We start from the raw sequence: 55,825 nt of genomic DNA on the forward strand, positions 1-55,825 counted from the left end.
TTCTCCCTTTTCGCCATTGAAAAATCCCCCCGGAATGACAGCAAATTCAGTATTGATTTATAACAATATGGTATCAATCTTAGCAGTAATCGCCCTCTAATCAGCACTAATTCTGCTCACTATAATGAGCCCATCAAAACAAAGCACCGCAGCGTTGTCCGTCGGAAACCTGTATCTCTCTGTTGTTTTTTATGGGGATTTTTTATGAAAGCCTTCACCCGAACGCTAAAAACTACGATGCCGGCCATGCTGTTATTCGCATCATTAAGTGGAGCCTCAACAATGAGTTTTGCTGATTCAACCAATCCGAGTGCCCCTGTTTCCATGACAGATAAGTGGGACAAGACCTTCGCTGAGAGCCAGAAAGTCGAACATCGTAAAGTCTCGTTCCAGAATCGATATGGCATCACCTTAGTGGGCGATCTTTACCTGCCTAAAGACCGTGGCGATCGCAAGCTGGCTGCGATTGCGGTCAGTGGGCCTTTTGGCGCGGTGAAAGAGCAATCCAGCGGTCTGTATGCGCAGACGCTGGCGGAACAAGGATTTGTTACCCTGGCATTCGATCCCTCTTACACGGGGGAAAGCGGCGGCTATCCGCGAAACGTCGCCTCACCGGATATCAACACTGAAGATTTCAGCGCGGCAGTGGATTTCTTAGGGCTGCAAAAAGAGGTGGATCGCAATCGTATCGGGCTGCTCGGTATTTGCGGCTGGGGTGGCATGGCGTTGAACGACGCTGCGATGGATACCCGCGTCAAAGCGGTGGCTACCAGCGTGATGTACGACATGAGCCGGGCGATGGGCCATGGTGTGGGGGATGGCAAAGACCGTTATTCCACCGCCGACCGTCGTGCTGTTCTGCAATATCTGAATGAACAGCGCTGGAAGGATGCGCAGAGCGGCACGTTCGCACACGGCGGTCATGATATTAACGTCGACAGCAACGGTAAGGTCAGCGCGGGCGAGCGCGTTCTGCCAGAAACGCTGCCGGCAAATCCGCATCCGATACTGAAAGAGTTCTTCGATTACTATCGCATGCCGCGCGGCTTCCACGAGCGTTCCGTTAACTCGACCGGGGCGTGGACGGCAACGATGCCACTGTCGTTTATGAATATGCCGCTGCTGAGCTACGCCAGTGAAATCACCATCCCCACGCTTATTGTGACCGGTGAGAAAGCGCATTCACGCTATTTTGCTGAAGATGCTTTCAAGGCGATTGGCAGTAAAGACAAAGAACTGGTCGTGGTGCCAGGGGCAAATCATGTGGACCTCTACGATAACGTGGCCGGAAAAATACCTTTCGCGAAGTTCGAACAATTTTTCCAGACCAAACTGAAATAAACCCTCTCCTGAATTGATGCAAAGCCACCGGCCTCTGGCGGGTGGCTTTTATCCTGATCTTCGTGAAATTTCACTATGTCGACGCTAAACCAAACACCATCACATCCTCATCAGCGCGCATACTGGGGCGGTATTTTTGCCATGACCCTGTGCGTGTTTGTGCTGATTGCTTCTGAATTTATGCCCGTCAGCCTGCTCACGCCGATTGCCCGCGATTTAGGCGTGACGGAGGGGCTGGCAGGCCAGGGGATTGCCATCTCCGGCGCACTGGCGGTTCTGACCAGCCTGACGCTTTCAACGCTAGCAGGAAAGATGAATCGTAAATTCCTGCTGCTGGGAATGACGGTTCTGATGGCCGTATCGGGGCTTATTATTGCGCTGGCTTCCAGTTATCTGATGTATATGATCGGTCGCGCGATGATCGGTATGGCGATTGGCGGATTCTGGTCGATGTCTGCGGCAACGGCGATTCGTCTGGTGCCGCAGCAACAGGTCACGCGTGCGCTGGCGATTTTCAATGCCGGTAATGCGCTGGCGACGGTCGTGGCCGCGCCGCTGGGAAGCTATCTGGGTGCCACGGTCGGATGGCGAGGCGCTTTCTTGTGCCTGGTGCCCATCGCGGTGGTCGCCTTTATCTGGCAGTGCATCAGCCTGCCCAGTATGGATGCGAATAAAAGCCGCACGTCACCTGGCGATGTATTCCGCATACTTAGCCGCCGCGTGGTTGCGGTTGGCATGCTGGCCTGCGGCCTGTTTTTCATGGGCCAGTTTACGCTATTTACCTATGTGCGCCCGTTCCTGGAGACCGTGACGCGGGTTGATTCCTCAGGCTTGTCGTTGATTTTGCTGATTATCGGCGTAGCCGGTTTTATCGGCACGCTGGTTGTTTCGACATTCCTCAACAGAAAATTCTATCCCACGCTGATGGTCATACCCGGACTGATGGCCGTCATTGCCATCGGCCTGATGCTGACCGGGCATCACGTCTGGACGGTTTCTCTGCTGTTAGGCCTCTGGGGCATGCTGGCCACCGCTGCGCCAACCGGATGGTGGACATGGATTGCGCGTACGTTGCCTGATAACGCAGAAGCCGGAGGCGGGCTCATGGTCGCGGTGATTCAGCTCTCCATCGCCCTTGGATCAACGGCAGGAGGCATCGTGTTTGACCACCTCGGTTGGCAGAGCACGTTTGCCATGAGTAGCGTGCTGCTCCTTTGCGCGGGCGTACTGACCTTTTTTACCGCACGCCAGAAGGCCGGTGCGCGTTAATCCGGCGAGGGCCCGCGCTCCAGAAAAGTGGAAAGCGCAATATAGCTGCGTACGGAACGTACGCCCTCAAGGCTCTGAATCTCCATCAGGAAATTTTCCAGCGATTCGGTATCGGCGGCGCGTACTTTGATAAAGACGCAGCCGTCGCCGGCAACGGTATGCAATTCTTCCACCTCCTTGCGGCTGGTGAACTGCAAAAGGGCGCGCGTCGCCTGATAGCTACTGGTGTCGATAACCAGAAACGTTAACAGCGTCCGTCCCAGCTTGCAGCCATCCAGGACCGCCACGGTACCCTTGATCACCCCATCGCGCTTCAGTCGTTTTACGCGATCGTGAACCGCCGGGGCTGATAAGTTCACAATCTCACTCAATTCCGTGTAGCTGCGTCCTGCATCCTCTGCCAGGGCACTTAATATTTTTCGGTCAATGGCATCCAATTCCGCCGGTTTATGTCTTGTCTGCCGAATACCATCTTTTTCTTTATCAAATGCGCTCATAGGGCTTCTCAATCTGAATGAAAATATGAATATACTTAATTCTACCTAATATTATTAAGCCATAAAACGAATAATGGAGTTGCAATGCCTATCGCACTTTTCGCCCTCGCCGTGGGCGCATTTGGTATCGGCCTGACGGAATTTGTCATCGCCGGGATCCTGCCACAAATCGCAGCAGAATTTAGCGTCAGTATCCCGAAGGCGGGAATGATGGCGACGTCATACGCGCTGGGCGTATTTATTGGTGCACCGCTGTTAACGATTATTGGCGCGAGGATCCCCCGCAAGGCCATGCTGATTACGCTGGCGGGTATTTTTACGGTCGGTAATATCATTACGGCCATCGCGCCGACGATGGCGATAGCAATTGTCGGTCGTATTATTACCTCTTTTAATCACGGTGCCTTTTTTGGTATCGGCTCGATTATTGCCGCATCGCTGGTGGCACCCGGACGCCAGGCAAGCGCCATTGCCTTTATGTTTTCGGGGCTGACGTTAGCCAATCTGCTTGGCGTTCCGGTGGGTACGTGGCTTGCGCAAACCTTTAGCTGGCGGCTGGTATTCTGGATCATTGCTGGTATCGGGGTGCTGACGATGGCAAGCATAGCCGTGCTGGTTCCGCATATTGCGAAAGGCAAAGCTATTGCTTTACGCAACGAACTGAGAGCCTTTGTTGACCCGCAGGTGCTGCTGGTCATGGGGATCACGATTTTCGGTCCGGCCGCCTTTTTCACCTCGATTACCTATATTGCGCCAATGATGGTGCAGGAGGCCGGTTTCTCCTCAGGCGGCGTGGCAGGGTTAATGGTGCTGTTTGGTCTGGGACTTGCTGTCGGTAACTGGATTGGTGGACGCTTCGCTGACCGCTCTCTGTTTGGCACGCTGTTCGTTACCCTCGCGGCTCAGGGGTTGGTGCTGCTGGTCTTCTGGGCGGGTGTTGAAAGCCAGTGGGTTGCCGGCATCTCAGTCTTCCTGATGGCGGCCTTCGGCTTCGCGACGGTCTCACCGATTCAGAAACTGGTTATGGAGCGCGCCAGCCATGCGGGAGCCCCGACAATGGCGGCCTCGGTCAATATCGGCATGTTTAATCTGGGAAATGCGCTGGGGGCATGGGCCGGTGGGGTAACCATTGCTGCGGGTTTTGGACTGGCTTCTCCGAACTGGGCGGGCGCAATTCTGTCCTTCATTGCGTTGGGCCTCGCTGTTCTTGCATGGCAAAGTGCGCGTAAAGGTTATATTTTGCCGGTACTTGAATAAGTTACACAAGGCGATGAGCGCCCACTATGTGTTGGGCGCTCTTTTAAATGATTTAGGTGATTTTCTAAAACGGCTACTGCAAATTTTTCTCTTTCAAGAATTTACTCACCAAATCAGCAATCTGCACATTATTTAAATCAGAGAACGGGAAGTGGGTATTCCCTTTGATTCCCACTTCTGGCAGATGCGTCACAGTGACATCCCCGCCTTGCTTGTTCACCACATCACGCCATTCGCGAGCCATCGCCAGACGTACGCGCCAGCTGTCCTGCGCGGGCATGGCGACAGGTTTATCCGGTATGTTATCGCCGTAAATAATCAGAATCGGGATTTTGGTCAGAGCCATAAACTGCTCCATCGGCACTGGCTCACCCTTCAGTGTGTCGAACGCGCTTGGCATAGGGGCTGGGAGTTCTTTTTCCGGGAAGACAAAGCTGCTGCCAGGCTCGAAGGCGACAATGGCTTTGACCTTGTTGTTTTTCATCGCCGTGTACCAGCCTGGTCCACCGCCCTGAGAGTGGGTGAAGAGGATAGCGGGGCCGGATTTATCCACGACGGCGGACATCGCATCAGAGATGACATTGATATCAAACGGCCCGGTGTTCGGGGTCATCTGACGGAAATACTGATTCAGTGCTTCTTTGTCGTGAGAGAACTGAACGTCCTTAAAATACTCTGGCCACACGCCAACGCGGAACTGGTTGAACCACATTTGTTCATCCGGTTTAGGCGTAACCGTACCTTCTACCGTCGTGCGCCCGGCGCTGCCACGGCGTGGCTGATCGACAAGATAGGTTGAGAACCCGCGACGCAGGAATATGTTCTGGAAACCTTCACGACCATCCGGGGTACTTTCCCAGGTACGGGAGAACTGACCTGCGCCGTGCAGCATGACAATAGGGTATTTATGCGGATTCTCCGGGATCTGGTAGAACACAGACGCATGATCGCCATGCCAGGTTTGGCCAGCTGAATCCAGCGGCTTTTTCGCATCAAATGTTCCTGGGGCGGTAATGATGGTGCCACCAGCAGAAAAGCTTCCTTGTTCCTGAATGACCAGCGGCTCGGCATAGACCGACTGAGCCACCAGGCCACCCGCCATTACGCAGATGGCCAGCGTTTTTAAGATTGTCTTCAAGATTACATCCTCTGTTATGTTTGCCGTTCAATCATATCTGAGTTGTCAGCGGTAATTATTTAGCACCACTGATTGCCCTTAATTGCCATCGAGCGCCTGTTGCAGCGCCTTTTCTGCTCGCGTTGCTGCATCATTTTCGCCATGTTCACGCAGAACCTGTGCGAGCTGGCGCAGCTGCGACGCCGTCAGGCCGACCCGCATGCTTGCTCGCGTATGCGACAGCAGTTGTGATTCGACGCCCGGCGTGGCCGCTAATGCACCCACCGTTGCCAGCTCGCGGCTTTGCCAGTCGAGGTTATCGCGGGCGAAAATGTCACCGAAAAGATGCGTTTGCAGGAACTGGTTAATCACTGGGGCAAAATCAAACAGCGGACCCTGGACGGGAGCGCCTGAGATTTTCGTCTGGTTTGCGGTACCGACACGGCGAAGCTCATCCCCGACAGGGATGGTGGCGACCGGTTCTTGGCCCTCAGCATCTTTGATGCCACGTTGTTTACGTGCTTCGACGACCTTCATCAGTTCACTAAGTGCATTCAGGCTACGGGGGAAGCCCGTATAGGCATAAAGCTGGACGAGAATCTCTTTGGTTTCGTTTATCGTGAGCCCAGCGTCAAGACCCTGATTCAGGGCGGCATTCAGCTTATCCATCTGACTGCTGGCCATCGATGCGGCAATCAGCGGGATGGCCTGTTGGCGGGCTGACAGCGTATCTGAAACCGTTTGTTCGTGGTTCATTTCTGAGGCTCCTTTATTGACGGGCACAGCATGTGCCGCGAGACCAAAACCAAAGGTCAGCAGTACCCCTGCCGCTAATGCCTTAATGGGCGTGGTATTGTTCATCTGTCACTAACTCCTTCCAGTTAACGCTTTTGCCATCCACAATCCCGGTTATCGCCAGATGCGTCATCGCGCTGCCGGGGGCCGCCCCGTGCCAGTGTTTGACGCCCGCCGGGCAAGAGACAACGTCACCGGCGCGGATAACCTGCACCGGCTGGCCTTCTTGTTGGGTGAGCCCCACACCCGAGGTTACAATCAGCCGCTGACCTGCCGGATGCGTATGCCAGGCGGAACGAGCGCCGGGTTCAAACGTGACATAAGCCCCGGAAACAGGGATGTTGTTATCCGGTCTGAAGAGAGGATCAACCCGGACGCGACCGGTAAAGTTCTCGGCGGGTCCATATACCGCGTTCTGACTTCCTGCGGGGGTGATATGGACAGCGGGATTTTGCTCCGCTGCCCAGGATGAAAATGTAATCGGCAGTAACAGCCCGAGGTAACGTAAATGTCTGATCATGCAAAGCGTCCTTATCAATGAAGAGGGGATTGCCTGCGATGATTTTATCGAGAGGGTGATGACGTCAGGCTGACGCCCCCCTGACAATTCTGTCAGTTAACCCGGGTCCCGGCTCAGTGCCGGATTGAGCATTGCCCGCCGCTTTATCCGCTTGTATCGCAAAGGTGAGGCCAAATGTATTGATGCCACCTTCACTACGGGCAAAGACATCTCCCTTGTGCATAATGGCGACGGCACGCACGATCGACAGGCCCAGTCCATGGTGGGTATCACTCCTCGCCCGGGAGGTGTCAACGCGATATAACCGCTCGAAAAGCCGGTGTAAGTGCTCTGGTGCTATCGGATCGCCCAGGTTTGACACTTCAACACAGGCTTGATGACCGGTTTCGCTTAACCGCACCGTAACCGTGCTATTGGACGGCGAATGCCTTGCGCTGTTTTCCAGTAAATTAGCCAATGAGCGATGGAACAGACGTCGGTCGATGTGCGCGATCACGTCGCCCTGAACATCCAGAGAGAGCTGTTTTTCAGCAAAAGAAGGTTCAACGTACTCCGCTGTTTTCAGGGTTTCTTCTCGCAGCGACACTTGGGTCAACTGGGACGCATGTTCACCCGCGTGGGCATGGGACAGGAACAGCATGTCGTTAACGATAGACGCCATGCGTTCCAGTTCTTCCAGATTGGAGCCCAATAATTCTTCCAGTTCATCATGCGAGCGTCGGCGCGAGAGCCCCAGTTGCGTCTGGCCGATCAGATTCGTAAGCGGAGTCCGGAGTTCATGCGCAACATCGGCATTAAAGCTGTCGAGCTGTCGCCAGGCGACCTCTTGCCGTTCCAGCACGCCATTAAAAGATGATGCTAACTGCTGTAATTCGTCAGGTAATGCTTCGGTATTCAGGCGCTGGCCATGGTCTCCCGGTGCAAGATGCCGGGCCTGTTTACTGAGCGCCCCAACGGGACGAAGACCGATCCTTGAAACGATGTATCCCAGTAAAGCGACAATCACGACGCCCAGCGCGGTAATGATTAACAGCGTCCGGGTGAAGGCATTCAGTGTGCCCATATACGGCGTGGAGTCGATGGCAACGATATAGCGCAGCTCAGGCCTTTCACCGTTGGCGGGGATCGTTTTCACTAACAGAAACAGCGAGCAGGCACCTTCCGATGCGCCGGGCACTTTATTAAAGCCTTCCTGTAAAGAAGACCACTCAACACCCACCGGTGGTGTTCCCCCCATGCTAAAGCGTGGGTTATCGCTCACTATCCAGTAACGAACGCGTTCACCTTCAGAATTGGTTAACACGGTGAATTTATTGGCAAGCAGTGACCAGCCGTCAGCCGACGTTCGTGCGGTGATCCACGGACTCATCAATGACTCACGAAATAACAATTCGTTGTGCATCTGCTTTTGCAAAGAGTCATGCAAAGAGCTTCTGAGCAGGATGCCGATAACGGACACAATCAGCAGCGCGGATAAGGCAAACATCAGCGCCAGGTGAACGGAGATGGAACGCTCAGGCAAGCATATCCCCTTCATTTATTTGGACCGGACTTCGAGGACATAACCCATGCCACGAACGGTATGCAGCAGTTTGATATCGAACGGGGCATCCACTTTGGCTCGCAGGCGTTTAATGGCCACTTCAACCACGTTGGCATCGCTATCAAAGTTCATATCCCATATCTGCTCAGCAATCATCATCTTTGACAGGATCTCTCCCTGATGTCGGACCAGAAGGCTCAACAGGGAAAACTCTTTCGCGGTCAGTTCCAGCCGTGTTCCGGCGCGAAATACCCGACGCGCCAGCAGGTCGAGATGCAGGTCGTGAATTTGCAGTTGAGTGATGTCCACGCCATCCGTAGAACGACGACGCACCAGGGCCTGAATACGCGCCACCAGCTCAATAAGCGAAAAGGGCTTGGGCAGATAATCATCCGCGCCAAGACGCAGCCCTTTAACACGTTCATCGACTGAGCCGCGAGCCGAAAGCATCAGCACCGGCGTCTGTTTGGCTGCTCGCACATCCTCAAGTACCCGGTAACCATCCATCCCCGGCAGCATCACATCCAGTATTATCGCGTCGTAGTCGAACTCCAGCGCATAATGAAGACCTTCAGCGCCGTCTGCAGAGACATCTACCGTAAATCCGGACTCGCTCAACGCACGGTTGAGATAGGTTGACGTTTTTTCTTCATCTTCGACTAACAACAGGCGCATAACGGGACTTCCTCTTAGCTTTTCATCGGTGCTTCAATACCTGAACAACCCTGTTACTGAGACCATTTTGCCTTCTGATTGCCAACATAAAGCTGACGGTTACCTGACAAAAATGTTATTTCCGCGTCAGGATGCTGACAGCGCTCGCACCCTAATCTGAGCCTGCAAATTTAATCCGCGAGCCTGAATAACCAGGCCGACACTCATCGGGAGAGACCATGAAATTCACGCTTATCAGTGCAATGCTACTCACGGCTATGGCCGGAGTGACCTCAGCCAATGCGGCCGATTACAAAAAAAATCAATTCACGCTGGCCTATGACGGCGCCATCACTGAGAACGTCAAAGGCAAGGTCAACATTCACCCCGTGAAATACGATCTGCATGGCATCCAGATTGCTGCGAATGTCTATACCCCTGCTAACTACGATCCCGCCAAAAAATATCCTGCCGTGGTGGTGGCACATCCTAATGGCGGCGTAAAAGAGCAGGTCGCCGGGTTGTATGCCCAGCGTCTCGCCGAACAGGGCTACATCACGATTACCGCCGACGCGGCTTATCAGGGGGCTAGCGGTGGGATGCCTCGCAGCGTGGATAAACCCGCTAATCGCATTGAGGATATCCACGGTATGGCTGATTACATCAGCCAGTACCCCGGCGTAGATACCGCCCGCCTTGGTCTGCTGGGTATTTGCGGAGGCGGCGGGTATTCACTGGTAGCCGCCGAAACTGACAAGCGGTTCAAATCGATAGCGACCATCAGTATGTTTAATTCAGGCCTGGTGCGACGTAACGGTATGCAGGATTCACAGCTGGATACTATCCAGCAGCGTCTTCAGCAGGCTTCTGACGCACGCGCTCAGGAAGCTGCCGGAGGCGAAGTGCTTTACTCCGGCGATGCCAATCTGACTGATGAACAGATTGCTAAATTACCCTTTGCCTTATATCGCCAGGGCTACGAGTATTACTGGAAAACTCACGCCCACCCGAACTCTACGTTTAAATACACCACCAGCAGTCTGCTGGATTTGATGAGTTTTGACGTCACGGACCATATCAATCTCATCAATCAACCGCTGCTGATGATTGCCGGTACAAAAGCGGATACGCTCTATATGACTGAAGATGCGTTCGCGAAAGCCACCGGTACGAAGGACAAAGAACTCTTATTGATCGATGGCGCTACTCACATCGAGACTTATTGGGTTCCTGAGTACGTTGACCAGGCGATGCAAAAGTTAGATGTCTTTTTTGATAAAAATATTTAATCCGTATCTGTCGATACCCCGAGGGGTATCGACTTATTCAGTATTTATTGTTCAGCTTAACGAAACTGGGCAGAAAGATAATTACGCACATTAAATAGCCGCTATGAATTAAATTCATAAAACAATTGGGCATGTGATGGCTATGTTTACCTGAATAAGTCTGTGAAATGAAAAATCCACGCAATTGCGTGGATTTTATAGTTTTTAGTGATTCTTATGAGATGTATTGAGATCTCATGAGACAGCAGATTTTATTTAGACGTTGAACAGGAAGTTCATCACGTCGCCATCTTTAACGATGTAGTCTTTACCTTCTGCACGCATCTTACCGGCTTCTTTCGCGCCTTGCTCACCCTTGTAGGTGATGAAGTCTTCAAACGCGATAGTCTGCGCACGGATAAAGCCTTTCTCGAAGTCGGTGTGGATCTTACCGGCAGCCTGCGGAGCGGTCGCACCGACAGGGATGGTCCACGCACGGACTTCTTTCACGCCAGCGGTGAAGTAGGTCTGCAGGTTCAGCAGCTCGTAACCAGCGCGGATAACGCGGTTCAGGCCCGGCTCTTCCAGACCCATTTCAGCCATGAATTCTTCACGGTCAGCATCATCGAGTTCTGCGATGTCAGCTTCAACGGCAGCGCAAACGGCAACAACAACAGACCCTTCTGCCGCCGCGATTTCGCGCACTTTATCGAGGTATGGGTTGTTTTCAAAACCATCTTCGTTGACGTTGGCGATATACATCGTTGGCTTCAGCGTCAGGAAGCTCAGGTATTTGATGGCTGCTTTGTCTTCTTCGGTCAGCGTTTTCAAAGCGCGCAACATGCCGGCGTTTTCCAGCTGTGGCAGGCATTTTTCCAGCGCAGCCAGTTCCGCTTTAGCGTCTTTATCGCCGCCCTTGGCCTTCTTCTGTACGCGATGGATAGCGCGCTCACAGGTATCCAGGTCAGACAGTGCCAGTTCGGTATTGATAACTTCAATGTCGTCAGCCGGATCCACTTTGTTATTAACGTGGATGATGTTGTCGTTTTCAAAGCAGCGAACCACATGGCCGATAGCTTCGGTTTCACGGATGTTGGTCAGGAACTGGTTACCCAGGCCTTCACCTTTGGATGCGCCTTTTACCAGACCGGCAATGTCGACGAATTCCATCGTGGTTGGCAGGATACGCTGCGGTTTGACGATTTCGGCCAGCTGATCCAGACGCGGATCGGGCATCGGGACAACACCCGTGTTCGGCTCGATAGTACAGAACGGGAAGTTTGCCGCTTCAATACCCGCTTTTGTGAGCGCGTTGAACAGGGTAGATTTGCCTACGTTTGGCAAACCGACGATACCGCATTTGAATCCCATGTTTAAATCACCTTAATCTTTTGATATTCAACCTGTTATAGAAAACAGATTGTAGAAAAGTAAATAACTTTGCCTATTATACACAGCACGCGAGAAAAATGCCGCACATCGCTGCTTATTGCGCTTTAAAGGTGTGTAACCGGCTCGTTGCCTTGGTCAGGCCATCTTTGAATAAAATCTCGGTACAACGTGCCGCTTCGTCAATCGCTTCATCAATTAACTTCTGTTCTGAAACAGGCGGTTTGCCTAAAACAAATCCGACAACCTTGTTTTTATCGCCCGGATGCCCAATTCCGACGCGTAAACGATGAAAGTTAGGGTTATTGCCCAACTTACTGATGATGTCTTTCAGGCCATTGTGTCCGCCATGACCGCCGCCAAGCTTAAATTTGGCCACACCAGGCGGCAGGTCTAACTCGTCGTGTGCGACCAAAATTTCATCGGGATTAATTCGATAAAAACTGGCCATTGCGCCGACAGCCTTGCCGCTCAGATTCATAAATGTGGTCGGCACCAGCAAACGAACATCTTCCCCTTCGAGCGTTACTCTGGAGGTATAGCCGAAGAATTTCGGCTCATCGCGCAGGGGAGCGCGTAATCTCTCTGCCAGAAGATCGACATACCATGCGCCTGCGTTGTGTCGCGTTGCCGCATACTCTGCGCCGGGGTTCGCCAGGCCGACAATCAATTTAATCGCCACGTGTTTTGTCCTGAGTGTTTCCATAAACGACGTGTAGTTTACTGTCTGAGGCTGCTGTTGACAAAAAACTGCGTGCTACTCGCCAAAAGCTGAATAATTGCACAAGTGGACTATTAGAAATTGAGTGTGTTCAGTAGCTTATTTGTAAAGTTTTGTTGCGTGAGTGTTTGTAATTGTGATCGCTCCCGCACTTGCGAACGGCAGTGTTGTCTATACTTTACACATAAGGATTAGGGGTATTCCCTGTAACAACCCAAAGTTCCGGAGGTGACACATGAAACGCAAAAACGCTTCGTTACTCGGTAACGTGCTCATGGCTTTAGGGTTGGTGGTGATGGTAGGTGGTGTCGGTTACTCTATTTTAAACCAACTGCCGCAATTTAATCTGCCACAGTTTTTCGCACATGGTGCCGTGCTCAGTATTTTTGTTGGTGGTGTTCTCTGGTTGGCAGGTGCCAGAGTGGGTGGGCATGAACAAATCAGTGACCGTTACTGGTGGGTGCGCCATTATGACAAACGCTGCCGTCGCGGTGATACCAATCATCGTCATAACTAAATAAGTGCTGCGTTAAGAACACAAAGTCCTGGTCGAAAAACCAGGGCTCTGTTTGTTCATTACACTTGCATTAAACGCTCTTCTGTTCACTACCGAATATAAGAAACGTTATTCGAATAATCGATAATGTAACGCCTTAACCGCGCTATCCGCAGCTTCAGCCGGTAACAGAATGCTCAGGTTATCGTTTGACGCACCGTGGCAAATCATTCGCACCGTATGCTCTTCGAGCCAGGCAAAAACGTCTTTGCAAACCCCCGCAGCCTGGGTCAGTTGATTCCCCACCAAAGTGACTAATGCCAGTCCGGTTTCCACTTCCACACGACAGTGCGAGGACAATGCGGTAAACAATGCCGTGGTCAGCACATGGTCTTCACCTGAGGTTGCATGAGTGGCGTCCAGCGCCAACGCAATACTATTCTCTGAGGTTGTAACCAAATCCACCGTGACCGCGTGGCGAGCTAAAATGGCGAAGGACTGTGCCAGGAAAGAACAGAACGGCTGTGTCTCCAGACGATGTAATCGCAACAACGTCTGTTTACGGCGCACGGCAAGCGCACGGTAGCGCGGTGGATTATCGGTGGTATTGTGTACCAGCGTACCTCCGGCGGCAGTATCCTTACTGGAGCCTACAAAGACCGGAATGCTTTTACGCATTGCCGGGAGCAGCGTAGCCGGGTGGAGGACCTTCGCCCCGTAGGCGGCCATATCGCTGGCCTCGGAAAATGAGATGTGGTCGATGCGTTTGGCCCGCGGCGCAATGCGCGGATCGGTGGTGTAGATCCCTGCAACGTCGGTCCAGATGTCCACGCGTGTGGCGTGAAGCGCCTCACCGAGAAGCGTTGCCGTGTAATCACTACCGCCGCGTCCAAGCGTTGTGGTATGCCCAGCGGCATCACGGCCAATAAATCCCTGAGTCACCATAATCGCTTGCTCAAGACGAGGGCGCAAGTGTGTCTCCACCTGGTGGTGCAGGGTGCTAAGTTCGGGTTCCGCGCAGCCGAAGTTCGAATTGGTACGCATTACGCTGCGGGCGTCAAACCACCCGGCCTCAGCATGTCGTTCACGTAACACTTCAGTAAACAGCAAAGAGGACATCAGCTCGCCGTGACTAACCAAATCATCGCTTAGCGCATCGGACGGTGAAACCGTCGCCGTTTGCGCAAGATGACGAATATTGTTGAGAAGATTATCGATTTCCGTGCTGATAACGGACGGCTGCTTCAGGCGGGAAATAATGTTGTATTGGATGGCGCGTAAGGTCTCAAGCTTATCTAATTGTTGATGCGTTTCCAGACCTTCAGAAAGCTCGACCAGTAAGTTTGTGACGCCTGCGGAAGCAGACAGTACGACTAAACGGACATCGTGATCAGCAAGGACAATGCTGGCGCTTCGGTTCATCGCATCAAAATCAGCGACGCTGGTGCCGCCAAATTTGGCAACGACGGATGGTGGATAAATGCGAGTCATAACAATCTCATATCAGGGCGCCATAAAAGTATGGCTAGAAAATTTTCATTCTCGGCATAAGGGAACGACGTTCACCTTACGAAATGTCCGCCCGCGAACATTTCTGCTGACAACCCAGGGAATACCTGTTGTCGATAACGCGTGTCGCCTGTACGCGTTATCGGGTGCTGCGCATTAATTTTATCTACATAGCCTGTAAATAAGCGCGCCATACTAAGTGATTTATATTTAGGGATCGACTTTTTTATTCGATTTATCGATAAATAAGTGAAAAATCATGTCGTAACAAGAAAATGCGTACATTATTAATGGTAAAAACGTGTAAAAAAATAATAAAAACATGAAAATTCCATGGTTTTTATTACAACACAGGCGTTGCAACTGGGTACGGTTTTGTAAAATAAATAGCTATATTACTTTATGATTTCGTAATGTTGAGTGAGTGTTACGTTTTGAATTTTAAGGTAAAAATGCTTATTTAAGCGACGGGAAAATAAATGATTGAGTCCTGTGCTAAAACAACATATATTAGCCGCGCTTTTTTACAGGTAATCCTTATAACCATTTATTCAATCAGGCGTTAATCTACACCTGGTTGTAGGAGTGATATGATGACGGATAAAGTCCGTATTGATACTTTAAGTGCTAATTCATTACCACAGAGCAATGATACCTTTTTAGCAAGACAGGCTGAGTTTGAATCTAATGTCCGCAGCTATCCGCGTAAACTGCCATTGGCAATTGCCAAAGCACAGGGCGTCTGGATTACTGATGTAGAAAATAATCAATATCTTGATTGTCTGGCAGGCGCCGGAACTCTGGCGCTTGGTCATAACCATCCTGAAGTGCTGCAAAGCATTCAAAGTGTCATCACAAGCGGCTTACCGTTACATACGCTTGACCTTACCACGCCGTTAAAAGATGAATTCTCATCTTATTTACTTTCTTTATTACCGGGCCAGGGCAAAGAATATTGCCTGCAGTTCACCGGGCCGTCCGGCGCTGATGCCGTTGAAGCGGCGCTGAAGCTGGCGAAGAAAGTGACCGGACGTTCCAGCATCATTAGCTTCTCTGGTGGCTACCACGGGATGACGCACGGTGCGCTGTCCGTGACCGGCAACCTGTCACCGAAAGAAGCCGTCAGTAACATGATGGCGGAAGTGCAGTTTATGCCGTATCCGCATCAGTACCGCTGCCCGCTGGGTATCGGCGGCGAGGCTGGCGTGAAAGCATTAACCTACTACTTCGAAAACCTGATCAACGACGTTGAAAGCGGCGTGCGTAAACCGGCAGCCGTGATCCTCGAAGCGGTGCAGGGCGAAGGCGGCGTGAACCCGGCTCCGGTCGAGTGGCTGCAGCGCATTCGTAAAGTGACGCAGGAACACGGCATTCTGCTGATTATCGATGAAGTTCAGGCTGGCTTCGGGCGTACCGGTAAACTGTTCGCCTTCGAACACGCCGGTATTGAGCCAGACATCATCGTGATGTCCAAAGCGGTTGGCGGCGGTCTGCCGTTGGCGGTGCTGGGTATTAAGAAGCAGTTCGACGCGTGGTCTCCGGGCCACCACACTGGCACCTTCCGCGGTAACCAACTGGCGATGGCGACCGGTCTGACAACGCTGAAGATCCTCAAAGACGACAAGATTGCCGATAAAGTTGCCGCCCAGGGCGAGTGGCTGAAAGGCAAACTGGCCGACCTGCAGAAACGCTACCCGGTTATCGGCCAGGTGCGTGGCCTGGGTCTGATGATCGGTCTGGAAATCGTGAAGCCGGGCGAAGCGCAGGATCACATGGGCTGCTACCCGGCCGATGGCGAACTGTCCGCGCTGCTGCAGAAAAAATGCTTCGAAAACGGCCTGATTCTGGAGCGCGGTGGTCGCAATGGCTGCGTCCTTCGTCTGCTGCCGTCTCTGCTGATCACCAACGCTGAGCTGGAAATTTTCCTCGATAAATTCGAAAACGCCCTGCTGGGCGCTGGCGTGAAGCCGGTTTAAACGGAGTTGGATCGAATGTCAGACGTAAACCCGATTCTGTCCGGCTCGGCGCAAAGTATCGCTGCCTACCAGGACGCTATCGAGCAGAGTACGCAAGCCGTCGTTGAATGGTTGAAGCAGCCTGAGATGTATCAGGGCAAAACCGTTGAGCAACTGCGTGAACGTATCAACCTGAATTTTACGTCTCAGGGCCTGGGCAACCAGGCCGCTATTGAGCGTGCGGTTGAATACTTTCTGAAAGACAGCCTGTTGGTTCACCATGCGCAGTGCGTCGCGCACCTGCACTGTCCAAGCCTGGTGATTAGCCAGGCGGCGGAAGTGCTGATCAATGCCACCAACCAAAGCATGGACTCCTGGGACCAGAGCCCGTCGGCCACCATCATTGAGATCAAACTGATCGAATGGCTGCGTGAGCAGGTAGGCTACGGCGCAGGCGACGCGGGCGTATTCACCAGCGGCGGCACCCAGAGCAACCTGATGGGTCTGATGCTGGCGCGTGATGCCTTCTTCGCACGCCAGGGGCACTCCATTCAGCAGAATGGTCTGACCGGCGATCTGAGCAAAATCAAAGTGTTCTGCTCTGAAAGTGCGCATTTTTCCGTGCAGAAGAACATGGCGCTGATGGGGCTGGGCTACCGTTCCGTCACCCAGGTGAAGACCGATGCCTTCTCACGTATGGATCTGGCAGACCTGAAAGACAAGCTGGCCCAGGCGAAAGCCAACGGCGAGCAGGTGATGGCGATTGTTGCCACGGCCGGAACGACCGATGCGGGCGCAATTGATCCGTTAGCGGATATCGCGGCGCTGGCGGCAGAAAACCAGATCTGGATGCACGTGGATGCGGCATGGGGCGGGGCGCTACTGCTTTCTGAGAAGTATCGTCACTTCCTGAATGGCCTGGAGCTGGCGGATTCCGTCACCCTGGACTTCCACAAGCAGTTCTTCCAGACCATCAGCTGCGGCGCGTTCCTGTTAAAAGACGCGCGTCACTATGAGCTGATGCGCTATCAGGCGGCATACCTGAACTCTGATTTCGATGAAGAGGCTGGCGTGCCAAACCTGGTGTCGAAGTCGCTGCAGACCACACGTCGTTTCGACGCGCTGAAGCTGTGGATGGGCCTCGAAGCGCTGGGCAAAAAGCAGTATGCCGAAATCATTGATAACGGCGTAACGCTGGCGCGTGATGTGGCTGAGTTTGTGAAAACCCAGCCGCATCTGGAACTGGTGATGGAGCCGCAGCTGGCAAGCGTACTGTTCCGCTTCCGTCCGCAAAGTGACGACATGGCGTTCGTTGCGCTGCTGAACCAGCGTATTGGTGACGTTCTGCTGGCTTCCGGTAGCGCCAACGTCGGCGTGACCGAAGCAGATGGCGTCACCTGCCTGAAGCTGACGCTGCTGAATCCTACCGTGTGTCTGGAGGACATTAAAGTTCTGCTGGCAAGCGTGAAGGCAACGGCTGAGCAACTGCTGAAAGCCTAAGCAATAAGCTTGTTATAAAAATGGCTCCCACATGTGGGAGCCATTTTTTTTCTGTCATTTGTCGCCCCGGCGGCGCTTCGCCTGGCCGGGTTACGGTTAGATGATGTCTGCCAGCGCGGCGTCTTTATTCGGGAAGAAAGTCAGACGCCCGGCAATCGGCTGAATGCCTGCGCGCGCCATGGTACGTAGCGGCTGGAATTCCAGATTACTGATGCGTAATTCACAACCTTCCGGCAGCCGTTTTACAAAACGCTGGAAAGCATCCAGACCACCGGCATCCAGTACCGGGACCGCGTCCCACTTCAGGACCACGATGCGTTTACCTGCAATACGTGACTCGAGGTCGGTAAATAATCCTTCCGCAGCGGCAAAGAATAGTGGGCCAATGACGCGCAATACCAGCACATCGTCCGGTACGTCAACGTTGACCGGCGCCAGACGCGTCATGCGTGCAATACGACGCATAAACAGCAGAGAGGCGAGAACGATACCGACGCTGATGGCGATAACCATGTCGAACAGCACCGTCAGCGACATACACATCAGCATGACGATGATGTCGTCTTTCGGCGCATGACGCAGCAGATCCACCACTTTATGCGCTTCACTCATGTTCCATGCCACCATCAGCAGCAGAGCGGCCATGGCGGAAAGCGGCAACCAGGAAAGTAGCGGCGCAAGCACCAGCAGGGCAAGGATCACCAGAATCGCGTGGATAACCGCAGAGATCGGCGAGGTCGCCCCGGCGCGGACGTTTGCCGCAGAACGGGCAATTGCCGCTGTGGCTGTAATACCACCGAAGAACGGCGCGACGATGTTACCCAGTCCCTGACCAATCAGCTCGCTGTTAGCTTTATGTTTGGTGCCGGTCATCCCATCGAGTACGACGGCGCACAGCAGAGATTCGATCGCCCCGAGCATCGCCATCGAGAAGGCCGCCGGTAACAGCGCCTGTAACGAACTCCAGCTCAGGGTAAAGTTTGACTCCGGCATATTCCACGGTAATACCAACTGCGGTAGCAGCTGTGGGATACCATTGCCCTGTGAGCCATCAGCCAGAATGTAGTGGAACTGAGAGCCGATGGTGGCGACATGCCCGCCGGTGAGGTTCACGATCCCCATTACCGCACAGCCTGCCAGCAGTGCAGGAAGGTGACCCGGCAGTCGAATCCCCAGACGCGGCCAGAAAATCAGGATCCCCAGCGTCACTACGCCAATAGCGGCATCGCCAACGTTGATGGTCGGCAGGGCCATAAACAGCGCGCCGACCTTCTGCAGGTAGTGCTCCGGGACATGAGCCATCTGCAGGCCAAGAAAATCTTTAATCTGCATGGTACCGATGGTGATACCAATACCCGAGGTAAAACCTAACGTAACGGACACCGGGATATATTCGATCAGGCGACCAAAGCGGGCGAGGCCGAAAAGGATCAGGAATATCCCGGACATCAGCGTGGCAACCAGCAGGCCTGCCAGCCCAAACTGTTGCGACACCGGATACAGAATCACCACAAAGGCGGCGGTTGGACCTGATACGCTAAAGCGCGATCCCCCGGTAAGGGCGATGACAATCCCAGCGACGGCTGAGGTATACAGGCCGTACTGCGGCGCAACGCCACTGCCTATTGCCAGGGCCATCGCCAGCGGAATGGCAATGATCCCAACGGTAATCCCGGCGATCAGGTCGCGGGTAAAGCGAGAAGCGGTATATTTTTCTTTCCAACAAGCGTCGATGAGGGCGCGGAAAGGCATCACATGTGAGGAAAATAATCTGTTCACAATAATGTTTCATCCATGAGCGCATCATCTATCTAAAAAACGATAGTTGAAGTTGGCATAAATCATACAAATAAATAAAAAGGATAAAAAAACCCGCCGCAGCGGGTTTTTGAGCCGGGCTCGATTAATGCTCGAACATGGCAGAGATGGATTCTTCGTTGCTGATACGACGAATCGCTTCGGCCAGCATACCCGACAGGGTCAATGTACGCACGTTTGGCAGTGCTTTGATTTCGTCAGTCAGTGGAATAGTGTCACAGACAACGACTTCGTCAATCACTGAGTTGCGCAGGTTGTTTGCCGCATTACCTGAGAAGATCGGGTGGGTTGCGTAAGCAAATACGCGTTTTGCACCACGTTCTTTCAGTGCTTCTGCTGCTTTACACAGCGTACCGCCGGTATCGATCATGTCATCAACCAGCACGCAGTCACGACCTGCTACGTCACCAATAATGTGCATCACCTGAGAAACGTTTGCACGCGGGCGACGTTTGTCGATGATAGCCATGTCGGTATCGTTCAGCAGTTTAGCGATAGCGCGGGCACGCACGACGCCACCGATATCCGGAGAAACCACAATCGGGTTATCCAGGTTCAGCTGCAGCATGTCTTCTAACAGGATCGGGCTACCGAATACGTTATCAACCGGTACGTCGAAGAAGCCCTGGATCTGTTCAGCATGCAGGTCAACGGTGAGGACGCGGTCAACGCCAACGCTGGACAGGAAATCAGCGACGACTTTAGCGGTAATCGGTACACGAGCGGAACGTACGCGACGATCCTGACGTGCATAGCCGAAGTAAGGAATAACGGCGGTGATACGGCCTGCGGAAGCACGGCGCAGCGCATCAACCATAACGACCAATTCCATCAGGTTGTCGTTAGTAGGGGCACAAGTGGACTGGATGATGAAAATATCACCACCGCGTACATTTTCATTAATTTGTACGCTGACTTCGCCGTCGCTAAAGCGACCTACAGCGGCGTCGCCGAGTGAAGTGTACAGGCGGTTGGCAATACGTTGTGCTAGTTCCGGGGTGGCGTTACCAGCAAAAAGCTTCATATCAGGCACGAGAAGAACCTCAGGCATGCGTCCATTGGTGGAAAGAATCTGCCGAAAACTGTGCGGGCCAGGCAGTATCCTCTCCATGCGGTGTATTAAAGAGCGCGATGCAACGTCTGGAACAGGGTGACGTTGTCACCGCAACTCAGCTTGCCCGGCTTACTCGTTATCCTTCGTGTTTCATGTGCGTTGGCATCAATTTCTCGCACCAGTCACATACTTTTGTATGCTCCTGGCGATTTGTCATCTCGCCATCTTCCTGAAACCCGAATGATTTAGAGTAACACTCTATGCAATGGGGAGAGGTTGACACCTTTCGCCACAAAGCCTTTGAGCCATTCCGGGGCTTGCTCAAGCACCTGGCGAGCACGAGACTCAGTGTCAAATTCAGCAAAGACACAAGCCCCTGTACCAGTCAGGCGCGACGGCGCGTATTCTAACAGCCAGGAAAGCGCCGCATCAACCTCGCGAAAACGTTTTCTTGCGATAACCTCGCAATCATTGCCGAATTCACATTTTAGTAACGTTTTTATTGACCTTTTTGGCGTGTTACGCGGGAGGTCGGGATCTTTAAAAATCACCGGCGTCGGAATACTGACCCCTGGGTGTGCAACCAGATACCATTTTTCCTCTGGCTCGACCGGTGTCAGAATTTCTCCTACGCCTTCGGCAAAGGCCGCATGGCCACGCACGAACACGGGAACGTCCGCCCCCAGCGTTAAGCCGAGTGCCGCCAGTTCATCAACCGAGAGTCCGCATTGCCAGAGATGATTCAGCGCCACCAGAACGGTCGCCGCATTAGACGAGCCTCCGCCAAGACCGCCGCCCATCGGCAGGCGTTTTTCGATACTGATGTCGGCGCCGCTCCCTTGAGGAAGACGATTGCTTTCAGATGCCGCCTTCATCAGCAAACGTGCCGCACGGACGATCAGGTTGTCTTCATGCTCAACGCCTTCCACCGGGGTTAACAGGCGAATTTCGCCGTCGCCGCGCGGCGCAATATCTATCGTGTCGCCATAATCAAGAAACTGAAATAACGTCTGCAGCGTGTGGTAACCGTCCGCACGCTGCCCGGTGATGTATAAAAACAGATTCAGTTTTGCCGGAGAGGGCCAATGGGTCATCATTTCACAATCCAGTTATCCATCTTCAGCTTAATACGCTGGGAGCCGTCGGACAGTTCCATGTTTGCCGGCATCGCGGGCTGGGTTTTGCTGTCGTAGGCGCTATAGACCACTTTCCAGCTTTTACCGTCTTTGCTGTAGTTCACCTCACTCAGACGATATTGGTCATCGAGCTTGTAATCGGTGGCGTCACCTGGCAGACCAAGGATCCACTGGCGCAGGCTGTTCAATGGAATAGGCATGCCGGTCAGTTTGCCAATCATCTCTTCGGCATCGTCGGCGGTGTAATGCTTGCCTTTGTTATCGACAAGTTCGACGCTGCCCGGCTGCGCATTGAGTTCCAGTTCAGTACTGCCCAGCGGGTTGGTCAGCAGGAGACGATAGCGATCCTGTCCGGTTTGTTGCCAGAAAAAGCGGGCATACACTTTCTGTTGATCGGAGATATAGGCAAACGCACCGCGCGTCTGATATTGGTTCAGGGCGCGTACTTCCTGCTGGTGCTGGCGCCACTGTGGCGAGTCGGGGCTTTTGCCGGGACCTTTCGGCGCGTTGATCGTACAAGCGGTAAGAACCAGGGCCGCCAGCGGCAGCAGGCGAATCAGGCGAAAATCGGGCAGGGTCATAATGATGACAAATCCTTGAGATACGTTGCAGTTATAATTCTTAATGCTAGCGCCGCCATCAGGCATCGTCTACGTTCAAGTTATCTTAAATCGCTTAAATTTGTGCACTAAGCCATTACTCCAAAAGGGGTCAGTCTCTTTTATTGACCGCACGCATCCTGTATGATGCACCCAGTCTAACCTTATCAACGCTGGTACTATTCCCGCACACATGACCCTTTTAGCGCTTGGTATTAACCATAAAACGGCACCTGTATCGCTGCGAGAACGCGTAACGTTTTCGCCGGATACGCTCGATCAGGCGCTGGACAGCCTGCTCGCGCAGCCAATGGTGCAGGGCGGGGTGGTGTTGTCGACGTGTAACCGCACGGAACTGTATCTCAGCGTTGAAGAACAGGATAACCTGCAAGAAGCGCTGGTTCGCTGGCTGTGCGAATACCACAACCTCAATGAAGAAGACCTGCGCAACAGCTTGTACTGGCACCAGGACAACGACGCCGTTAGTCATTTGATGCGTGTTGCCAGCGGTCTGGATTCACTGGTGCTCGGTGAACCACAAATTCTGGGGCAGGTGAAAAAAGCGTTTGCGGATTCGCAAAAAGGCCACCTGAACGCCAGTGCGCTGGAACGCATGTTCCAGAAATCATTCTCTGTCGCTAAACGTGTACGTACAGAAACTGACATCGGCGCCAGCGCCGTGTCGGTGGCGTTTGCCGCCTGTACCCTGGCGCGGCAGATATTTGAATCGCTCTCCACGGTAACCGTGCTGTTAGTGGGCGCAGGCGAAACTATCGAATTGGTGGCGCGACACCTGCGTGAGCACAAAGTGAAGAAGATGATCATCGCCAACCGTACGCGTGAGCGTGCGCAGGTGCTGGCGGATGAAGTCGGCGCTGAGGTGATTTCACTGAGTGATATCGACGCGCGTTTGCAGGATGCTGATATTATTATCAGTTCTACCGCCAGCCCGTTGCCGATCATCGGCAAAGGAATGGTAGAACGCGCGCTTAAAAATCGTCGTAATCAACCTATGCTGCTGGTGGATATCGCCGTACCGCGTGACGTCGAGCCGGAAGTGGGTAAATTGTCTAACGCCTATCTGTACAGCGTAGACGACCTGCAAAGCATCATTTCGCATAACCTGGCCCAGCGCAAAGCGGCGGCCGTGGAAGCCGAAACGATTGTGGAGCAGGAAGCCAGCGAGTTTATGGCCTGGTTACGTGCCCAGGGCGCAAGCGACACTATCCGCGAGTATCGCAGTCAATCAGAACAAATTCGTGATGAACTGACCGCCAAAGCGTTGGCTGCTCTTCAACAGGGTGGTGATGCGCAAGCCATTATGCAGGATCTGGCCTGGAAACTGACCAACCGCCTGATCCATGCACCAACCAAATCACTTCAACAGGCTGCCCGTGACGGGGATAGTGAACGCCTGAATATTCTGCGCGACAGCCTCGGGCTGGAGTAGCAGCACACCAATCTTATTTTTTACAGGGTGCATTTACGCCTATGAAGCCTTCTATCGTTGCCAAACTGGAAGCCCTGCATGAACGCCATGAAGAAGTTCAGGCGCTGCTCGGTGATGCGGGTACTATCGCAGACCAGGACCGCTTTCGTGCACTGTCGCGTGAATATGCGCAATTAAGCGATGTATCTCGCTGTTTTACGGACTGGCAACAGGTTCAGGAAGATATCGAAACGGCTCAGATGATGCTCGACGATCCTGAAATGCGTGAAATGGCGCAGGATGAACTGCGTGAAGCAAAAGAGAAATGCGAGCAGTTGGAGCAACATCTGCAGGTTCTGCTGTTACCTAAAGATCCCGATGACGAACGTAACGCCTTCCTCGAAGTTCGTGCGGGAACAGGTGGTGATGAAGCCGCGCTGTTTGCCGGCGATCTGTTCCGCATGTACAGCCGTTATGCTGAGTCCCGTCGCTGGCGGGTTGAGATCATGAGCGCCAGCGAAGGCGAACATGGCGGGTTTAAAGAGGTCATTGCCAAGATTAGCGGTGAAGGCGTTTACGGGCGACTGAAATTTGAGTCCGGCGGCCATCGCGTTCAGCGCGTACCTGCGACGGAATCACAGGGCCGTATTCACACCTCTGCCTGTACGGTCGCAGTTATGCCGGAATTACCGGATGCCGAACTGCCGGACATCAACCCGGCCGATCTGCGTATTGATACCTTCCGCTCATCAGGAGCAGGCGGTCAGCACGTTAACACCACCGACTCCGCAATCCGTATTACCCACTTACCGACCGGTATCGTAGTGGAATGCCAGGACGAACGTTCGCAGCACAAGAACAAAGCGAAAGCGATGTCGGTGCTGGGGGCGCGAATTCGTGCCGCCGAAGTGGCAAGACGTCAACAGGCGGAAGCCTCTGAACGACGCAATCTGTTGGGTAGCGGCGATCGCAGCGATCGTAACCGTACCTATAACTTCCCGCAGGGTCGCGTGACCGATCACCGCATTAACCTGACGCTCTACCGTCTGGATGAAGCGATGGAAGGTAAACTGGATATGCTCATTGAGCCGATTGTCCAGGAATACCAGGCCGACCAACTGGCGGCGTTGTCCGAGCAGGATTAATGGATTATCAGCACTGGCTGCGTGAAGCGATAAGCCAATTACAGGCAAGCGAAAGCCCGCGCCGTGACGCCGAGATTTTACTCGAGTCTGTTACCGGTAAGGGTCGCACCTTTATTCTGGCTTTCGGCGAAACGGTGTTAACCGAGGCGCAGCGTCAGCAACTCGACACATTACTGGAACGCCGTCAGCGGGGTGAGCCGGTGGCACATCTTACCGGCGTGCGCGAGTTTTGGTCGCTGCCGCTGTTTGTGTCTGCGGCGACGCTTATCCCTCGTCCGGATACCGAGTGTCTGGTGGAGCAGGCGCTGGCTCGCCTGCCGGCCTCAGCGTGTCGTATTCTCGATTTGGGAACCGGCACGGGCGCCATTGCGCTGGCGCTGGCAAGCGAGCGTCCGGATTGTGCGGTGACGGCGGTCGATCGTATGCCGGATGCCGTGGCGCTGGCCATTCGCAACAAACAGCATCTGGGCATCGACAATGTTTGCGTGCTGCAAAGCAACTGGTTCAGTGCATTGCAGGGACAGCGGTTTGATATGATTGTCAGCAATCCGCCGTATATCGACGAGCAGGATCCTCACCTGGCGCAAGGCGACGTTCGCTTTGAACCGCTGTCGGCACTGGTGGCAGGCGATCAGGGACTGGCGGATATCGTACACATCATTGACCAGTCTCAGCATGTGTTAACGCCCGGGGGCTATCTGATGCTGGAGCATGGCTGGCAGCAGGGACAGGCAGTCCGCGACGCCTTTACTCGGGCGGGTTATCAGGCGGTTGAAACCTGCCGTGACTATGGCGGCAACGAGCGAATTACGCTTGGACGCATCCCATCATGAATACTTTCAGTGTGTTACTCAACGTCCATCTCATCAGCATTGCGCTTTCTGTTGGTCTGCTGACGCTGCGTTTTTGGTGGCGTTACACCGACTCGCGTCTTGCCTGCGCGCGCTGGACGCGCGTTGTGCCGCCGGTTGTGGATACCGTTTTATTACTCAGCGGCGTGGCGTTAATGGTTAAAGCGCACATCCTGCCATTCACTGAGCACGGGACATGGCTGACTGAAAAGCTGTTTGGGGTTATCATTTACATCGTTTTGGGTTTTATTGCGCTCGATTATCGTCGGGCGCGCAGTCAGCAGGCGCGATTAATCGCATTTCCGCTGGCGCTGGTGGTGCTGTACATCATCATTAAACTCGCCACCACAAAAATACCGTTACTGGGGTAAGCATGAGGTCGTTAGCTGATTTCGAATTTAATAAAGCGCCATTGTGTGATGGGATGATCCTGGCGTCGGAGTCTATCCGTCTGGATTTTCCAACACAAACTGTCTATGACGAACTGGAACGTCTGGTCAGTCTGGCGCAAGAAGAAATTAGCCAGCTCCTGTCTCAGGATGAGCAACTGGAAAAACTGCTGGCACTTTTTTATGGCGAATGGGGGTTTACGGATACCCACGGCGTCTATCGTCTTTCTGATGCATTATGGCTTGATCAGGTACTGAAAAATCGTCAGGGCAGCGCCGTGTCGTTGGGGGCGATCTTATTGTGGATTGCCAACCGGCTGGAACTGCCGCTGGTGCCGGTGATTTTCCCGACACAACTTATCCTGCGTATCGAATCGCTCGATGGCGAAATGTGGCTAATCAATCCGTTCAATGGCGAAACGTTGAATGAGCACACGCTGGAAGTATGGCTGAAGGGGAATATCAGCCCGGTCGCGGAGTTGTTTAACGAAGACCTGGATGAGGCGGATAATGCAGAAGTCATCCGCAAGCTGCTCGACACGCTGAAATCATCGCTGATGGAAGAGCGGCAAATGGAGCTGGCGCTGCGTGCCAGCGAAGCACTATTACAGTTTAATCCCGAAGATCCGTATGAAATACGCGATCGCGGATTGATATACGCGCAGCTCGAGTGTGAACATGTTGCGCTGACCGACTTAAGTTATTTCGTTGAACAGTGTCCGGAAGACCCGATCAGCGAAATGATTCGTGCGCAGATTAATACTATTTCGCACAAGCAAATTGTATTGCATTGATTAATGACACTTTACCTACCGTTTAAGGCGATCCTATGAAACAAAAAGTGGTTAGCATTGGCGACATCAACGTGGCAAATGACCTGCCGTTCGTGCTGTTTGGCGGAATGAACGTGCTGGAATCCCGCGATCTGGCGATGCGCATTTGTGAGCACTACGTAACCGTTACTCAAAAGCTGGGTATCCCTTACGTGTTCAAAGCCTCCTTTGATAAAGCCAACCGTTCTTCCATCCACTCTTACCGTGGACCGGGCCTTGAAGAAGGGATGAAAATCTTCCAGGAACTGAAGCAGACTTTTGGCGTAAAAGTGATCACCGACGTTCACGAAGCCAGCCAGGCACAGCCTGTTGCTGACGTGGTGGATGTGATTCAGCTGCCGGCATTCCTCGCTCGTCAAACCGATCTGGTGGAAGCGATGGCGAAAACCGGTGCCGTTATCAACGTGAAGAAACCGCAGTTCGTAAGCCCGGGCCAGATGGGTAATATCGTGGATAAATTCCATGAGGGCGGTAACGATAAAGTTATTTTGTGCGACCGTGGCGCGAACTTTGGTTATGACAATTTGGTTGTGGACATGCTTGGCTTCAGCGTGATGAAGAAAGTCTCCGGCAATTCACCGGTGATTTTTGACGTCACCCATGCGCTGCAGTGCCGCGACCCGTTTGGCGCAGCAAGCGGTGGTCGTCGCGCGCAGGTTACCGAACTGGCGCGTGCCGGTATGGCGGTAGGCCTGGCAGGTCTGTTTATTGAAGCGCATCCGGATCCAGCCAATGCGAAATGCGATGGCCCATCCGCACTGCCGCTGGCGAAGCTGGAACAGTTCCTGACGCAGATCAAAGCGATTGATGACCTGGTGAAAAGCTTCGACGAGCTGGATACCGAGAACTAAGTCTGGTTGACCGCCCGAGAGCGCCAACGCTTATCGGGCCGACAAACCGTAAGAAATGAAGTGAAACATACTCCAGGCCGGATAAGACGCATTGCGTCGTATCCGGCTTTTTTTCAGGCAAATATCGTCATCAGATAGGCGATAAACAGCGCCAGATGCGCCGCGCCGTTAAGCACGTTGGTGCGTCCGGTAGAGAAAGAGATATGACACAGTACCAGCGATGAAACCATCACAATCATCTCTGGCGCGCCCAGCGCAAAGACCAAATCATTCCCGGTTGCCCATGCGATCAGCGTTACGACCGGAACGGTCAGTGAAATGGTGGCTAACACCGAACCGAAGAACAAATTCATCGCCCGCTGAACCTGATTACTCAGAACCGCTTTCAGCGCGCCCAGACCCTCAGGAGAGAGGATCAGCAATGCGACCAGGAAACCGGTAAATGCCACTGGGGCATTCAGTTCAGTCAGCAATGTCTCCAGCGGGCTGGCGTTCATCTTGGTCACGGCGATTACAGCGATCAGATGAATGATAAGCCAGGCGGCGTGCCACATATTGCTGTGGGCTGACGGTTTACCGTGATGCGGGTCATCGTCGTCACCCTCGTCTTCATGCTCGTAAATGAACAGGCTCTGGTGGGTTTTAGTTTGTATCAGCAAAAACACGCCGTACATCGCCGCAGAAATTAATGCCACCAGCAGCGCCTGCGCGGTAGTGAAATTCGCTCCCGGTAAAGCCATTGGGAACACCAGTACAATAATGGCCAGCGGGAACAGGGCGATTAAATACTGCTTAATACCAAACAGGTTCATATACTGAGTGGCAAATTTACGACCACCTAACAGTAAAGAAAAACCGACCAGACCGCCGGTTACGATCATTATGATTGAATATAGCGTATCGCGCATGAGCGTAGGCGCAGCATCGCCAGTCGCCATTAATGCGGAGATTAAGCTGACTTCAAGAATAACAACGGACAGGCTGAGGATCAGCGACCCGTAGGGTTCGCCAAGTCGATGCGCTAATACATCCGCATGACGGACAACGCTAAATGCGCTGCTTAATATACCAATAAGGGCCAGCGCATTGATACCGATGACCACTGGTAGTGACTGACTGCTCCCCCAGAAGAACAGTACTACCAGCGCCAAAATCGGGAAGACGAGAGAGGTCTCCTTGTGGCGGGTTTTTACCGCCTCATGTACTTGTGTCATTGAACTAATTTCTCCATCTCTGCAGGTATTTATAATTATAAAAAGTATTAAAGAATGTAAAAAATAACAGAAAACCTGGTTTTGTAGGTGACATTTTACGAAATTTTACTACATCGCTTATTTTTCCTCTCAAAGCGGTCAAAAACAAATTCTTTGTTTATAGACTGTTTAATTAACAGAAGGTTAGATGAAGAAAGTTTCTAAAAATGTCTTTTGTTGGCGTATCGCCGCATTGTTAACCACACTTAAGGTTTAGCCTAAAAAGAGGAGTTCACAATGCCGTATAAATCTAAAAGCGAGCTGCCTGACAGCGTGCAGCATGTTCTGCCAGCCCATGCTCAGGACATCTACAAAGAAGCTTTCAACAGCGCCTGGGAACAGTATAAAGATAAATCTGACCGTCGTGATGATGCCACCCGCGAAGAGACGGCGCACAAGGTGGCGTGGGCCGCGGTCAAAAATGATTATCAAAAAGGTGATGATGATAAATGGCATAAAAAGACGTAACAGTATCAATTATAATGCTTTTATGAACTAGCCAGCATCAGGCGTTAGCGAATCGTGCTACGCCGCGCCGTTGCTGGCTTGCAAGCGAGCGGTGAATTGCCTATTGTCCAGCTATTGGTTTCAAAATGAGCAGTAAAAAAGCCCGGAAGGCGTCAAAAAAGTTGTCGCAGGGAAGCTGCAGTGGCGGAGGTGTAAGGTGTTAACGCGTGATTTTTTATTGAATGCCGACTGTAAGACGGCATTTGGTGCTATTGAAGAATCACTACTCTGGTCAGCGGAACAACGTGCAGCCTCACTGGCCGCCACGCTCGCTTGCCGACCAGATGATGGACCGGTGTGGATCTTTGGTTATGGATCGTTGATGTGGAACCCGGCCTTAGAGTTTGAAGAGTCTTGTACCGGGACGTTAGTCGGCTGGCACCGTGCTTTCTGTCTGCGCCTGACGGCGGGGCGAGGAACGGCGTGTCAGCCAGGACGTATGCTGGCCTTGAAAGAAGGGGGACGCACCACCGGTGTGGCCTACCGCTTGCCGGAGGCATCCCTGGAACAAGAGCTTTCGCTGCTGTGGAAGCGAGAAATGATCACCGGCTGTTATCTGCCGACCTGGTGTCAGTTGGCGCTGGATGATGGCAGGATGGTGAACGCGCTGGTCTTTATTATGGATCCGCGCCACCCGCTGTTTGAGTCAGACACGCGTGCGCAGGTGATCGCGCCGCTGATTGCCGCCGCCAGTGGACCTTTAGGCACTAACGCCCAGTATCTGTTCTCGCTGGAACAAGAGCTGGTTAAGTTAGGGATGCAGGATGATTGTCTTAACGATTTGGTGATCACGGTCAAACGATTGTTGGGAGAGAACCTGCCAGAAGGCGTTATGCGACCAGGGTTTGCCTGACTCTAGCCTGGAACTGTATGCCCGAAAGCCAGACGCTCTTCGGGCATTTAACGCTTAGGCTGCAATATAACTTATCGAATGCTCGAGCGACTGGCTGTGGCTGTCGATCAGCACATTCCAGATGCCGGTATAGGGCACGGTCAACCATGCGTTATCACGATCCTGCACGCTTAAAATATCGGACTGCGTGTCTTTGACGTGATTTTTCTCGCTCATCAGATGGATATGACAGCGCGCAGAACAGCGCACTACCACCGTATCGCCACCAAATAACTTTAAACTCGCCTTCACTAATGCCATTTTTCACCCCGTTCTTGAAAACAACGTACTTTCTGTCGAAAGTGCTGCGTGATGTTGTTCACATTTCACTCATGGCATAACACCAAAGGGTGAGCCACAGGATGCTGATTTTGATCAAAAAATGGCATAACGATTAAACAAAAGTGACAAAATCCCTCAAAAGGGTTGAAAGGGCGTGCTAACGTTCAACGAAACCGCGCCCATCTACGATTAAATCCGGAAATTATCGACACTTTCAGTGTGCTGGCCTGAAAGCGGTGTATCAGAAGGTCAGCACTTTATCTGCAGCCAGAGTCCATTGAGCCAGTTCAACCAGCGTGCCGACGGCTACTCCGTCGATTAACGGCAGCTCCGTTATGCCTCGGCCATCGGTGCAGGTTTTGCACAGTTTCACCGGCACATTTTGCGCCGTCAGAATCTCCAGCATTTGCTGAATATTGTATCCTTCCGCTGGTTTCTGTCCTCGTAATCCCGCGGTTACCGCGTCCGACATTAAAAACAGGCGCAGGTCGAGATCCGATTCTTGTTCGCGCAGGGCGATAGCCAGTCGCAGGCTGTTAAATAAGGATTCACTTCCATAGGCCGCACCGTTCGCGACGATCACTATCTTTTGCATTATTACTCCTGTTGTCAGGGGGGCATGGATATTGCTTGTCCTCAGGGATAACCCGTTATCAGTGAGGGCAGAGATGATGACAAATGCACAAAATTTCGGCGCGACGCAATGGTTTCGCCATGCCCGCCAGCTTGAGAACACCCAGCTTCGCCAACTGGCGCAGTCCGGTAAGCTGGTGATACGCATCAGCCATCTGGTGCATATGCTACAGTGCGAACGCGGTGCATCCAATATCTGGTTGTGTTCTCAAGGTACGCTTTATGATCGGGAGGTCCGTGCCAGTCGGGCGCTGGTGGATGAGGAGTGTCGGCAACTGCATATCGTTTTCCAGCACATTATGCCGGTGGCGGGCAGTGCGTTGTGTCACCGCATTGCTGGCACCGTCTGGTGTCTCGATCAGCTAACGACGCTGCGTGAGTCTGTCAGCGGACAGATTGTCGATGCGCAGCAGGCGATGGAGCATTATAGCCGGATGTTACGCCATCTGCTGGGTATTGTACCGCAGCTTAACGACAGCATCGATTATCCCCATGTCGCAGGTGGACTGGTAGCGCTGTACAGTTTTATGCAGGGTAAAGAACTGGTGGGGCAAGAGCGGGCATTAGGGGCCATTGGCTTTACCCAGGGCGAGTTTAATCCTCCGATGCGCCAGGAGCTGGTGGACAGAATCGACGGGCAGCAGCCGTGCTTTGACACCTTTATCTCCCTGGCTTCACCTGTGCTGGTGCAGCATTTTCGTCAGCAGTGCGAGGCATCGGGCGAGATCGAACAACTGCGACGCCAGGCCTGTACGCGACAACCCCAACTCGATAACGGTGAAAGCGCGCTACGCTGGTTTACCCTACAGACGCAGCGCCTTGAACAATTACGCCATCTCGAAGAGATGCTGATTACCGAGTTGCTGAACGCCGTGGCGCGGCGGCTGGCAGAAGAAACCTCCGCCTTGCCGCTCGACAACTGGCTTGATGACCGTGCTGAGGAACCCCTTTCGTTACGTCGGGATAAACAATTATTGTGGGTTGTTCGCCAGCAGGCTCGCCAGCTGGAACAGATGAGCGCCCAGTTGGCCTCATTGCAGGACGCCTTAGAGGAGCGCAAGGTGATTGATAAAGCAAAAAGCATCCTGATGAATCACCAACAGGTCAGCGAAGAACAGGCGTGGCAGCTATTGCGAAAAATGGCTATGGATAAAAACCAACGGATGGTGGATATCGCCCGGGCACTGCTTACCGTCAAATCCCTGATGCAGGGATAGCGGCTGCACAACGGGCGGGCAGCGGCTGCCATATTTGGGTGCACCACGACGTCTGCTACGCGTTGAACCCGCTAAAACCGTCAGTGTAATTCTGGCATCTGAATTGCATTCACTCATACAGACAATTTAGCAGCAGGCCAACGGCGGTCTGACTGTTTTGAGGATAAAGGCGTCCTGCAATGCTTCGGCATTGTTGGACGCCTTTTTTTATGGGGAGCATGTATGGGTGACAGAACAGTTTCGTTAACGCGGCGGCAGTTTTTGCAGGCAAGTGCCGTGATGGGGGCCAGTTCCCTGATTCCAGGACTGATGTCCTCGGTCTGGGCGGCAGGCTCTGATGCGCCGGAGATCACTACCGTTCGGGTCGGTTTTATTCCGCTAACCGACTGCGCGCCGCTGGTTATCGCTGCGTTGAAAGGTTTTGATAAAAAATACGGCATTACGCTGGTGCCGACCAAAGAGGCAAGCTGGGCTGCAGTGCGTGACAAACTGGTCTCTGGAGAGCTGGATGCGGCGCATGTTCTGTACGGCCTGTTGTATGGACTGGAACTGGGGATTGCCAGTAAAGCGCAGCCAATGGCCAATCTGATGACGCTCAATCAGAACGGGCAGGCGATCACGCTCTCCGCAACGCTGCTGGAGCAGGGGATTACCGATGCGTCTGCGCTGAAGAAACTGATCGTCTCGCAGGAGCCTGGAACCTATACCTTCGCGCATACCTTTCCCACCGGCACACATGCCATGTGGCTCTATTACTGGCTGGCCAGCGCTGACATCAATCCTTTCACCGATGTTCGCACCGTCGTGGTACCGCCTCCGCAAATGGTGATGAACATGCGCATTGGCAATATGAGCGGATTCTGCGTCGGCGAGCCGTGGAATGCGCGGGCGATCAACGACCGCATCGGTTTTACCGCGGCGACGTCTCAGGAAATCTGGCCCGACCATCCGGAAAAAGTACTCGGTACGCGCCGGGAGTGGGTAGAAAAATATCCACATACTGCCCGGGCGCTGGTTAGCGCGCTGCTTGAAGCGTCGCGCTGGATAGATGCCAGTGACGCCAACAAACGCGAAACAGCACAAATTCTGGCGCGCCGGGCCTGGCTCAATACCAAAGAAAGCTATCTGACGGGAAGAATGCTGGGTGAGTACGACAACGGGGCAGGTCGTCGCTGGCAGGATCCGCATGCCATACGCTTTTTTCGCGACGGCGAGGTGAGTTTTCCATGGCATTCCGATGGCATGTGGTTTCTGACCCAGTTCCGCCGTTGGGGATTGTTAAAGCAACAACCGGATTATGCAGCCATTGCCGCGCGCATCAACCGGACCGATATCTGGCGCGATGCGGCAGCTGCGGTTGGTGGGATAACACCGCCTGCGCAACTGTTACGTACCAGTACGCTGATGGACGGTTCCGTATGGGATGGCCGCAATCCAGAAGCCTATGCCAACAGTTTTACCCTCCACCGTACAGGAGCCTGAGATGAAACAAAATACGCAGCTTAAATCCCCTGAACCGGCAGTTGGTGAAGTCATAACGCTATCAACGATGAAGGTCAGAAAGCGCAAAATGCCGTGGTCGTTATGGTTAAACGCATGGCTCAGGCGAGCCGTACCCGCTCTGCTGGGGATTGCCTTGCTGGTGGTGTGTTGGCAACTGGCCGCTATCAACAGCAAAGGATTTCCTACGCCGCTGAGCACTCTGGATTCAGCCCTGACGCTGTTTGCCGATCCGTTCTATAACGGCGGGCCGAATGATATGGGGATCGGCTGGAACGTGCTGGCGTCGTTGCAACGGGTTGCTGTCGGTTTCGGATTAGCGGCGCTGGTGGGGATCCCGCTGGGATTTCTGATTGGGCGTTATACCTTCTTCTCGCACATGTTTTCGCCGCTGATTGCGCTGTTGCGCCCGGTCAGCCCGCTGGCCTGGCTGCCGATTGGACTGCTGTTGTTTCAAAAAGCGGAACCCGCATCGAGCTGGACCATCTTTATCTGTTCTATATGGCCGATGGTGATCAACACCGCCGAAGGGGTGCGGAGAATTCCTGACGATTATCTCAACGTTGCTCGCGTACTGCAGCTCTCAGAGTGGACGGTGATGCGACGGATACTTTTCCCCGCCGTGCTGCCGGCGATCCTCACTGGCATACGCCTGTCTATCGGCATCGCCTGGTTGGTGATTGTGGCAGCCGAAATGCTCACCGGCGGGTTGGGGATTGGTTTTTGGATCTGGAATGAGTGGAACAACCTTAACGTCGAAAACATTCTCATCGCTATCGTCATCATCGGCGTTGTAGGCCTGCTGCTTGAGCAGGGGCTAATGCTGGTGGCACGTCGGTTTAGCTGGCAGGAAAAATAAGGAGACAACATGAAACCCATTATTCAGATCCAGGCGGTCAGCCAGCGTTTCTCGACCGCCAGCGGTGAGTTCCTCGCGCTCCACAATGTCTCTTTTGATATCCATGAAGGGGAGACCGTCAGTTTGATTGGACACTCCGGTTGCGGCAAGTCGACGCTTTTGAATCTGATTGCCGGCATTACGCTGCCTACGGAAGGCGGTCTGATTTGTGATAATCGCGAAATTGCCGGGCCAGGGCCTGAGCGGGCGGTCGTTTTCCAGAATCATTCGCTGCTGCCGTGGCTGACCTGCTTCGACAATGTAGCCCTGGCCGTCGATCAGGTTTTCCGCCACACCATGAGCAAAGCCGAACGACGCGAGTGGATCGAGCACAACCTGCATCGCGTCCAGATGGGCCACGCGATGCATAAACACCCCGGTGAAGTCTCTGGTGGGATGAAGCAGCGCGTGGGTATTGCCCGGGCGCTGGCGATGAAACCCAAAGTCCTGCTCATGGATGAACCGTTTGGCGCACTGGATGCGCTCACCAGGGCGCATCTGCAGGATACGGTGATGCACATTCAACAGTCGCTGAACACCACCATTGTGCTGATCACTCACGACGTTGATGAAGCCGTGCTGCTTTCCGACCGGGTTCTGATGATGACCAACGGGCCGGCGGCGACGGTAGGCGAGATCCTGACGGTTGATTTGCCGCGCCCACGCAATCGGGTCCAGCTCGCCGATGACAGCCGATACCATCAGCTACGACAACACATTCTCCATTTTCTGTATGAGAAACAGCCGAAGGCGGCGTAAGGAGGGTGATATGACGCGACTGGTCATTGTAGGTCATGGCATGGCGGCTACTCGCCTGATTGAGGCGCTTATTACGTACAGGGATTGCAACATTGCCATCACCGTTATCGGTGAAGAGCCGCAGCTTGCTTACAACCGGATCCAACTTTCACCGGTACTGGGGGGAGAAAAGGCCTTTGCGCAAACCTTACTTCACCCGGCGCAGTGGTATCTCGACCACGGCGTGACGGTGCTAAGCGGTGAAACCGTGCTGACTGTTGATGCCGCCAGCCACAGCCTGACCACGACAAAACGGCTTATGTTCTGGGATGAGCTGGTATTTGCCACCGGGTCGTATCCGTTTATTCCGCCTATTCCCGGCGGTAAACAGCCGCATGTTCATGCTTTTCGCTCGATGCAGGATGTTGAGGCGATTCTACAGCGGTCTGGTCCAAAGGTGGTGCTGGGCGGTGGCGTTCTTGGCATAGAGGCGGCGGCAGCATTACACCTTAATGGTGACAACGTCACGTTAATTCATCGCACGGGTAGGCTGATGGAACAACAGCTTGATCAACTGGCCAGCGATCTGTTGCAGGCTCAACTGACGAGTCGTGGCATTCGCTGTGAACTTGGTTCAGGCATCACCAGTATCGAAGCCGACAGCGTCACGTTGCTGGATGGCCAGCGGATTGCGGCGAATGGCGTGGTGATTGCCACGGGGGTAAAACCCAATATCCGCCTGGCGCAGGCGTGCGGCGTAGTTTGTCAGCAGGGGATCGTGGTGGATGATCAACTTCGCACCTCAACGCCCAACATTAGCGCTGTCGGGGAATGCTGCGAGATTAACGGCCAGACGTGGGGGCTGGTCGCGCCGTGTCTGAAGCAGGCAGAGGTGTTGGCTGCGCGACTGGCGGGTTTTACCGGTGCCGGATTTGGCTGGCAGTCGAGCGGAACGCGTCTCAAGGTGACGGGCATTGATCTGTTTAGTGCAGGTGTAACAGACGCGACGGCGACGGATGCCATCCTGAGTACATACGATCCGCTTAGTGGGCACTACCGCCGCTTGCTGACGCGTGACGGAAAACTCCATGGCGTGCTGCTGATGGGCGATTGCCGCAGCGCCGCGCCGTTAACCGATTTGCTGGCCCAGGGGGCGACAGCACAATCAGACTGGCTCTTCGACCGCTTTGATACGCAGCCATCGGCTGCAGGACAGATGACGATGACAAAACCGACGCTGGCTGTTGTGGGACACGGTATGGTTGGCCACCATTTTCTCGAGCAATGCGTAAGCCGTAATCTGCATTTGCATTATCACATCGTGGTGTTTGGCGAGGAACGTTATGCCGCCTATGACCGGGTGCATCTGTCTGAGTATTTCGCCGGGCGCAGCGCGCAATCACTTTCGCTTGTCGCAGATGATTTCTTTGCCCGCAATGGCATCGAGCTACGTTTGGGGCAATGCGTGACCGGGATCGATCGTGAAACGCGCGTCATCCGTAACGCCGATGGACATGAAACCCACTGGGATGCGCTGGTGCTTGCCACCGGATCGTATCCGTTTGTCCCTCCTGTGAAAGGTGGAGACTCTCCATCCTGCTTTGTTTATCGTACGTTGGACGATCTGGATGCCATTGCAGCGAAAGCGAAAAGTGCGCGCCGCGGGGTGGTTATCGGTGGAGGCCTGCTTGGTCTGGAGGCGGCGAACGCGCTACGTCAGCTTGGGATGGAAACGCATGTCGTTGAATTTGCGGCTAATCTGATGGCGGTACAACTGGATAACGCCGGTGCTGCGATGCTGCGAGAAAAGATAGAGGCGCTGGGCGTTGGCGTCCACACCGCGAAATCGACCACGGAAATTGAAAGCACTTCTGACGGGCTGGTACTGCACTTTGCCGATGGCGAAAAGCTGGAAACTGAAATGGTGGTCTTTTCTGCGGGGATTCGTCCGCAGGATGCGCTGGCGCGTCGTAGCGGATTAAATATTGGCGAACGCGGTGGGATTTGTATCGATAACCACTGTCGCACGTCAGATGACGCCATTTTTGCAATCGGCGAATGTGCGCTGTGGGAAGGGCGAGTCTTTGGCCTTGTCGCGCCGGGGTATCAAATGGCGCGGGTGGTCGCCGCACAGCTGGCCGGAGACGATGTCAGCTTTAGCGGCGCGGATATGAGTACCAAACTCAAGCTGCTGGGCGTCGATGTCGCTTCTTTTGGCGATGCGCATGCCCGTACGCCGGGCGCGAAAAGTTACCAATGGACGCATGGTCCCGAGCAGATCTACAAAAAAATCGTCGTCAGCGCGGAGGGCAAAACGCTGTTGGGTGGGGTGTTGGTTGGCGATGCTGGCGATTACGCCACGCTACTGCAAATGATGCTCAATGGGATGCCACTTCCCGGTCAGCCGGAATCGCTGATCCTGCCCTCGCTGGCGGGCGGTGCGTCGAAAGCGCTTGGGGTTGCGGCATTGCCCGATACTGCGCAAATCTGCTCTTGTCATAACGTCAGTAAGGCCGATATATGTCAGGCGGTGAGCGCTGGCGCGACGGACATGGGCGCCATCAAGCAGTGCACGAAGGCTGCGACTGGATGTGGCGGATGCAGCGCGCTGGTTAAACAAGTGATGGAGCACCAACTTGCGGCCCAGGGCGTTGAGGTTAAAAAGGATATCTGTGAACACTTTCCCTGGTCGCGCCAGGAGATTTATCACCTGGTACGGGTGAACCATATTCATACTTTCGAACAGTTGATTAGCCGTTACGGTCATGGTCACGGCTGCGAAATCTGCAAACCTCTGGTGGGGTCAGTGCTGGCGTCCTGCTGGAATGAGTATCTGCTTAAACCTGCGCACTTACCGTTGCAGGACACTAACGATCGCTATTTTGCCAATATTCAAAAAGACGGTTCCTATTCCGTGGTTCCACGTATGCCTGCGGGAGAGGTCACACCTGACGGCCTGATCGCTATAGGCCAGATTGCGAAACGTTTCCAGCTGTACAGCAAAATCACCGGCGGGCAGCGGGTGGATCTTTTCGGTGCGCGTCTGGAGCAGTTACCAGATATCTGGCGCGAGCTGGTGGCGGCGGGGTTTGAAACAGGGCATGCGTACGGGAAGTCGTTGCGTACGGTGAAGTCCTGCGTGGGCTCAACCTGGTGTCGCTACGGCGTACAGGACTCAACGGCAATGGCGGTGATACTTGAAAATCGCTACAAAGGGCTGCGCGCGCCACACAAAATTAAAATGGCGGTTTCCGGTTGTACCCGGGAATGCGCCGAGGCGCAGGGCAAAGATGTCGGCGTCATTGCGACGGATAAAGGCTGGAATCTCTATCTGTGCGGCAACGGAGGAATGAAACCGCGCCATGCCTGTCTGTTTGCCAGTGATTTGGATGATGTCGCGCTGATGAGTACCATCGACCGTTTCCTGATGTTCTACATTCGCACCGCCGATCGTCTGCAACGTACCAGCACCTGGATGGATAACCTGGAAGGCGGTATTGAATATTTACGTGAGGTGATCCTTGACGACAGTTTAGGTATTGCCAGCGAACTGGAACAAGAGATGGCGCGGGTTGTGGAAAGTTATCAGTGTGAATGGCAAACCACGCTCAGCAGCCCGCAGCGCCTGGCGCTGTTTCGTTCTTACATCAATAGTGATGAGCCGGATGAGACGATTGCACGCGCGCCTTTGCGCGGGCAGCCGCAGTTGGCGGCATCTGCATCCAGAGTTCGGGAGTTATTACCGACAAAACCCTGGCAGGAAATATGCGCCCTTGATGCGATCCCTGAGCAGGCGGGTATTGGTGCTCGCCTGGGAGACGTACAAATCGCGTTATTTCGCTTTGGGCAGACGATTTATGCCCTTGATAACCTTGAACCCGGTAGTTCTGCTCAGGTGTTATCACGCGGTATTCTGGGGGACGTGCAGGGTGAGCCGATTGTTATCTCGCCGCTGTATAAACAACGTATTCGTCTGCGCGATGGCCGCCAGTATGACAGCGGAGAACAGGCGGTACGCGCCTGGCCGGTGAAAGTGGAGGCTGGAAAAGTGTGGGTGGGAACTCAGGCGCTGATCCTGCGGGCGGAGGCATCATGAGTGAGACTCGTACAACGTGCCCGTACTGTGGCGTTGGCTGCGGCGTAATTGCGCAGGTGGACAACAATGGTGTCACCGTCAGAGGCGACCCCGAACATCCGGCAAACTTTGGCCGCTTGTGCGTCAAAGGCGCGGCGCTGGCTGAAACCACAGGACTCAGCGGCAGGTTGTTGCAGCCAATGGTGGATGGCGCAACGGCAAGCTGGTCGCAGGCGCTGGATACCGCCGGTGAACGCCTGCGCGCTATCATTGCTCAGCATGGTCCGCATGCCGTGGCCTTTTATGCCTCCGGGCAACTGCTGACGGAGGATTACTATGCGGCGAATAAGCTGATGAAAGGTTTCATTGGCGCGGCCAACATTGATACCAATTCGCGGCTTTGTATGTCGTCTGCGGTGACCGGGTACAAGCGGGCGTTGGGGGCGGATGTGGTGCCCTGCAGCTATGAGGATATCGAATGCAGCGATTTGGTGGTGTTGGTGGGATCGAATGCGGCATGGACGCATCCGGTGCTGTATCAGCGTCTGGTACAGGCGCGTAGTGCCAATCCGTCGATGAAGGTTGTGGTTATCGATCCTCGTCGCACCGCCACCTGTGATATCGCCGATCTGCATCTTTCCCTGCTGCCCGGTAGCGATGCCGGACTGTTTGTAGGCTTACTGAACCGGATTGTGGCTGAGGGTGATGCGCGGAGTGAATTTGATGACGCTGCAGAAACGTTTGCTATCGCCCGCGACTGGAATCTGGAGCGTGTCGCGCAATTTTGCGAGCTGGATGTTGCTGATGTTGTCACCTTCTATGACTGGTTTACGCGCGCGTCAACAGCCATCACGCTTTACACCATGGGCATTAACCAGTCCGCCAGCGGTAGCGACAAATGCAATGCGATTATCAATGTACATCTGGCCAGCGGTAAATTTGGACGGGAGGGGTGCGGCCCATTTTCGCTGACCGGACAACCCAATGCGATGGGCGGACGGGAGGTTGGTGGGCTGGCGACCCAACTGGCGGCGAATATGAATTTTGAACCTCAGGATCTTGCCCGCCTGGCCCGTTTCTGGGGCACCGAAAGGCTGGCGCAGACGCCAGGGTTGATGGCGGTAGATCTGTTTGAGGCGATCGGTAAAGGCGATGTCAAAGCGGTATGGATCATGGGGACTAACCCGGCGGTGTCACTACCGGACAGCCATGCAGTGTGCCAGGCGCTGGCCGCCTGTCCACTGGTGATTGTCTCCGAAGTTGTGGCTGACACGGATACCAGCCGCTATGCGCATATCCGGTTTCCGGCGCAGGCCTGGGGGGAGAAAAACGGTACGGTGACCAACTCAGAACGTCGGATCTCGCGCCAGCGTGCATTTTTACCTGCGCCGGGTGAGACGCGGCCAGACTGGTGGATTGTCGCGCAAATGGCGAAACAGTTGGGATTTGCCCAGGCGTTTGGCTGGCAAAGCGCCTGGGAGGTATTTTGTGAACATGCGGCGCTTTCTGGTTATGAAAACAGAGGTGAACGTGCATTTGATATTGGCGCGTTAGCTGAGCTGACGCACCAACAGTGGGATGAGATGACGCCGGTTCGCTGGCCGGTGAGCACAGGCTCATCAACGCTTAATCTTTGGCAGGGGTGGCGTGGTAACCAACGTTTACGCCTGGTCGCTGTTGCGCCGCAGGGGATGAAAACCACCTGCGATGCCCTATATCCATTGGTGTTAAACAGTGGTCGCATTCGCGATCAGTGGCACACCATGACGCGCACGGGGACAATTTCACGCCTGATGCAGCATATCAATGAGCCGCTTGTAGAAGTTGCACCTGAAGATGCTGGTCGCTTCAAACTTAATGAAGGTGCACTATGCCGGGTGAATTCCCCGCGCGGCGTGATGGTCGGTAGAGTAACCATCCACCCTGGACAGAGGCCGGGGTGCGTCTTCACCTCAATGCATTGGAATAACCGTTTTGCCCGTCAGGGGCGAGTAAATGCATTGGTTTCCCCGGTTTGCGATCCTGACTCTGGACAGCCGGAAAGCAAACAGACTGCGGTGCGCATTATGGCGTGGCAGCCCCGGTGGCAGGCAGAGCTGTTTTGCCGCTCTACGCTGACGTTGCCGGGATTCGTCCACTGGTGGCGTAAAAGTGCTGACAATGCGTTGCGCTATACCCTTGCGGGTGACAGCGATATTTTCGTCTGGCTACAACAATATTGTGTGGCGCAGGGCTGGCAACTTCAACTGGCGCAATGGGAACGGGGGCTGAATCTGCTGGCCTGGCATGATGGCAACCTGATGCTCGGGTTCTGGTCAGCAGCAACGCCGCCGCAGATTGATGATGAGGCGATCCTCTGCGCATTCATGCAAAAGCCGGAAAATGCTCAGGCTCGTCATGCGCTGTTGGGCGGGAAATCCGGAGGAATTCCGGCTGATAAGGGAGTGACTATTTGCAGTTGTTTTAACGTAGGAGAAAAAGCCATTACCCAGGCTATCGCTAACGGTTGTGATACGGTTCAGGCACTGGGACAGGCATTACGTTGTGGAAGCAATTGCGGCTCATGTATTCCGGAACTGAAGGCATTACTGGCACAAAAAATCACACTCAATGATTAAGGATATTCCTGAAAATTTGAGAAAAGGCTGCAAAGGGGAGCGCGGGCAGGTAGGATTTAAGCTGTGATCCCCAAATTCAATGATATTAAAGCCAGTAACGATTTGAGCCGTATTTTAAGTTGTAGATTTTCTCTTCTCCTACTCTTGCCTTTGGCAGGCGGTACTGCCAGCGCGCAGTCGTCTTTTATTCACCAGGCTGAAAACCCTTTCGACAACAATAGCGATGGCTTGCCCGATCTCGGTATGGCGCCTGAATCGCGGGCAGGTGAAAAGCACTTTGCCGAAATGGTTAAAGCGTTTGGTGAAGCCAGCATGATCGATAACGGGCTTGATACCGGTGAACAGGCGAAGCAGTACGCCTTTGGCCAGGTGCGTGACACGGTCAGCGAACAGGTGAATCAGCAGTTGGAATCCTGGCTCTCTGTACGGGGAAACGCCAGCGTCGGGTTGCAGGTTGATAATGAAGGCAGTTTTACCGGAAGTCGGGGAAGTTGGTTTATTCCGTGGCAGGACAATCAGCGATTTCTGACCTGGAGCCAGTTGGGTTTGACGCAACAGGATGAAGGCTTAGTCAGTAATGCGGGGATTGGGCAGCGTTGGGTGCGTGACGGTTGGTTAGTGGGTTATAACACCTTTTATGATAACCTGCTGGATGAAAATCTGCCCCGGGGCGGCCTCGGCGCAGAGGCGTGGGGTGAATATTTGCGCTTATCCGCAAACTATTATCAACCGTTGTCCTCCTGGCAGGAGCGTTCAATAACCCAGCAACAAAGGATGGCCCGCGGCTACGATCTGACCGCGCAAATGCGTATGCCGTTTTATCAACACCTCAATACCAGCGTCAGCGTGGAACAGTATTTTGGCGACCAGGTGGATCTGTTTCATTCGGGAACCGGATATCACAATCCGGTGGCGGTGAACCTCGGACTGAGCTATACGCCGGTGCCGCTGATCACAGTGACAGCACAACACAAACAGGGTGAAAGCGGCATCAGCCAGAATAACCTCGGCTTCACGCTTAATTACCGTTTTGGCGTGCCGCTAAAAAAACAGCTGATGGTCAGCGAGGTGGCAAACAGCCGTTCGCTGCGCGGCAGTCGCTATGATGCTCCGCAGCGTAACAATTTGCCGACGCTGGAATATCGCCAGCGTAAAACGCTGTCGGTATTGTTGGCCACGCCGCCCTGGGATCTCAAACCGGGAGAGACGGTGGCGCTGACGCTGCAGGTCCGTAGTCTGCATGGGATCCGCCATCTGGCGTGGCAGGGCGATACTCAGGCGTTGAGCTTAACGGCTGGCAGCAATAGCCGAAGCGCGCAGGGCTGGACGATTATTATGCCGAAGTGGGACAACAGAGAAGGTGCGATGAACCGCTGGCGGTTGTCTGTGGTGGTAGAAGATGAGCAGGGCCAGCGTGTCTCTTCCAATGAGATCACGCTATCACTGACCGAACCGTTTTTTACGGTTTCGGAAAATGATCCTCGTTAACAATGACGCATGAATGCGTTATCAGAAAATGCGTTCCTGGTGCACCCATACCGCGGCTTCAACGCGTGATTTGAGCTTCATTTTCTTCAGCATATGCTTCACGTGAACTTTTACCGTGCTTTCGGTGATGTCCAGTCGGCGGGCGATCATCTTGTTAGGCAAACCCTGGGCGATGAGCTTAAGAATATCGCGTTCGCGCGGGGTCAGTTGGGTGACATCACGGTCGGACGTTGCGCGATTTGCGCGCAGGCTGGCGGCCAGAACCGGGGTCAGGGCTTCGCTCAGCACCATTTCACCAGCGGCAGCCTGCTGCAATGCTTTCAGTAAATCTTCCGGCTCCATATCTTTCAGTAGATAACCGTCGGCGCCACGCTTCAGTGCGGTAACCACGTCTTCTTCATGATTGGATACGCTAAACACAACGATACGACCCGACAGGGATTTCTCACGCAGTTTGTCGAGCGTTTCCAGACCGTTCATGCCAGGCATGTTCAAATCAAGAAGGATCAGATCGGGATCAAGGGATTCTGCCAGCTCGATACCCTGCTCACCATTGCTGGCTTCGCCGACAACGGTGATATCGGGCGCCATGCTGACAAGCTGTTTCACACCGGTTCGCAGCATCGGATGATCGTCGATCAACAGGATGGTTGCCGGTTCCAGATTACTCATGGGTATCTCCTTGGACTTCTGTGAAGTTTGTTTCGGGAATAAAAGTGACAGCAACTTCAGTACCGCCTGTCTCGCGACGGCGTACACGGCAATCGCCGCGTAAGCTTTGCGCACGGTCGCGCATGATTATCATGCCATAATGGTTACTGCGTTCGGCGTTTTCCGGTACGCCGCAGCCGTTATCTTGCACTGTCAGTTTGACCTGCTTGCCATTTTGCACCACCGTCACGACCACTTCGTCGGCCTGAGAGTGTTTGAGGGCGTTGCTCAGGGCTTCGCGCGCAATTTGTAGCAGGTGTATAGCCTGATGTGAAGGTACCAGGCGCGGCGGCAGCTGATAATCCAGCTTCACCGTAAATCCAAAACGGGCGCTGTATTCCTGACAGCTGGCTTCCAGCGCCGGTCGCAATCCCGGTTCCGTCAGTTGTAAACGGAAAGTGGTTAACAGCTCACGCAATTGCGCCCACGAAGCATTCAGCTCGTTACGAATCTGACTGAGCAGCTCGCGGCAGTTGTCAGAAAGCGCATCGCCCTGCATCTGCAAACAGCTAACCTGCATCTTCATACAGGAGAGCGATTGTGCAATAGAATCATGAAGTTCGCGCGCAATGGTGGCACGCTCTTCCATCACGATCAACTGCTGTTGACGCTCCTGATGCCTGTCGAGCGCAAGCGTGGCGGTCAGTTGCTCCACCAGGGTATCAACCAGTTGCTGCTGATCGTGGCTGAGATGGCGTCCCTTCGGCAAAGTAGCGAGCAGGATACCATACTGGGTATGCGCATCGGTCAGTCGCCATTTCAACGTGATACCGCCGTCAATGGCGGGCAGCGTGCCGCGCGGACACAAATGGCAGCCTTTCTCATCACAGCTGGCATTGGACTGGCAGGTAAATTCCTGATGATTGTCTTCATCTTCCAGGTCATAAACCCGAAGTTCAATATCATGCAGCAGGGTCAAATTTTGCAGGCCGTTCAGTACCGGCGAGAGGCGTTCGCACAACGGTACCTGAGAGTGCAGGCGGCGGTTGGCTTGCCACAGGAAAGAGAGGATCTGGTTTTTGTGCTCCAGGCCCGCTGTTTTCTCCTGTACCCGCTGTTCCAGCACCGCGTAACTTTCGGCCAGTTCCTTCGACATATTATTTAGCGCCGAGCCCAGCGCCGCCATCTCATTGCGCCCGCTGATATTCGCGCGTTGGGTAAAATCACGCTGGCTGACTGCTCGCGCCATCGCCAGCAGCTGTTTCCACGGCTCTAACAGGCGCACGCGCAGCCAGATAATGGTGAAAACCAGCAGTAATGCCATAAATACGGCCATCAGGCGATGCAGCAGGACGACGCGTTCAATGCGTAATTCGGTAGTATGGTCAAAGGCAGTGACCAGCTTATCCAGCCCGTCCACAAAGCGCGTCACATCTTGCGCTACCGCATCAGGCGTTTGCGCATGCGCAAGCCCCGGCGCCAGTTCGGTATGCCAGTAATCCTGTAATGCTTTTAACTGCGCCTGTTGTCCGTCACGCTGCGCAGCGCGCGTCAATTCCGGGCTAAACGCCGTTTGCTCCATTTCATCCAGCAGCGATTGATCGCTCGCGTCAAGCGGTACGGCTGCCAGCAGGCGATAGCTCTGCATACGCAGCGAACCCGCTTTGTTGATCGCATGAGCGCTACCTTGAACACCCTGAACCAGCCAGCCAGAGACAGCCATACCCGCCACGCCGATGGCAGTAGACAATAAAACAATCAGCGCCACCTGGTTGACCAGCGTGAGCGGGGAGAGACAACGTTTAAACATGGTGACTAGTTCCTTCGGGTTTTCGCTGTTCAGAAAACCTTATTGAATGACGATTCTGCTGCAGGCAGTGGCGTTATTCTCGGCGATACACTGGAGTATACCCATACCTCAAACGGGCTACCTCTTAATTGCCAGTAGAGGGAGAGTTCCAGGACGAGGGGGAGTAGGGGACGACAGAAGCGTGAAAAACCACATCTTTTTTACCGAAGTTATGTACTCATTAAGGGTAATGATAAATTTTAGGCATGAATAATGACATCTTTTCCTTTGATTTATATCAACTTACCTCCAGCTGTAAACCCTAATGTTGCAGGCATCGAAACAAGTATCAGAGGTGTCTATGAGTCACTCATCTGCCCCGGAAAGGGCATCTGGAGCTGTAATTACCGAATGGCGGCCGGAAGATCCCGCCTTCTGGCAGCAGCGTGGTCAACGAATCGCCAGTCGTAACCTGTGGATTTCCGTCCCTTGCTTGCTGCTGGCGTTTTGCGTGTGGATGTTATTTAGCGCCGTGGCGGTGAACTTACCGAAAGTAGGATTTGATTTCACCACTGAACAGCTGTTCATGCTGACGGCATTACCTTCGGTGTCCGGCGCGCTGCTGCGTGTTCCGTACTCCTTTATGGTTCCCCTGTTTGGTGGACGTCGCTGGACGGCGTTTAGCACCGGTATCCTGATCATTCCTTGCGTATGGTTAGGTTTTGCGGTGCAGGATACCTCCACGCCGTTTAGTACCTTTATTATTATCTCCCTGTTGTGCGGCTTCGCTGGTGCGAACTTTGCGTCCAGCATGGCAAACATCAGCTTCTTCTTTCCAAAACAGAAACAGGGTGGTGCGCTGGGTCTGAACGGTGGTCTGGGCAACATGGGCGTCAGCGTGATGCAGTTGGTTGCGCCGCTGGTGGTTTCACTGTCAATCTTTGCCGCATTTGGTAGCCACGGGGTTGAACAACCGGATGGTACGCAGCTGTATCTGGCAAACGCCGCATGGATTTGGGTACCGTTCCTTGCGGTGTTAACGCTGGCTGCATGGTTTGGTATGAATGAACTGGCAACCTCAAAAGCGTCGCTGAAAGAGCAATTGCCGGTGCTGAAACGTGGGCATCTGTGGATTATGAGCCTGCTGTATCTGGCAACCTTCGGTTCATTCATCGGTTTCTCTGCCGGTTTTGCCATGTTGTCAAAAACGCAGTTCCCTGAGGTGCAGATCCTGCATTACGCCTTCTTTGGACCGTTGATTGGCGCGCTGGCTCGTTCAGCGGGCGGGGCTATCTCTGACCGTCTGGGGGGAACCCGCGTTACGCTGGTGAACTTCGTACTGATGGCTATTTTCAGTGCCTTGCTGTTCCTGACGTTGCCATCTAACGGTGTCGGCGGCAACTTTATCGCCTTCTTTGCGGTGTTCCTGGCGTTGTTCCTGACGGCTGGTCTGGGAAGTGGTTCAACCTTCCAGATGATCTCCGTTATCTTCCGTAAGCTGACGATGGACAGAGTGAAAGCTGAAGGGGGTTCTGAAGAGAAAGCAATGCGTGAGGCGGCAACCGACACTGCGGCGGCGCTGGGCTTTATCTCAGCTATTGGTGCGATCGGCGGCTTCTTTATCCCGAAAGCATTTGGTACGTCCCTGGCATTAACCGGATCTCCGGTCGATGCGATGAAAGTATTTCTGATTTTCTATGTCGCTTGTGTGGTTATCACCTGGGCGGTATACGGACGTCATTCTAAAAAGTAAAAAAGTAGTAGCAGTTGATTATCCATTGCGCGGCGTTAGACCGCGCTTTTTTTTGCTCTAAATTAGTTACAACATACTTATATATGAGCCCATGACGTAAGTCTGCGAAAACGGTGCGGGTAATATGCCTGGCAGGGGGGATACCCCTTAATACCCACTTATAAAGAATTTAACATTTGTATGATAAGTGATTTTAATAAAATCATTTAAATTCAATATGTTGACTGATTTATTAATATCCCACTAAGGGGGTATGTGAAAATCGACCCTCTGTTTTCATCCCTGCCTGCCTTGATCGTTATCAATTCTCACGCCCTTTCAGAGCGTTACCTTCGCACTCAATCAAGCAATGTCGATTTATCAGAGAGCCGTCAGGCTCCTACAGGAGAAAACCGATGAGTAAATTCCTGGACCGGTTTCGCTACTTCAAGCAGAAGGGCGAAACCTTTGCCGATGGGCATGGCCAGCTTCTCAATACCAACAGGGACTGGGAGGACGGATACCGCCAGCGTTGGCAGCATGACAAAGTCGTACGTTCAACCCACGGGGTAAACTGCACAGGCTCATGCAGCTGGAAAATCTATGTGAAAAATGGTCTGGTGACCTGGGAAACCCAGCAAACTGACTACCCACGCACGCGTCCAGATATGCCTAACCACGAGCCTCGCGGCTGTCCACGTGGTGCAAGCTATTCCTGGTATCTCTACAGCGCTAACCGTCTGAAATACCCACTGATGCGCAAACGTCTGATGAAGATGTGGCGTGAAGCCAAAAAGCTGCACAGCGATCCGGTAGATGCATGGGCATCCATTATCGAAGACGCCGATAAAGCAAAAAGCTTCAAACAAGCGCGTGGTCGTGGTGGGTTTGTTCGCTCTTCATGGCAGGAAGTGAATGAACTGATTGCCGCATCTAACGTATACACCATCAAAACCTATGGTCCTGACCGTGTCGCAGGCTTCTCACCGATCCCGGCGATGTCGATGGTTTCTTATGCTTCCGGCGCACGCTATATGTCGCTGATTGGCGGTACCTGCCTGAGCTTTTATGACTGGTACTGTGACCTGCCGCCGGCTTCCCCACAGACCTGGGGCGAGCAGACTGACGTACCGGAATCTGCTGACTGGTATAACTCCAGCTACATTCTTGCATGGGGCTCTAACGTCCCGCAGACCCGTACTCCGGATGCACACTTCTTTACCGAAGTTCGCTACAAAGGGACCAAAACGGTAGCAATTACCCCGGACTACGCAGAAATCGCCAAACTCTGCGACCTGTGGCTGGCACCGAAGCAGGGAACCGATGCGGCAATGGCAATGGCGATGGGCCACGTCATGCTGCGCGAGTTCCACCTCGATAACCCGAGCCAGTACTTCACCGACTACGTTCGTCGTTATACCGACATGCCAATGCTGGTGATGCTCGAAGAGCGCGACGGCTACTATGCTGCTGGTCGTATGCTGCGTGCAGCGGATCTGGTTGACTCCCTGGGCCAGGAAAATAATCCGGAATGGAAAACCGTCGCTATCAACAGCAACGGCGATATGGTTGCGCCAAACGGTTCAATTGGCTTCCGTTGGGGTGAAAAAGGCAAATGGAACCTCGAGCAGCGCGACGGCACGTCTGGTGATGAAACCGAACTGCAGCTCAGCCTGCTGGGTAGCCAGGATGATATCGCCGAAGTGGGCTTCCCGTACTTTGGCGGCGAAGGCACCGAGCACTTCAGCAAAGTAGAACTGGAAAACATTCTGCTGCATAAATTGCCGGTTAAGCGCCTGCAACTCGCCGATGGCTCTACCGCGCTGGTGACCACCGTTTACGATCTGACTATGGCCAACTACGGCCTGGAACGTGGTCTGAACGATGAAAACTGCGCAACCAGCTACGATGACGTGAAAGCGTACACACCGGCCTGGGCAGAAAAAATCACTGGCGTATCGCGCTCTCAGATCGTACGCATCGCCCGCGAATTTGCGGATAACGCCGATAAAACGCACGGTCGTTCGATGATTATCGTCGGTGCGGGTCTGAACCACTGGTATCACCTCGATATGAACTATCGTGGCCTGATCAATATGCTGGTGTTCTGCGGCTGTATCGGCCAGAGCGGCGGCGGTTGGGCCCACTATGTCGGCCAGGAAAAACTGCGCCCGCAAACCGGCTGGCAGCCGCTGGCGTTTGCGCTTGACTGGCAGCGTCCGCCTCGTCATATGAACAGCACCTCCTACTTCTATAACCACTCCAGCCAATGGCGCTATGAGACGGTTACTGCGCAGGAACTGCTGTCCCCGATGGCAGACAAATCCCGCTACAGCGGTCATTTGATTGACTTTAACGTTCGCGCTGAACGTATGGGCTGGTTGCCATCTGCGCCGCAGTTAGGGACTAACCCGCTGCGTATCGCCGAAGAAGCGCAGAAAGCAGGCATGACGCCGGTGGACTACACCGTTAAATCCCTGAAAGATGGTTCTATTCGCTTTGCGGCAGAGCAGCCGGAAAACGGTAAAAACCATCCGCGTAACCTGTTTATCTGGCGTTCTAACCTGCTCGGTTCTTCCGGTAAAGGCCACGAGTACATGCTGAAGTATCTGCTGGGTACTGAACATGGTATTCAGGGCAAAGATCTCGGCCAGCAGAGCGGCGTGAAGCCGGAAGAAGTGGAATGGCAGGATAACGGACTGGACGGCAAACTGGATCTGGTCGTTACGCTGGACTTCCGCCTGTCGAGTACTTGTCTGTATTCCGATATCGTGCTGCCGACCGCAACCTGGTATGAAAAAGACGATATGAATACCTCGGATATGCATCCGTTTATTCATCCTCTGTCTGCAGCCGTTGACCCGGCCTGGGAATCGAAGAGCGACTGGGAAATCTATAAAGCTATCGCCAAAAAGTTCTCTGAAGTTTGCGTGGGCCACCTCGGTAAAGAAACCGATGTCGTCACGCTGCCAATTCAGCACGACTCCGCTGCCGAACTGGCGCAGCCGTTAGACGTGAAGGACTGGAAAAAAGGTGAATGTGACCTGATTCCTGGTGTTACCGCGCCGCATATCATGACCGTTGAACGTGATTACCCGGCTACCTATGAGCGTTTCACCTCCATCGGCCCGCTGATGGAAAAAATCGGTAATGGCGGTAAAGGGATTGCCTGGAACACCCAGAGCGAAATGGATCTGCTGCGTAAGCTCAACTACACCAAGGCTGAAGGTCCGGCGAAAGGCCAGCCGATGCTGGATACAGCTATTGATGCCGCAGAGATGATCCTCACCCTGGCGCCGGAAACTAACGGTCAGGTAGCGGTTAAAGCCTGGGCGGCGCTGAGTGAATTTACCGGCCGTGACCATACGCATCTGGCGCTGAATAAAGAAGATGAAAAAATTCGTTTCCGCGATATTCAGGCGCAGCCGCGCAAAATTATCTCCAGCCCGACCTGGTCAGGCCTGGAAGATGAACATGTGTCTTATAACGCCGGTTATACCAACGTTCATGAGCTGATCCCATGGCGTACGCTGTCTGGTCGGCAGCAGTTGTATCAGGATCATCAGTGGATGCGTGACTTCGGTGAAAGCCTGCTGGTTTATCGTCCGCCAATCGACACCCGTTCCGTGAAAGCGGTAATCGGCGAGAAATCTAACGGTAACCCGGAAAAAGCGCTCAACTTCCTGACGCCGCACCAGAAATGGGGTATCCACTCCACCTACAGCGATAACCTGTTGATGCTGACGCTGTCACGCGGTGGCCCGATTGTATGGATGAGCGAAGTCGATGCGAAGGATCTGGGTATTGAGGATAACGACTGGATCGAAGTCTTCAACAGCAACGGTGCACTGACGGCGCGTGCAGTTGTCAGCCAGCGTGTGCCGGCTGGGATGACCATGATGTACCACGCGCAGGAACGTATCGTTAACCTGCCGGGTTCAGAAATCACCCAGCAGCGCGGTGGGATCCACAACTCGGTGACCCGTATTACGCCGAAACCGACCCATATGATCGGCGGCTATGCGCAACTGGCCTACGGCTTTAACTACTACGGTACCGTCGGTTCAAACCGCGATGAGTTCGTAGTTGTACGTAAGATGAAGAACATTAACTGGTTGGATGGCGAAGGCAATGACCAGGTACAGGAGAGCGTAAAATGAAAATTCGTTCACAAGTCGGCATGGTGCTGAATCTCGATAAGTGCATCGGCTGCCACACCTGTTCAGTGACCTGTAAAAACGTCTGGACCAGCCGCGAAGGTATGGAGTACGCCTGGTTCAACAACGTCGAAAGTAAGCCCGGCGTTGGCTTTCCGAATGACTGGGAAAACCAGGAAAAATGGAAGGGCGGTTGGATCCGTAAAATTAATGGCAAACTGCAGCCGCGCATGGGTAACAAAGCGCTGCTGCTGGGTAAAATCTTTGCTAACCCGCATCTGCCGGGTATGGATGATTACTACGAGCCGTTTGATTTTGACTACCAGACGTTGCACAACGCCCCGGCAGACAGTAAGGCGCAGCCGATTGCCCGTCCACGCTCGCTGATCACCGGTCAGCGGATGGACAAAATCACCAGCGGTCCAAACTGGGAAGAAATTCTGGGCGGCGAGTTCGAAAAACGCGCCAAAGACCAGAACTTCGAAAACATGCAGAAGGCGATGTACGGTCAGTTCGAAAACACCTTCATGATGTACCTGCCTCGTCTGTGTGAGCACTGCCTTAACCCGGCGTGCGTGGCAACCTGCCCAAGCGGCGCTATCTACAAGCGTGAAGAAGATGGCATCGTGCTGATCGACCAGGATAAGTGCCGCGGCTGGCGTATGTGTATCACCGGCTGCCCGTACAAGAAGATCTACTTCAACTGGAAGAGCGGGAAGTCTGAGAAGTGCATCTTCTGCTACCCGCGTATCGAAGCCGGTCAACCGACCGTGTGCTCCGAAACCTGCGTCGGTCGTATCCGTTACCTCGGCATACTGCTGTATGACGCGGATGCGATCGAGAGTGCGGCAAGCACCGAGCACGAGAAAGATCTGTACCAGCGTCAACTGGACGTATTCCTCGATCCGAACGATCCGGCTGTTATTGAACAGGCGCTGAAGGATGGCATTCCGCTGAGCGTCATTGATGCCGCACAGCAGTCTCCTGTTTACAAAATGGCGATGGACTGGAAGCTGGCGCTGCCGCTGCATCCGGAATATCGCACGCTGCCGATGGTTTGGTACGTGCCGCCATTGTCACCGATTCAGTCTGCCGCCGATGCGGGTGAGCTTGGCAGCAACGGTATTCTGCCGGACGTTGACAGTCTGCGTATCCCGGTTCAGTACCTGGCGAATCTGCTGACCGCAGGCGACACTCAGCCGGTACTGTTAGCGCTGAAACGTATGCTGGCGATGCGTCACTACAAACGCGCGGAAACCGTTGACGGTAAAGTTGATACTCGTGCGCTGGAAGAGGTGGGTTTAAGCGAAGCGCAGGCACAGGAAATGTATCGTTACCTGGCGATTGCCAACTACGAAGATCGTTTCGTGGTACCGAGCAGCCATCGCGAACTGGCGCGTGACGCGTTCCCGGAGAAAAGCGGTTGTGGCTTTACCTTCGGCGACGGTTGCCATGGTTCTGATACTAAATTCAATCTGTTCAACAGCCGCCGCATTGACGCTGTTGATGTGACCAGCAAAACGGAGCCACACCAATGATTGAACTCGTCATTGTTTCGCGTCTGCTCGAGTACCCGGATGCTGCCCTGTGGCAGCATCAGCAGGAACTTTTCGATGCACTCGCGTCATCTGAGAACCTGGATAAAGAGAATGCCCAGACCCTGGGCGTTTTCCTGCGCGATCTGACCGCGCAGGACATGCTGGATGTACAGGCCGCCTACAGCGAACTGTTTGACCGTGGCCGCGCCACATCGCTGCTGCTGTTTGAACATGTTCACGGTGAGTCCCGCGACCGCGGTCAGGCGATGGTTGATCTGATGGCGCAGTATGAGCAGCACGGTTTGCAGCTCGACAGCCGCGAACTTCCCGATCATCTGCCGCTGTATCTGGAATACCTTGCGCAGTTGCCGAAAAGCGAAGCGTTAGGTGGTTTGCAGGATATCGCGCCGATTCTGGCTTTGCTCAGCGCTCGTTTGCAACAGCGTGAAAGCCGTTATGCGGTGCTGTTCGATCTGCTGTTAAAACTGGCGAATACCGTTATCGACAGCGACAAAGTGGCTGAAAAAATTGCGGATGAAGCACGTGATGATACCCCACAAGCGCTGGATGCGGTCTGGGAAGAAGAGCAGGTAAAATTCTTCGCCGATCAGGGGTGTGGCGAGTCGGAAATCTCCGCTCACCAGCGTCGTTTTGCCGGGGCCGTTGCGCCGCAGTATCTGAATATCACCACTGGAGGACAGCAATAATGCACTTCCTGAATACGTTCTTCTTTGACATCTATCCGTACATTGCGGGTTCTGTCTTTCTGATCGGCAGCTGGCTGCGTTATGACTATGGGCAATATACCTGGCGTGCGGCCTCCAGCCAGATGCTGGATCGCAAAGGGATGAACCTGGCGTCAAACCTGTTCCATATCGGGATCCTGGGGATTTTTGCCGGGCACTTCCTTGGCATGCTGACGCCACACTGGATGTATGAAGCGTGGTTGCCGCTTGAAGTGAAACAAAAGATGGCAATGTTCGCGGGCGGTGCCAGTGGTTTGATGTGTCTGATTGGTGGCGTACTGCTGCTAAAACGTCGTCTGTTCAGCCCACGCGTGCGGGCGACCACCACCGGAGCGGATATTTTGATCCTCTCGCTGCTGGTGATTCAGTGTGCGCTGGGCCTGCTGACCATTCCGTTCTCCGCCCAGCATATGGACGGTAGCGAGATGATGAAGCTGGTGAACTGGGCGCAGACAGTGGTGACTTTCCAGGGCGGAGCGTCTCAATATCTGGATGGTGTTGCGTTCATTTTCCGTATGCACCTGGTGCTGGGTATGACGCTGTTCCTGTTGTTCCCGTTCTCGCGTCTGGTACACATCTGGAGCGTTCCGGTCGAATATCTGACACGCAAATACCAGATTGTTCGCGCGCGTCACTAATCGGTTATCTGTTCAAGACAAAACCCTGCTCCGGCGGGGTTTTTTTATGCCTGTTTGCCGGATGGCGACGTTAACACCTTATCCGGCCTACACAGGTGTCAGTGAGCTTTGTAGGTCTGATAAGCGCAGCGCATCAGGCAAATTAGGGCATTGCAGATGAATGAGGTGTGTTGCTTTAGGAAGTGATGGTGGTGGGGGAAGGATTACTCAGCGCTGCGCGCTTCGCCCTTCGGGTCGTTGCCTTTGGCAACGCTTTCTCGCTACGCTCGAATCGAACCTTAGCCGAAGTTTCTCATCCTTCCCGCATGGGCAGAATATAGGGCATTGCAGATGAATTGGGTGTGTTGCTTTATGAAGTGATGGTGGTGGGGGAAGGATTACTCAGCGCTGCGCGCTTCGCCCTTCGGGTCGTTGCCTTTGGCAACGCTTTCTCGCTACGCTCGAATCGAACCTTAGTCGAAGTTTCTCATCCTTCCCGCATGGGCAGAATATAGGGCATTGCAGATGAATTGGGTGTGTTGCTTTATGAAGTGATGG

45 protein-coding genes and 2 other RNA genes are annotated in these 55,825 nt (G+C 53.7%); 27 read left to right on the plus strand and 20 right to left on the minus strand.

Annotation, left to right across the window (positions count from 1 at the left end; all coding sequences use genetic code 11):
• Positions 1–282 precede the first annotated feature (282 nt).
• Together OGV80_RS16695 and OGV80_RS16700 are read left to right on the plus strand one after the other, a co-directional pair.
• Positions 283–1,341, plus strand: coding sequence for an alpha/beta hydrolase (locus OGV80_RS16695; protein WP_286515212.1), 1,059 nt, complete (start codon positions 283–285; stop codon positions 1,339–1,341).
• Between the two features lie 141 nt (positions 1,342–1,482).
• Positions 1,483–2,610 carry an MFS transporter gene (locus OGV80_RS16700; RefSeq protein ID WP_286515385.1) on the plus strand — a complete coding sequence of 376 codons (1,128 nt, stop codon included), beginning with the start codon at positions 1,483–1,485 and terminating at the stop codon, positions 2,608–2,610.
• On the opposite strand, the gene OGV80_RS16705 is transcribed toward OGV80_RS16700, so the two are convergent.
• On the minus strand, positions 2,607–3,107 hold the full coding sequence (locus OGV80_RS16705) for an Lrp/AsnC family transcriptional regulator (protein ID WP_087050470.1): 501 nt from the start codon (positions 3,105–3,107) through the stop codon (positions 2,607–2,609). The two genes, OGV80_RS16700 and OGV80_RS16705, sit on opposite strands and share 4 nt — an antisense overlap.
• An 84-nt stretch (positions 3,108–3,191) precedes the next feature.
• Between OGV80_RS16705 and OGV80_RS16710 the strand changes: the two genes are divergently transcribed.
• Entirely contained in the window at positions 3,192–4,364 is a 1,173-nt protein-coding gene (locus tag OGV80_RS16710; protein WP_043016100.1) for an MFS transporter, read from the plus strand.
• A gap of 73 nt (positions 4,365–4,437) precedes the next feature.
• Here the strand turns inward: OGV80_RS16710 and OGV80_RS16715 are convergent, their stop codons facing one another.
• From OGV80_RS16715 to OGV80_RS16735, 5 genes are all read right to left on the minus strand, one after another.
• On the minus strand, positions 4,438–5,502 hold the full coding sequence (locus OGV80_RS16715; RefSeq protein WP_087053411.1) for an alpha/beta hydrolase: 1,065 nt from the start codon (positions 5,500–5,502) through the stop codon (positions 4,438–4,440).
• Between the two features lie 78 nt (positions 5,503–5,580).
• A complete protein-coding gene (locus OGV80_RS16720; RefSeq protein ID WP_087053410.1) occupies positions 5,581–6,342 on the minus strand; it encodes a carboxymuconolactone decarboxylase family protein in 762 nt (253 codons plus the stop codon).
• Entirely contained in the window at positions 6,320–6,796 is a 477-nt protein-coding gene (locus OGV80_RS16725) for a (R)-mandelonitrile lyase (RefSeq protein ID WP_043016104.1), read from the minus strand. The genes OGV80_RS16720 and OGV80_RS16725 overlap by 23 nt, the downstream gene beginning before the upstream one ends.
• Before the next feature lie 64 nt (positions 6,797–6,860).
• On the minus strand, positions 6,861–8,318 hold the full coding sequence (locus OGV80_RS16730) for a heavy metal sensor histidine kinase (RefSeq protein ID WP_043016105.1): 1,458 nt from the start codon (positions 8,316–8,318) through the stop codon (positions 6,861–6,863).
• A 15-nt stretch (positions 8,319–8,333) separates the two neighbouring features.
• A complete protein-coding gene (locus tag OGV80_RS16735) occupies positions 8,334–9,014 on the minus strand; it encodes a heavy metal response regulator transcription factor (RefSeq protein WP_087053409.1) in 681 nt (226 codons plus the stop codon).
• A gap of 218 nt (positions 9,015–9,232) precedes the next feature.
• Between OGV80_RS16735 and OGV80_RS16740 the strand changes: the two genes are divergently transcribed.
• The gene (locus tag OGV80_RS16740; RefSeq protein WP_410678756.1) at positions 9,233–10,282 is read left to right on the plus strand and encodes a CocE/NonD family hydrolase; all 1,050 of its coding nucleotides are present in this window, start codon (positions 9,233–9,235) and stop codon (positions 10,280–10,282) included.
• Positions 10,283–10,537: 255 nt separating this feature from the next.
• Here OGV80_RS16740 and ychF read toward each other — a convergent pair whose 3' ends face one another.
• Together ychF and pth are read right to left on the minus strand one after the other, a co-directional pair.
• Positions 10,538–11,632, minus strand: coding sequence for a redox-regulated ATPase YchF (gene ychF / locus OGV80_RS16745; RefSeq protein WP_043016108.1), 1,095 nt, complete (start codon positions 11,630–11,632; stop codon positions 10,538–10,540).
• A 115-nt stretch (positions 11,633–11,747) separates the two neighbouring features.
• Positions 11,748–12,332 carry an aminoacyl-tRNA hydrolase gene (pth, locus tag OGV80_RS16750; RefSeq protein ID WP_003020814.1) on the minus strand — a complete coding sequence of 195 codons (585 nt, stop codon included), beginning with the start codon at positions 12,330–12,332 and terminating at the stop codon, positions 11,748–11,750.
• 274 nt (positions 12,333–12,606) lie between these two features.
• Between pth and ychH the strand changes: the two genes are divergently transcribed.
• Positions 12,607–12,888: a stress-induced protein YchH gene (gene ychH / locus OGV80_RS16755; protein WP_003833480.1), complete on the plus strand. Its 282-nt coding sequence runs from the start codon at positions 12,607–12,609 to the stop codon at positions 12,886–12,888.
• Between the two features lie 108 nt (positions 12,889–12,996).
• Here ychH and lysC read toward each other — a convergent pair whose 3' ends face one another.
• Entirely contained in the window at positions 12,997–14,358 is a 1,362-nt protein-coding gene (gene lysC, locus OGV80_RS16760) for a lysine-sensitive aspartokinase 3 (RefSeq protein ID WP_043016109.1), read from the minus strand.
• A 608-nt stretch (positions 14,359–14,966) separates the two neighbouring features.
• Between lysC and OGV80_RS16765 the strand changes: the two genes are divergently transcribed.
• Together OGV80_RS16765 and OGV80_RS16770 are read left to right on the plus strand one after the other, a co-directional pair.
• Positions 14,967–16,352, plus strand: coding sequence for a diaminobutyrate--2-oxoglutarate transaminase (locus OGV80_RS16765; RefSeq protein ID WP_286515353.1), 1,386 nt, complete (start codon positions 14,967–14,969; stop codon positions 16,350–16,352).
• 15 nt (positions 16,353–16,367) lie between these two features.
• Positions 16,368–17,831, plus strand: coding sequence for a pyridoxal phosphate-dependent decarboxylase family protein (locus tag OGV80_RS16770; protein ID WP_286515355.1), 1,464 nt, complete (start codon positions 16,368–16,370; stop codon positions 17,829–17,831).
• 96 nt (positions 17,832–17,927) lie between these two features.
• Here the strand turns inward: OGV80_RS16770 and dauA are convergent, their stop codons facing one another.
• The 4 genes from dauA to lolB form a co-directional block, all read right to left on the minus strand.
• The gene (dauA, locus tag OGV80_RS16775) at positions 17,928–19,610 is read right to left on the minus strand and encodes a C4-dicarboxylic acid transporter DauA (RefSeq protein ID WP_072033928.1); all 1,683 of its coding nucleotides are present in this window, start codon (positions 19,608–19,610) and stop codon (positions 17,928–17,930) included.
• Positions 19,611–19,734: 124 nt separating this feature from the next.
• Positions 19,735–20,682: a ribose-phosphate diphosphokinase gene (gene prs, locus OGV80_RS16780; protein ID WP_001518537.1), complete on the minus strand. Its 948-nt coding sequence runs from the start codon at positions 20,680–20,682 to the stop codon at positions 19,735–19,737.
• A gap of 266 nt (positions 20,683–20,948) precedes the next feature.
• Positions 20,949–21,800, minus strand: a complete 852-nt coding sequence (gene ispE / locus OGV80_RS16785; RefSeq protein WP_172862961.1) for a 4-(cytidine 5'-diphospho)-2-C-methyl-D-erythritol kinase — start codon at positions 21,798–21,800, stop codon at positions 20,949–20,951.
• Positions 21,797–22,420: a lipoprotein insertase outer membrane protein LolB gene (lolB, locus tag OGV80_RS16790; protein ID WP_043016115.1), complete on the minus strand. Its 624-nt coding sequence runs from the start codon at positions 22,418–22,420 to the stop codon at positions 21,797–21,799. The genes ispE and lolB overlap by 4 nt, the downstream gene beginning before the upstream one ends.
• 211 nt (positions 22,421–22,631) lie before the next feature.
• Here lolB and hemA point away from each other — a divergent pair, with 211 nt between their 5' ends.
• Genes hemA through kdsA form a run of 6 tightly spaced genes read left to right on the plus strand, consistent with a single transcriptional unit; the run spans position 22,632 to position 27,936 of the window.
• The gene (hemA, locus tag OGV80_RS16795; RefSeq protein ID WP_003833420.1) at positions 22,632–23,888 is read left to right on the plus strand and encodes a glutamyl-tRNA reductase; all 1,257 of its coding nucleotides are present in this window, start codon (positions 22,632–22,634) and stop codon (positions 23,886–23,888) included.
• A gap of 41 nt (positions 23,889–23,929) precedes the next feature.
• On the plus strand, positions 23,930–25,012 hold the full coding sequence (prfA, locus tag OGV80_RS16800) for a peptide chain release factor 1 (RefSeq protein ID WP_003020786.1): 1,083 nt from the start codon (positions 23,930–23,932) through the stop codon (positions 25,010–25,012).
• The gene (gene prmC, locus OGV80_RS16805; protein WP_087050477.1) at positions 25,012–25,845 is read left to right on the plus strand and encodes a peptide chain release factor N(5)-glutamine methyltransferase; all 834 of its coding nucleotides are present in this window, start codon (positions 25,012–25,014) and stop codon (positions 25,843–25,845) included. Before prfA ends, prmC begins: the two co-directional genes overlap by 1 nt.
• Positions 25,842–26,234, plus strand: a complete 393-nt coding sequence (sirB2, locus tag OGV80_RS16810; protein ID WP_043016117.1) for an invasion regulator SirB2 — start codon at positions 25,842–25,844, stop codon at positions 26,232–26,234. The genes prmC and sirB2 overlap by 4 nt, the downstream gene beginning before the upstream one ends.
• Positions 26,235–26,236: 2 nt before the next feature.
• Positions 26,237–27,046, plus strand: a complete 810-nt coding sequence (gene sirB1, locus OGV80_RS16815) for an invasion regulator SirB1 (RefSeq protein ID WP_003020775.1) — start codon at positions 26,237–26,239, stop codon at positions 27,044–27,046.
• Between the two features lie 35 nt (positions 27,047–27,081).
• Complete coding sequence (kdsA, locus tag OGV80_RS16820; RefSeq protein WP_003020772.1) at positions 27,082–27,936, plus strand: 3-deoxy-8-phosphooctulonate synthase; 855 nt, start codon at positions 27,082–27,084, stop codon at positions 27,934–27,936.
• A 113-nt stretch (positions 27,937–28,049) separates the two neighbouring features.
• Here kdsA and chaA read toward each other — a convergent pair whose 3' ends face one another.
• Positions 28,050–29,150 (minus strand): sodium-potassium/proton antiporter ChaA, encoded by a 1,101-nt coding sequence (chaA, locus tag OGV80_RS16825; protein ID WP_003020769.1) that lies wholly within the window; start codon positions 29,148–29,150, stop codon positions 28,050–28,052.
• A gap of 276 nt (positions 29,151–29,426) precedes the next feature.
• Here chaA and chaB point away from each other — a divergent pair, with 276 nt between their 5' ends.
• Together chaB and OGV80_RS16835 are read left to right on the plus strand one after the other, a co-directional pair.
• Complete coding sequence (chaB, locus tag OGV80_RS16830) at positions 29,427–29,657, plus strand: putative cation transport regulator ChaB (protein WP_286515358.1); 231 nt, start codon at positions 29,427–29,429, stop codon at positions 29,655–29,657.
• A gap of 196 nt (positions 29,658–29,853) precedes the next feature.
• On the plus strand, positions 29,854–30,549 hold the full coding sequence (locus OGV80_RS16835) for a gamma-glutamylcyclotransferase (RefSeq protein WP_100194290.1): 696 nt from the start codon (positions 29,854–29,856) through the stop codon (positions 30,547–30,549).
• Between the two features lie 54 nt (positions 30,550–30,603).
• Here OGV80_RS16835 and OGV80_RS16840 read toward each other — a convergent pair whose 3' ends face one another.
• Together OGV80_RS16840 and OGV80_RS16845 are read right to left on the minus strand one after the other, a co-directional pair.
• A complete protein-coding gene (locus OGV80_RS16840) occupies positions 30,604–30,849 on the minus strand; it encodes a DUF1883 domain-containing protein (RefSeq protein WP_286515363.1) in 246 nt (81 codons plus the stop codon).
• Positions 30,850–31,111: 262 nt separating this feature from the next.
• Entirely contained in the window at positions 31,112–31,465 is a 354-nt protein-coding gene (locus OGV80_RS16845) for a DsrE/DsrF/TusD sulfur relay family protein (protein ID WP_043016119.1), read from the minus strand.
• A gap of 73 nt (positions 31,466–31,538) precedes the next feature.
• On the opposite strand from OGV80_RS16845, the gene nasR reads away from it, so the two are divergent.
• From nasR to OGV80_RS16880, 7 genes are all read left to right on the plus strand, one after another.
• Positions 31,539–32,720 carry a nitrate regulatory protein NasR gene (gene nasR / locus OGV80_RS16850; RefSeq protein ID WP_286515365.1) on the plus strand — a complete coding sequence of 394 codons (1,182 nt, stop codon included), beginning with the start codon at positions 31,539–31,541 and terminating at the stop codon, positions 32,718–32,720.
• Between the two features lie 222 nt (positions 32,721–32,942).
• Positions 32,943–34,202 (plus strand): CmpA/NrtA family ABC transporter substrate-binding protein, encoded by a 1,260-nt coding sequence (locus OGV80_RS16855; protein WP_286515366.1) that lies wholly within the window; start codon positions 32,943–32,945, stop codon positions 34,200–34,202.
• A gap of 1 nt (position 34,203) precedes the next feature.
• On the plus strand, positions 34,204–35,079 hold the full coding sequence (ntrB, locus tag OGV80_RS16860) for a nitrate ABC transporter permease (protein ID WP_080625295.1): 876 nt from the start codon (positions 34,204–34,206) through the stop codon (positions 35,077–35,079).
• Positions 35,080–35,088: 9 nt separating this feature from the next.
• Complete coding sequence (locus OGV80_RS16865) at positions 35,089–35,877, plus strand: ABC transporter ATP-binding protein (RefSeq protein WP_123915286.1); 789 nt, start codon at positions 35,089–35,091, stop codon at positions 35,875–35,877.
• A gap of 10 nt (positions 35,878–35,887) precedes the next feature.
• Positions 35,888–39,952 carry a nitrite reductase large subunit NirB gene (gene nirB, locus OGV80_RS16870; protein ID WP_286515369.1) on the plus strand — a complete coding sequence of 1,355 codons (4,065 nt, stop codon included), beginning with the start codon at positions 35,888–35,890 and terminating at the stop codon, positions 39,950–39,952.
• On the plus strand, positions 39,949–42,549 hold the full coding sequence (locus OGV80_RS16875; protein WP_286515370.1) for a nitrate reductase: 2,601 nt from the start codon (positions 39,949–39,951) through the stop codon (positions 42,547–42,549). Before nirB ends, OGV80_RS16875 begins: the two co-directional genes overlap by 4 nt.
• 84 nt (positions 42,550–42,633) lie before the next feature.
• Positions 42,634–44,037, plus strand: a complete 1,404-nt coding sequence (locus OGV80_RS16880; RefSeq protein ID WP_087053431.1) for a YchO/YchP family invasin — start codon at positions 42,634–42,636, stop codon at positions 44,035–44,037.
• Between the two features lie 21 nt (positions 44,038–44,058).
• Here OGV80_RS16880 and narL read toward each other — a convergent pair whose 3' ends face one another.
• Together narL and narX are read right to left on the minus strand one after the other, a co-directional pair.
• Positions 44,059–44,709: a two-component system response regulator NarL gene (gene narL, locus OGV80_RS16885; RefSeq protein WP_003020756.1), complete on the minus strand. Its 651-nt coding sequence runs from the start codon at positions 44,707–44,709 to the stop codon at positions 44,059–44,061.
• Positions 44,702–46,498 carry a nitrate/nitrite two-component system sensor histidine kinase NarX gene (gene narX / locus OGV80_RS16890; RefSeq protein ID WP_043016124.1) on the minus strand — a complete coding sequence of 599 codons (1,797 nt, stop codon included), beginning with the start codon at positions 46,496–46,498 and terminating at the stop codon, positions 44,702–44,704. Before narX ends, narL begins: the two co-directional genes overlap by 8 nt.
• 340 nt (positions 46,499–46,838) lie before the next feature.
• On the opposite strand from narX, the gene OGV80_RS16895 reads away from it, so the two are divergent.
• The 5 genes from OGV80_RS16895 to narI all read left to right on the plus strand — a co-directional run bounded on the left by OGV80_RS16895 (position 46,839) and on the right by narI (position 55,288).
• Complete coding sequence (locus OGV80_RS16895; protein ID WP_003833390.1) at positions 46,839–48,230, plus strand: NarK family nitrate/nitrite MFS transporter; 1,392 nt, start codon at positions 46,839–46,841, stop codon at positions 48,228–48,230.
• Between the two features lie 395 nt (positions 48,231–48,625).
• Positions 48,626–52,369 (plus strand): nitrate reductase subunit alpha, encoded by a 3,744-nt coding sequence (locus OGV80_RS16900; RefSeq protein WP_047410758.1) that lies wholly within the window; start codon positions 48,626–48,628, stop codon positions 52,367–52,369.
• Positions 52,366–53,904, plus strand: coding sequence for a nitrate reductase subunit beta (gene narH, locus OGV80_RS16905; RefSeq protein WP_286515371.1), 1,539 nt, complete (start codon positions 52,366–52,368; stop codon positions 53,902–53,904). The genes OGV80_RS16900 and narH overlap by 4 nt, the downstream gene beginning before the upstream one ends.
• The gene (gene narJ, locus OGV80_RS16910) at positions 53,901–54,611 is read left to right on the plus strand and encodes a nitrate reductase molybdenum cofactor assembly chaperone (protein WP_286515373.1); all 711 of its coding nucleotides are present in this window, start codon (positions 53,901–53,903) and stop codon (positions 54,609–54,611) included. The genes narH and narJ overlap by 4 nt, the downstream gene beginning before the upstream one ends.
• Complete coding sequence (gene narI, locus OGV80_RS16915) at positions 54,611–55,288, plus strand: respiratory nitrate reductase subunit gamma (RefSeq protein WP_003833386.1); 678 nt, start codon at positions 54,611–54,613, stop codon at positions 55,286–55,288. Before narJ ends, narI begins: the two co-directional genes overlap by 1 nt.
• Positions 55,289–55,474: 186 nt before the next feature.
• Here narI and OGV80_RS16920 read toward each other — a convergent pair.
• Positions 55,475–55,605, minus strand: a non-coding RNA gene (locus OGV80_RS16920) — RtT sRNA.
• A gap of 43 nt (positions 55,606–55,648) precedes the next feature.
• Positions 55,649–55,779: non-coding RNA, RtT sRNA (locus OGV80_RS16925), on the minus strand.
• Positions 55,780–55,825: the final 46 nt, after the last annotated feature.

Origin of the sequence: Citrobacter sp. Ce119, assembly GCF_030334525.1 — a bacterium.
GTDB classification, from domain to species: domain Bacteria; phylum Pseudomonadota; class Gammaproteobacteria; order Enterobacterales; family Enterobacteriaceae; genus Citrobacter; species Citrobacter europaeus.

Excerpts from the sequence above, each read along its gene's own strand:
- OGV80_RS16840 (WP_286515363.1), bottom strand. The coding sequence starts at position 30,849 with ATGGCATTAGTGAAGGCGAGTTTAAAGTTATTTGGTGGCGATACGGTG.
- OGV80_RS16710 (WP_043016100.1), top strand. The coding sequence starts at position 3,192 with ATGCCTATCGCACTTTTCGCCCTCGCCGTGGGCGCATTTGGTATCGGC.
- sirB1 (WP_003020775.1), top strand. The coding sequence starts at position 26,237 with ATGAGGTCGTTAGCTGATTTCGAATTTAATAAAGCGCCATTGTGTGAT.
- chaA (WP_003020769.1), bottom strand. The coding sequence starts at position 29,150 with ATGACACAAGTACATGAGGCGGTAAAAACCCGCCACAAGGAGACCTCT.
- ychH (WP_003833480.1), top strand. The coding sequence starts at position 12,607 with ATGAAACGCAAAAACGCTTCGTTACTCGGTAACGTGCTCATGGCTTTA.
- OGV80_RS16765 (WP_286515353.1), top strand. The coding sequence starts at position 14,967 with ATGATGACGGATAAAGTCCGTATTGATACTTTAAGTGCTAATTCATTA.
- OGV80_RS16705 (WP_087050470.1), bottom strand. The coding sequence starts at position 3,107 with ATGAGCGCATTTGATAAAGAAAAAGATGGTATTCGGCAGACAAGACAT.
- ychF (WP_043016108.1), bottom strand. The coding sequence starts at position 11,632 with ATGGGATTCAAATGCGGTATCGTCGGTTTGCCAAACGTAGGCAAATCT.
- OGV80_RS16770 (WP_286515355.1), top strand. The coding sequence starts at position 16,368 with ATGTCAGACGTAAACCCGATTCTGTCCGGCTCGGCGCAAAGTATCGCT.
- lolB (WP_043016115.1), bottom strand. The coding sequence starts at position 22,420 with ATGACCCTGCCCGATTTTCGCCTGATTCGCCTGCTGCCGCTGGCGGCC.
- narJ (WP_286515373.1), top strand. The coding sequence starts at position 53,901 with ATGATTGAACTCGTCATTGTTTCGCGTCTGCTCGAGTACCCGGATGCT.
- sirB2 (WP_043016117.1), top strand. The coding sequence starts at position 25,842 with ATGAATACTTTCAGTGTGTTACTCAACGTCCATCTCATCAGCATTGCG.
- ispE (WP_172862961.1), bottom strand. The coding sequence starts at position 21,800 with ATGATGACCCATTGGCCCTCTCCGGCAAAACTGAATCTGTTTTTATAC.
- nasR (WP_286515365.1), top strand. The coding sequence starts at position 31,539 with ATGATGACAAATGCACAAAATTTCGGCGCGACGCAATGGTTTCGCCAT.
- prfA (WP_003020786.1), top strand. The coding sequence starts at position 23,930 with ATGAAGCCTTCTATCGTTGCCAAACTGGAAGCCCTGCATGAACGCCAT.
- OGV80_RS16895 (WP_003833390.1), top strand. The coding sequence starts at position 46,839 with ATGAGTCACTCATCTGCCCCGGAAAGGGCATCTGGAGCTGTAATTACC.
- narI (WP_003833386.1), top strand. The coding sequence starts at position 54,611 with ATGCACTTCCTGAATACGTTCTTCTTTGACATCTATCCGTACATTGCG.
- OGV80_RS16725 (WP_043016104.1), bottom strand. The coding sequence starts at position 6,796 with ATGATCAGACATTTACGTTACCTCGGGCTGTTACTGCCGATTACATTT.
- chaB (WP_286515358.1), top strand. The coding sequence starts at position 29,427 with ATGCCGTATAAATCTAAAAGCGAGCTGCCTGACAGCGTGCAGCATGTT.
- OGV80_RS16700 (WP_286515385.1), top strand. The coding sequence starts at position 1,483 with ATGACCCTGTGCGTGTTTGTGCTGATTGCTTCTGAATTTATGCCCGTC.
- prmC (WP_087050477.1), top strand. The coding sequence starts at position 25,012 with ATGGATTATCAGCACTGGCTGCGTGAAGCGATAAGCCAATTACAGGCA.
- OGV80_RS16845 (WP_043016119.1), bottom strand. The coding sequence starts at position 31,465 with ATGCAAAAGATAGTGATCGTCGCGAACGGTGCGGCCTATGGAAGTGAA.
- OGV80_RS16900 (WP_047410758.1), top strand. The coding sequence starts at position 48,626 with ATGAGTAAATTCCTGGACCGGTTTCGCTACTTCAAGCAGAAGGGCGAA.
- OGV80_RS16855 (WP_286515366.1), top strand. The coding sequence starts at position 32,943 with ATGGGTGACAGAACAGTTTCGTTAACGCGGCGGCAGTTTTTGCAGGCA.
- hemA (WP_003833420.1), top strand. The coding sequence starts at position 22,632 with ATGACCCTTTTAGCGCTTGGTATTAACCATAAAACGGCACCTGTATCG.
- lysC (WP_043016109.1), bottom strand. The coding sequence starts at position 14,358 with ATGACTCGCATTTATCCACCATCCGTCGTTGCCAAATTTGGCGGCACC.
- OGV80_RS16865 (WP_123915286.1), top strand. The coding sequence starts at position 35,089 with ATGAAACCCATTATTCAGATCCAGGCGGTCAGCCAGCGTTTCTCGACC.
- OGV80_RS16875 (WP_286515370.1), top strand. The coding sequence starts at position 39,949 with ATGAGTGAGACTCGTACAACGTGCCCGTACTGTGGCGTTGGCTGCGGC.
- OGV80_RS16735 (WP_087053409.1), bottom strand. The coding sequence starts at position 9,014 with ATGCGCCTGTTGTTAGTCGAAGATGAAGAAAAAACGTCAACCTATCTC.
- narX (WP_043016124.1), bottom strand. The coding sequence starts at position 46,498 with ATGTTTAAACGTTGTCTCTCCCCGCTCACGCTGGTCAACCAGGTGGCG.
- OGV80_RS16695 (WP_286515212.1), top strand. The coding sequence starts at position 283 with ATGAGTTTTGCTGATTCAACCAATCCGAGTGCCCCTGTTTCCATGACA.
- nirB (WP_286515369.1), top strand. The coding sequence starts at position 35,888 with ATGACGCGACTGGTCATTGTAGGTCATGGCATGGCGGCTACTCGCCTG.
- OGV80_RS16740 (WP_410678756.1), top strand. The coding sequence starts at position 9,233 with ATGAAATTCACGCTTATCAGTGCAATGCTACTCACGGCTATGGCCGGA.
- OGV80_RS16720 (WP_087053410.1), bottom strand. The coding sequence starts at position 6,342 with ATGAACAATACCACGCCCATTAAGGCATTAGCGGCAGGGGTACTGCTG.
- kdsA (WP_003020772.1), top strand. The coding sequence starts at position 27,082 with ATGAAACAAAAAGTGGTTAGCATTGGCGACATCAACGTGGCAAATGAC.
- narH (WP_286515371.1), top strand. The coding sequence starts at position 52,366 with ATGAAAATTCGTTCACAAGTCGGCATGGTGCTGAATCTCGATAAGTGC.
- narL (WP_003020756.1), bottom strand. The coding sequence starts at position 44,709 with ATGAGTAATCTGGAACCGGCAACCATCCTGTTGATCGACGATCATCCG.
- ntrB (WP_080625295.1), top strand. The coding sequence starts at position 34,204 with ATGAAACAAAATACGCAGCTTAAATCCCCTGAACCGGCAGTTGGTGAA.